This is a genomic window from Ruegeria sp. PrR005, from assembly GCF_010500245.1.
Classification (GTDB): domain Bacteria; phylum Pseudomonadota; class Alphaproteobacteria; order Rhodobacterales; family Rhodobacteraceae; genus Ruegeria_B; species Ruegeria_B marisflavi.
Genome location: NZ_JAAGOX010000009.1, coordinates 1 through 53,229, shown reverse-complemented (window position 1 = coordinate 53,229; position 53,229 = coordinate 1). Strand labels below are relative to the sequence as shown.

64 protein-coding genes, 1 tRNA gene and 1 riboswitch (1 of these 66 only partly in view) are annotated in these 53,229 nt (G+C 64.4%); of the genes, 33 read left to right on the top strand and 32 right to left on the bottom strand.

The window, feature by feature from the left end; translation table 11 throughout:
- Positions 1-383 carry the 5' end (the start) of an adenine deaminase gene (ade, locus tag G0P99_RS05895; protein ID WP_164128462.1) on the bottom strand. The gene continues 1,420 nt to the left of window position 1, outside the view, so only the first 383 of its 1,803 coding nucleotides appear in the window; it begins with the start codon at positions 381-383; the stop codon falls past the left edge of the window.
- Positions 384-495: 112 nt separating this feature from the next.
- Between ade and G0P99_RS05890 the strand changes: the two genes are divergently transcribed.
- Positions 496-924 (top strand): glyoxalase, encoded by a 429-nt coding sequence (locus tag G0P99_RS05890; RefSeq protein ID WP_164128509.1) that lies wholly within the window; start codon positions 496-498, stop codon positions 922-924.
- A gap of 92 nt (positions 925-1,016) precedes the next feature.
- On the opposite strand, the gene G0P99_RS05885 is transcribed toward G0P99_RS05890, so the two are convergent.
- Positions 1,017-1,889, bottom strand: coding sequence for a LysR family transcriptional regulator (locus G0P99_RS05885; RefSeq protein WP_164128461.1), 873 nt, complete (start codon positions 1,887-1,889; stop codon positions 1,017-1,019).
- Positions 1,890-2,008: 119 nt separating this feature from the next.
- On the opposite strand from G0P99_RS05885, the gene G0P99_RS05880 reads away from it, so the two are divergent.
- From G0P99_RS05880 to queF, 6 genes are all read left to right on the top strand, one after another.
- Positions 2,009-2,764 carry a class II aldolase and adducin N-terminal domain-containing protein gene (locus G0P99_RS05880; protein ID WP_164128460.1) on the top strand — a complete coding sequence of 252 codons (756 nt, stop codon included), beginning with the start codon at positions 2,009-2,011 and terminating at the stop codon, positions 2,762-2,764.
- Positions 2,765-2,842: 78 nt separating this feature from the next.
- A complete protein-coding gene (locus G0P99_RS05875) occupies positions 2,843-3,832 on the top strand; it encodes a sterol desaturase family protein (RefSeq protein ID WP_164128459.1) in 990 nt (329 codons plus the stop codon).
- Between the two features lie 170 nt (positions 3,833-4,002).
- Positions 4,003-4,695, top strand: a complete 693-nt coding sequence (queC, locus tag G0P99_RS05870) for a 7-cyano-7-deazaguanine synthase QueC (RefSeq protein ID WP_164128458.1) — start codon at positions 4,003-4,005, stop codon at positions 4,693-4,695.
- Positions 4,695-5,051, top strand: a complete 357-nt coding sequence (queD, locus tag G0P99_RS05865) for a 6-carboxytetrahydropterin synthase QueD (protein ID WP_164128457.1) — start codon at positions 4,695-4,697, stop codon at positions 5,049-5,051. The genes queC and queD overlap by 1 nt, the downstream gene beginning before the upstream one ends.
- Positions 5,048-5,767 carry a 7-carboxy-7-deazaguanine synthase QueE gene (gene queE, locus G0P99_RS05860; protein WP_203582987.1) on the top strand — a complete coding sequence of 240 codons (720 nt, stop codon included), beginning with the start codon at positions 5,048-5,050 and terminating at the stop codon, positions 5,765-5,767. The genes queD and queE overlap by 4 nt, the downstream gene beginning before the upstream one ends.
- Positions 5,768-5,788: 21 nt before the next feature.
- Positions 5,789-6,256 (top strand): preQ(1) synthase, encoded by a 468-nt coding sequence (queF, locus tag G0P99_RS05855; protein WP_011049432.1) that lies wholly within the window; start codon positions 5,789-5,791, stop codon positions 6,254-6,256.
- A gap of 10 nt (positions 6,257-6,266) precedes the next feature.
- Here the strand turns inward: queF and G0P99_RS05850 are convergent, their stop codons facing one another.
- Positions 6,267-6,899 carry a class I SAM-dependent methyltransferase gene (locus G0P99_RS05850; protein WP_164128456.1) on the bottom strand — a complete coding sequence of 211 codons (633 nt, stop codon included), beginning with the start codon at positions 6,897-6,899 and terminating at the stop codon, positions 6,267-6,269.
- An 87-nt stretch (positions 6,900-6,986) separates the two neighbouring features.
- Between G0P99_RS05850 and G0P99_RS05845 the strand changes: the two genes are divergently transcribed.
- Complete coding sequence (locus G0P99_RS05845) at positions 6,987-7,832, top strand: SDR family oxidoreductase (RefSeq protein WP_164128455.1); 846 nt, start codon at positions 6,987-6,989, stop codon at positions 7,830-7,832.
- A 97-nt stretch (positions 7,833-7,929) separates the two neighbouring features.
- Here the strand turns inward: G0P99_RS05845 and G0P99_RS05840 are convergent, their stop codons facing one another.
- Complete coding sequence (locus tag G0P99_RS05840) at positions 7,930-8,694, bottom strand: hypothetical protein (protein ID WP_164128454.1); 765 nt, start codon at positions 8,692-8,694, stop codon at positions 7,930-7,932.
- Positions 8,691-9,434: a hypothetical protein gene (locus tag G0P99_RS05835; RefSeq protein WP_164128453.1), complete on the bottom strand. Its 744-nt coding sequence runs from the start codon at positions 9,432-9,434 to the stop codon at positions 8,691-8,693. Before G0P99_RS05835 ends, G0P99_RS05840 begins: the two co-directional genes overlap by 4 nt.
- Before the next feature lie 332 nt (positions 9,435-9,766).
- Here G0P99_RS05835 and G0P99_RS05830 point away from each other — a divergent pair, with 332 nt between their 5' ends.
- The 8 genes from G0P99_RS05830 (at position 9,767) to G0P99_RS05795 (ending at position 17,807) form a co-directional block, all read left to right on the top strand.
- Positions 9,767-11,260 (top strand): ABC transporter substrate-binding protein, encoded by a 1,494-nt coding sequence (locus G0P99_RS05830; RefSeq protein WP_164128452.1) that lies wholly within the window; start codon positions 9,767-9,769, stop codon positions 11,258-11,260.
- Between the two features lie 46 nt (positions 11,261-11,306).
- Positions 11,307-12,251 (top strand): ABC transporter permease, encoded by a 945-nt coding sequence (locus G0P99_RS05825; protein ID WP_164128451.1) that lies wholly within the window; start codon positions 11,307-11,309, stop codon positions 12,249-12,251.
- Positions 12,248-13,066 carry an ABC transporter permease gene (locus tag G0P99_RS05820; RefSeq protein WP_164128450.1) on the top strand — a complete coding sequence of 273 codons (819 nt, stop codon included), beginning with the start codon at positions 12,248-12,250 and terminating at the stop codon, positions 13,064-13,066. The genes G0P99_RS05825 and G0P99_RS05820 overlap by 4 nt, the downstream gene beginning before the upstream one ends.
- Positions 13,063-14,013, top strand: coding sequence for an ABC transporter ATP-binding protein (locus G0P99_RS05815; RefSeq protein ID WP_164128449.1), 951 nt, complete (start codon positions 13,063-13,065; stop codon positions 14,011-14,013). The genes G0P99_RS05820 and G0P99_RS05815 overlap by 4 nt, the downstream gene beginning before the upstream one ends.
- Positions 14,010-14,780, top strand: coding sequence for an ATP-binding cassette domain-containing protein (locus G0P99_RS05810; RefSeq protein WP_164128448.1), 771 nt, complete (start codon positions 14,010-14,012; stop codon positions 14,778-14,780). The genes G0P99_RS05815 and G0P99_RS05810 overlap by 4 nt, the downstream gene beginning before the upstream one ends.
- The gene (locus tag G0P99_RS05805) at positions 14,777-15,583 is read left to right on the top strand and encodes a metallophosphoesterase (RefSeq protein WP_164128447.1); all 807 of its coding nucleotides are present in this window, start codon (positions 14,777-14,779) and stop codon (positions 15,581-15,583) included. Before G0P99_RS05810 ends, G0P99_RS05805 begins: the two co-directional genes overlap by 4 nt.
- Complete coding sequence (locus G0P99_RS05800) at positions 15,580-16,338, top strand: tyrosine-protein phosphatase (protein ID WP_203582986.1); 759 nt, start codon at positions 15,580-15,582, stop codon at positions 16,336-16,338. Before G0P99_RS05805 ends, G0P99_RS05800 begins: the two co-directional genes overlap by 4 nt.
- Positions 16,339-16,640: 302 nt before the next feature.
- The gene (locus G0P99_RS05795; protein ID WP_239059700.1) at positions 16,641-17,807 is read left to right on the top strand and encodes an alpha/beta hydrolase; all 1,167 of its coding nucleotides are present in this window, start codon (positions 16,641-16,643) and stop codon (positions 17,805-17,807) included.
- 80 nt (positions 17,808-17,887) lie between these two features.
- Here G0P99_RS05795 and dxs read toward each other — a convergent pair whose 3' ends face one another.
- The 7 genes from dxs to G0P99_RS05760 all read right to left on the bottom strand — a co-directional run bounded on the left by dxs (position 17,888) and on the right by G0P99_RS05760 (position 23,987).
- Entirely contained in the window at positions 17,888-19,816 is a 1,929-nt protein-coding gene (gene dxs / locus G0P99_RS05790; RefSeq protein ID WP_164128446.1) for a 1-deoxy-D-xylulose-5-phosphate synthase, read from the bottom strand.
- 15 nt (positions 19,817-19,831) lie between these two features.
- Complete coding sequence (locus G0P99_RS05785; protein WP_164128445.1) at positions 19,832-20,698, bottom strand: polyprenyl synthetase family protein; 867 nt, start codon at positions 20,696-20,698, stop codon at positions 19,832-19,834.
- A 2-nt stretch (positions 20,699-20,700) separates the two neighbouring features.
- Positions 20,701-20,943, bottom strand: coding sequence for an exodeoxyribonuclease VII small subunit (locus tag G0P99_RS05780; protein ID WP_044027791.1), 243 nt, complete (start codon positions 20,941-20,943; stop codon positions 20,701-20,703).
- Positions 20,940-21,866, bottom strand: coding sequence for a histone deacetylase family protein (locus G0P99_RS05775; RefSeq protein WP_164128444.1), 927 nt, complete (start codon positions 21,864-21,866; stop codon positions 20,940-20,942). Before G0P99_RS05775 ends, G0P99_RS05780 begins: the two co-directional genes overlap by 4 nt.
- Positions 21,867-21,921: 55 nt before the next feature.
- Complete coding sequence (locus G0P99_RS05770; RefSeq protein WP_164128443.1) at positions 21,922-22,704, bottom strand: delta-class carbonic anhydrase; 783 nt, start codon at positions 22,702-22,704, stop codon at positions 21,922-21,924.
- A gap of 72 nt (positions 22,705-22,776) precedes the next feature.
- Positions 22,777-23,478: a response regulator gene (locus G0P99_RS05765; RefSeq protein WP_164128442.1), complete on the bottom strand. Its 702-nt coding sequence runs from the start codon at positions 23,476-23,478 to the stop codon at positions 22,777-22,779.
- Complete coding sequence (locus tag G0P99_RS05760) at positions 23,475-23,987, bottom strand: MarR family winged helix-turn-helix transcriptional regulator (protein ID WP_164128441.1); 513 nt, start codon at positions 23,985-23,987, stop codon at positions 23,475-23,477. Before G0P99_RS05760 ends, G0P99_RS05765 begins: the two co-directional genes overlap by 4 nt.
- Before the next feature lie 155 nt (positions 23,988-24,142).
- On the opposite strand from G0P99_RS05760, the gene G0P99_RS05755 reads away from it, so the two are divergent.
- On the top strand, positions 24,143-25,009 hold the full coding sequence (locus G0P99_RS05755) for a branched-chain amino acid aminotransferase (protein WP_164128440.1): 867 nt from the start codon (positions 24,143-24,145) through the stop codon (positions 25,007-25,009).
- 55 nt (positions 25,010-25,064) lie between these two features.
- On the opposite strand, the gene G0P99_RS05750 is transcribed toward G0P99_RS05755, so the two are convergent.
- A complete protein-coding gene (locus tag G0P99_RS05750) occupies positions 25,065-25,493 on the bottom strand; it encodes an organic hydroperoxide resistance protein (RefSeq protein WP_164128439.1) in 429 nt (142 codons plus the stop codon).
- A gap of 111 nt (positions 25,494-25,604) precedes the next feature.
- Between G0P99_RS05750 and G0P99_RS05745 the strand changes: the two genes are divergently transcribed.
- Positions 25,605-26,042, top strand: a complete 438-nt coding sequence (locus G0P99_RS05745; RefSeq protein ID WP_164128438.1) for a MarR family winged helix-turn-helix transcriptional regulator — start codon at positions 25,605-25,607, stop codon at positions 26,040-26,042.
- A 12-nt stretch (positions 26,043-26,054) separates the two neighbouring features.
- On the opposite strand, the gene G0P99_RS05740 is transcribed toward G0P99_RS05745, so the two are convergent.
- Positions 26,055-26,336: a cupredoxin family copper-binding protein gene (locus G0P99_RS05740; protein WP_370462717.1), complete on the bottom strand. Its 282-nt coding sequence runs from the start codon at positions 26,334-26,336 to the stop codon at positions 26,055-26,057.
- Between the two features lie 38 nt (positions 26,337-26,374).
- Positions 26,375-26,899, bottom strand: coding sequence for a DUF4142 domain-containing protein (locus G0P99_RS05735; RefSeq protein ID WP_164128436.1), 525 nt, complete (start codon positions 26,897-26,899; stop codon positions 26,375-26,377).
- A gap of 136 nt (positions 26,900-27,035) precedes the next feature.
- Here G0P99_RS05735 and G0P99_RS05730 point away from each other — a divergent pair, with 136 nt between their 5' ends.
- The 3 genes from G0P99_RS05730 to G0P99_RS05720 all read left to right on the top strand — a co-directional run bounded on the left by G0P99_RS05730 (position 27,036) and on the right by G0P99_RS05720 (position 30,236).
- Entirely contained in the window at positions 27,036-28,016 is a 981-nt protein-coding gene (locus tag G0P99_RS05730) for an AraC family transcriptional regulator (protein WP_164128435.1), read from the top strand.
- Between the two features lie 112 nt (positions 28,017-28,128).
- Positions 28,129-28,494 carry a hypothetical protein gene (locus tag G0P99_RS05725; protein ID WP_164128434.1) on the top strand — a complete coding sequence of 122 codons (366 nt, stop codon included), beginning with the start codon at positions 28,129-28,131 and terminating at the stop codon, positions 28,492-28,494.
- 173 nt (positions 28,495-28,667) lie between these two features.
- A complete protein-coding gene (locus G0P99_RS05720) occupies positions 28,668-30,236 on the top strand; it encodes an alkaline phosphatase (protein ID WP_164128433.1) in 1,569 nt (522 codons plus the stop codon).
- Positions 30,237-30,318: 82 nt separating this feature from the next.
- Here the strand turns inward: G0P99_RS05720 and G0P99_RS05715 are convergent, their stop codons facing one another.
- From G0P99_RS05715 to G0P99_RS05705, 3 genes are read right to left on the bottom strand one after another with little or no spacing between them, the layout of a single operon-like run.
- On the bottom strand, positions 30,319-31,185 hold the full coding sequence (locus G0P99_RS05715) for a DMT family transporter (protein WP_164128432.1): 867 nt from the start codon (positions 31,183-31,185) through the stop codon (positions 30,319-30,321).
- Positions 31,186-31,190: 5 nt separating this feature from the next.
- Positions 31,191-31,790 carry a cob(I)yrinic acid a,c-diamide adenosyltransferase gene (gene cobO, locus G0P99_RS05710; RefSeq protein ID WP_164128431.1) on the bottom strand — a complete coding sequence of 200 codons (600 nt, stop codon included), beginning with the start codon at positions 31,788-31,790 and terminating at the stop codon, positions 31,191-31,193.
- Positions 31,791-31,846: 56 nt separating this feature from the next.
- Positions 31,847-32,782, bottom strand: a complete 936-nt coding sequence (locus G0P99_RS05705; RefSeq protein WP_164128430.1) for a DMT family transporter — start codon at positions 32,780-32,782, stop codon at positions 31,847-31,849.
- A 101-nt stretch (positions 32,783-32,883) separates the two neighbouring features.
- Here G0P99_RS05705 and G0P99_RS05700 point away from each other — a divergent pair, with 101 nt between their 5' ends.
- Positions 32,884-34,215, top strand: a complete 1,332-nt coding sequence (locus G0P99_RS05700) for a CoA transferase (protein WP_164128429.1) — start codon at positions 32,884-32,886, stop codon at positions 34,213-34,215.
- Here G0P99_RS05700 and G0P99_RS05695 read toward each other — a convergent pair whose 3' ends face one another.
- The 4 genes from G0P99_RS05695 to G0P99_RS05680 all read right to left on the bottom strand — a co-directional run bounded on the left by G0P99_RS05695 (position 34,216) and on the right by G0P99_RS05680 (position 37,635).
- Positions 34,216-35,157: an AEC family transporter gene (locus tag G0P99_RS05695; RefSeq protein WP_164128428.1), complete on the bottom strand. Its 942-nt coding sequence runs from the start codon at positions 35,155-35,157 to the stop codon at positions 34,216-34,218. It lies immediately after the preceding gene.
- Positions 35,154-35,816, bottom strand: coding sequence for an HD domain-containing protein (locus G0P99_RS05690; RefSeq protein WP_164128427.1), 663 nt, complete (start codon positions 35,814-35,816; stop codon positions 35,154-35,156). Before G0P99_RS05690 ends, G0P99_RS05695 begins: the two co-directional genes overlap by 4 nt.
- Positions 35,800-36,900 carry a chorismate synthase gene (aroC, locus tag G0P99_RS05685; RefSeq protein WP_164128426.1) on the bottom strand — a complete coding sequence of 367 codons (1,101 nt, stop codon included), beginning with the start codon at positions 36,898-36,900 and terminating at the stop codon, positions 35,800-35,802. Before aroC ends, G0P99_RS05690 begins: the two co-directional genes overlap by 17 nt.
- 144 nt (positions 36,901-37,044) lie before the next feature.
- Positions 37,045-37,635, bottom strand: a complete 591-nt coding sequence (locus G0P99_RS05680; RefSeq protein ID WP_255455758.1) for a 6,7-dimethyl-8-ribityllumazine synthase — start codon at positions 37,633-37,635, stop codon at positions 37,045-37,047.
- A riboswitch (FMN riboswitch) is annotated at positions 37,620-37,771 on the bottom strand. It overlaps the preceding gene by 16 nt.
- Positions 37,772-37,832: 61 nt before the next feature.
- Between G0P99_RS05680 and G0P99_RS05675 the strand changes: the two genes are divergently transcribed.
- The gene (locus G0P99_RS05675; RefSeq protein WP_164128424.1) at positions 37,833-38,450 is read left to right on the top strand and encodes an FMN-binding negative transcriptional regulator; all 618 of its coding nucleotides are present in this window, start codon (positions 37,833-37,835) and stop codon (positions 38,448-38,450) included.
- Here G0P99_RS05675 and G0P99_RS05670 read toward each other — a convergent pair.
- Positions 38,447-39,337 carry an alpha/beta fold hydrolase gene (locus G0P99_RS05670; protein WP_164128423.1) on the bottom strand — a complete coding sequence of 297 codons (891 nt, stop codon included), beginning with the start codon at positions 39,335-39,337 and terminating at the stop codon, positions 38,447-38,449. The two genes, G0P99_RS05675 and G0P99_RS05670, sit on opposite strands and share 4 nt — an antisense overlap.
- Before the next feature lie 170 nt (positions 39,338-39,507).
- Between G0P99_RS05670 and G0P99_RS05665 the strand changes: the two genes are divergently transcribed.
- From G0P99_RS05665 to G0P99_RS05635, 7 genes are all read left to right on the top strand, one after another.
- Complete coding sequence (locus tag G0P99_RS05665) at positions 39,508-40,119, top strand: glutathione S-transferase (protein WP_164128505.1); 612 nt, start codon at positions 39,508-39,510, stop codon at positions 40,117-40,119.
- A gap of 199 nt (positions 40,120-40,318) precedes the next feature.
- Positions 40,319-40,879, top strand: coding sequence for a ubiquinol-cytochrome c reductase iron-sulfur subunit (petA, locus tag G0P99_RS05660; RefSeq protein WP_164128422.1), 561 nt, complete (start codon positions 40,319-40,321; stop codon positions 40,877-40,879).
- Between the two features lie 12 nt (positions 40,880-40,891).
- On the top strand, positions 40,892-42,220 hold the full coding sequence (gene petB, locus G0P99_RS05655) for a cytochrome b (RefSeq protein ID WP_164128421.1): 1,329 nt from the start codon (positions 40,892-40,894) through the stop codon (positions 42,218-42,220).
- Between the two features lie 18 nt (positions 42,221-42,238).
- Positions 42,239-43,030 carry a cytochrome c1 gene (locus tag G0P99_RS05650; RefSeq protein ID WP_164128420.1) on the top strand — a complete coding sequence of 264 codons (792 nt, stop codon included), beginning with the start codon at positions 42,239-42,241 and terminating at the stop codon, positions 43,028-43,030.
- A gap of 360 nt (positions 43,031-43,390) precedes the next feature.
- Positions 43,391-43,645 carry a PepSY domain-containing protein gene (locus tag G0P99_RS05645; RefSeq protein WP_164128419.1) on the top strand — a complete coding sequence of 85 codons (255 nt, stop codon included), beginning with the start codon at positions 43,391-43,393 and terminating at the stop codon, positions 43,643-43,645.
- Positions 43,642-44,220, top strand: coding sequence for a cytochrome b/b6 domain-containing protein (locus tag G0P99_RS05640; RefSeq protein ID WP_203582984.1), 579 nt, complete (start codon positions 43,642-43,644; stop codon positions 44,218-44,220). The genes G0P99_RS05645 and G0P99_RS05640 overlap by 4 nt, the downstream gene beginning before the upstream one ends.
- A complete protein-coding gene (locus tag G0P99_RS05635) occupies positions 44,217-44,738 on the top strand; it encodes a helix-turn-helix transcriptional regulator (RefSeq protein ID WP_239059699.1) in 522 nt (173 codons plus the stop codon). The genes G0P99_RS05640 and G0P99_RS05635 overlap by 4 nt, the downstream gene beginning before the upstream one ends.
- A gap of 35 nt (positions 44,739-44,773) precedes the next feature.
- On the opposite strand, the gene G0P99_RS05630 is transcribed toward G0P99_RS05635, so the two are convergent.
- From G0P99_RS05630 to dapF, 3 genes are read right to left on the bottom strand one after another with little or no spacing between them, the layout of a single operon-like run.
- Positions 44,774-45,313, bottom strand: coding sequence for a chloramphenicol phosphotransferase CPT family protein (locus G0P99_RS05630; protein WP_164128418.1), 540 nt, complete (start codon positions 45,311-45,313; stop codon positions 44,774-44,776).
- 8 nt (positions 45,314-45,321) lie between these two features.
- Entirely contained in the window at positions 45,322-46,578 is a 1,257-nt protein-coding gene (gene mtaB / locus G0P99_RS05625; RefSeq protein ID WP_164128417.1) for a tRNA (N(6)-L-threonylcarbamoyladenosine(37)-C(2))-methylthiotransferase MtaB, read from the bottom strand.
- Positions 46,575-47,408, bottom strand: a complete 834-nt coding sequence (gene dapF, locus G0P99_RS05620) for a diaminopimelate epimerase (RefSeq protein WP_239059698.1) — start codon at positions 47,406-47,408, stop codon at positions 46,575-46,577. Before dapF ends, mtaB begins: the two co-directional genes overlap by 4 nt.
- Positions 47,409-47,626: 218 nt before the next feature.
- Here dapF and G0P99_RS05615 point away from each other — a divergent pair.
- Positions 47,627-47,702, top strand: a tRNA-Lys gene (locus G0P99_RS05615).
- Here G0P99_RS05615 and G0P99_RS25020 read toward each other — a convergent pair.
- The 3 genes from G0P99_RS25020 to G0P99_RS05600 form a co-directional block, all read right to left on the bottom strand.
- A complete protein-coding gene (locus G0P99_RS25020; RefSeq protein WP_203582989.1) occupies positions 47,665-48,312 on the bottom strand; it encodes a zinc ribbon domain-containing protein in 648 nt (215 codons plus the stop codon). The genes G0P99_RS05615 and G0P99_RS25020 overlap by 38 nt on opposite strands.
- Positions 48,313-48,723: 411 nt before the next feature.
- On the bottom strand, positions 48,724-49,437 hold the full coding sequence (locus G0P99_RS05605; protein WP_164128415.1) for a trans-aconitate 2-methyltransferase: 714 nt from the start codon (positions 49,435-49,437) through the stop codon (positions 48,724-48,726).
- Between the two features lie 392 nt (positions 49,438-49,829).
- Positions 49,830-50,009 (bottom strand): zinc-finger domain-containing protein, encoded by a 180-nt coding sequence (locus G0P99_RS05600; RefSeq protein ID WP_164128414.1) that lies wholly within the window; start codon positions 50,007-50,009, stop codon positions 49,830-49,832.
- A gap of 91 nt (positions 50,010-50,100) precedes the next feature.
- On the opposite strand from G0P99_RS05600, the gene G0P99_RS05595 reads away from it, so the two are divergent.
- Complete coding sequence (locus G0P99_RS05595; RefSeq protein WP_164128413.1) at positions 50,101-51,030, top strand: ABC transporter ATP-binding protein; 930 nt, start codon at positions 50,101-50,103, stop codon at positions 51,028-51,030.
- On the opposite strand, the gene G0P99_RS05590 is transcribed toward G0P99_RS05595, so the two are convergent.
- The 3 genes from G0P99_RS05590 to G0P99_RS05580 form a co-directional block, all read right to left on the bottom strand.
- Positions 51,014-51,790 (bottom strand): sterol desaturase family protein, encoded by a 777-nt coding sequence (locus tag G0P99_RS05590; protein WP_239059696.1) that lies wholly within the window; start codon positions 51,788-51,790, stop codon positions 51,014-51,016. The genes G0P99_RS05595 and G0P99_RS05590 overlap by 17 nt on opposite strands.
- A 71-nt stretch (positions 51,791-51,861) precedes the next feature.
- Positions 51,862-52,329, bottom strand: coding sequence for a DUF1203 domain-containing protein (locus G0P99_RS05585; RefSeq protein WP_164128411.1), 468 nt, complete (start codon positions 52,327-52,329; stop codon positions 51,862-51,864).
- A 73-nt stretch (positions 52,330-52,402) separates the two neighbouring features.
- Positions 52,403-52,681 (bottom strand): I78 family peptidase inhibitor, encoded by a 279-nt coding sequence (locus tag G0P99_RS05580; RefSeq protein WP_164128410.1) that lies wholly within the window; start codon positions 52,679-52,681, stop codon positions 52,403-52,405.
- 129 nt (positions 52,682-52,810) lie between these two features.
- Between G0P99_RS05580 and G0P99_RS05575 the strand changes: the two genes are divergently transcribed.
- Positions 52,811-53,229, top strand: a 419-nt coding sequence (locus G0P99_RS05575) for an alcohol dehydrogenase catalytic domain-containing protein (RefSeq protein ID WP_164128409.1), incomplete at its 3' end; no start/stop codon positions are given.

Below are 53,229 nucleotides of genomic sequence, written 5' to 3'. Positions count from 1 at the left end.
GCGAGGCCAAGGACATTGGCGATCTCGTGCGGGTCGGTGAACATGGTGGTGGTGCCATGCGGGATGACGGCGGCGGCAAACTCGGCCGGGGTCAGCATCCCGCTTTCGATATGCATATGCCCGTCGCAAAGACCGGGGATCATGTAACGCCCATTCGCCTCGATGATCCGGGTTTCCGGGCCGGTGCAATGGCTGGCATCGGGGCCGACAAAGGCAATCCGCCCTTCGGCAATGGCGATGGAGTGGCCGGGCAGCGCCTCGCGCGTGTGCACGTTGATCCAGATACCATCGCGGATGATCATGTCCGCCGGTTCACGGCCTGCGGCGACCGCGACCAGACGGGGGGCCACATCGGCCCAAGCTGAGAAAGTCTTGTGTTCCATGGCGCAGCTTTTCCGAAACCGCGACCGGGTGCAAGCCCCGCCGAAAGGGTTTCATCAAAGCTTCGTCTTTGCCTGCTTGACAGCGGCGGGCGGTCGGCAGAACCCTGCCGGAATGGATTATGACACGATAGATGCGGATGGGTTCGGGCGGTCGCTCAAGGGGATCGGGCTGAACCTGCTGGTACGGGACGTTCCGGCGGAATGTGCCTTTCTGGAGGCGGTGTTCAGGATGCAATCGCATCAGGTTACGGCGGATTTCGCTATCGTCACTTATGGAGATCAGGTGTTCCAGTTGCACAGCGACGGCACCTATCACGCCAACCCGATGCTGGGGCTTTTGCCAGAAAACCCGCCGCGCGGGACGGGGATCGAAATCAGGCTCTATGACAGCGATCCCGATAGGGCGGTGGCGCGGGCCGAGGGGTTTGGCGCGACGGTCTTGCAGGTCCCGACCGACAAGCCGCATGGTCTGCGTGAGGCCTATATCCTGTGCGACAATGGCTATGCCTGGGTGCCGAGCCGGCCCAAGGACAGCGCCTGACCGCAGCGCGCCCCGGGCGCGCTGCCCGGCCCAACGGGAGGAGGTGCCGCGTCAGCGGCATCGACGACGGGCGGGAGCGCCCCTTTCCCGGATCACCCGGCCTCGCGGGCGATTTCGGCCCGGATCCAGTTGGCAAAGGCCACCGCGCCGGGTGTCTCCTCGGCCTGTGGTGACAAAAGCAGGTAATAGGCCTCGGGCATCAGCACGCTGTGGTCGAAAGGGGCGATCAGGCGTCCTTCGGCCATCAGGCGCGACACGATCACCTTGTGCCCCATGCACAACCCGCCCCCGGCCATGGCCACGGAAAGCCCGACCATATAGGTGGTGGCATAGGTGATCGGCGGGTTGGGCCAAGGCAGGCCCACGTCTTCGGCCCAGCTTGCCCAGTTCGACAGCAGGTTCGAACAGTCGTAGAGCGGCTGTTCATGCAGGTTGTCCAGAGTGACCGGATAGCCCGGAACACAGACCGGGAAATAGCGATCCGTTGTCAGCAGCTCGGTCCGCACCGTATCCGCCGGTCGCAGGGAATAGCGGATCTCGACCGCCGCGCCCTCGGCCATTTCGCGGGGTTCCCAAAGCTCTGTGAAGATGTTCAAGCGCACATCCGGATGCTGGACGCGGAACCAGGGCAGGCGCGGGCCCAGCCAGTTGACCGCGAAGGTGATGTTGCATTGCACCTGCACCGTGTTCTGATGGTCGCCCGTCACCGCGCGGGTGCCCCGGATCAGGGTGCGGAACGCCTCGCGCACCACCGGCAGATAGGTGATCCCGGCCTCGGTCAGTTCCAGCGCCCGGGGGCGGCGGTGAAACAGCGGCTGCCTAAGGTGCGATTCCAGCGCCTTGATCTGCTGGCTGACCGCGCTTTGCGTCATGTTCAGATCGCGCGCGGCGCCGGTAAAGGACAGGTGGCGGGCGGCGGCCTCGAAGGTCCGCAACCAGCCCAGCGGGGGGAGGGGGTTCTGCATCCCATAACCTTGCCATAAGTATTCCTAATGCGAAACGGGCGAATTTTTCGTTGGTCAAATCTGATGTCAAAAGGCAGGTTTTGGGCAATCCATATGCCACCCGACAACAGGAGAGACCCATGTCCGTCACCAGCCTGCGTCCCAATATCGACCATTGGCAGGAGCGTGTCGATCTGGCCGCGTCCTTTCGCTGGATCGAGCGGCTGAACATGCATGAAGGGGTCGCCAACCATTTCAGCCTAGCGGTGAACCCCGAGGGCACGCAGTTCCTGATGAACCCCAACCAGATGCATTTTGCGCGTATCCGTGCCTCGGACCTGCTGCTGCTGGATGCCAATGACGCCAAGACGATGGAGATGCCGGGCGCGCCCGATCCCACCGCCTGGGGCCTGCATGGCTCGATCCATCGCCGCTGCCCGCATGCGCGTTGCGTGATGCATGTGCATTCGATCTTTGCCACCGTGCTGGCGAGCCTTGCCGACAGCTCCCTGCCGCCGATCGACCAGAACACCGCGACCTTTTACAACCGCTATGTCATCGACGATGAATTCGGCGGGCTGGCGTTCGAAAGCGAAGGCGAGCGCTGTGCCTCGATGCTGAGCGACCCGAAGAAGCGGGTGATGATCATGGGCAACCATGGCGTTCTGGTGATCGGCAGCGATGTGGGCGATACGCTGAACCGGCTCTATTATTTCGAGCGCGCCGCCGAGACCTATATCCGCGCGTTGCAGACGGGCCGCCCGCTCAGGCTGCTGAGCGACGAGATTGCCGAGAAGACGGCGCAGGAGCTTGACGACTATCCAGGCCAGGCCGAGGCGCATCTGCGCGAGGTCAAGGCGGTGCTGGATGGTGAAGGGTCGACCTACGCCAGCTGACACTTTGAGATTTGCAATTTGCCCGAACCGGCCCCTGGGCGCCGGAGGATGGCGCTTGTCCAGAAACGAGGAAAGACGATGACCGATTTCAGTCAGGACGCCGAAGCGGCACGCTGGAATTATCGCCCAGTGAACCCAGTTGGCCTGAACCCGCTGTTTGTCTGGCCGCCCCGCCCGGCGGCGGTTCTGCGCTGGTATCGCGGGGCGTGGCTGCAACTGACCTCGCTGACCCTCTGTTTGGCGCTGGCCGTTGCGGCCTATGCCTGGTTCCTGCCGCCGCTTGAGGCGATGCAGAGCTTTGCGCCCGGCTGGATGTTCCGGGTGTGGCTGTTGAACATGGTGCCGCAGATCCTGGTGGCGGGCGCGCTGCACTGGTGGCTCTACATGCGCAAGGGTCAGGGCAAGTACAAGAAGTTCGACCGCCGCGACCTAACCCGTGACAACGGTACCTTTACCTTTCGCAACCAGGTCTGGGACAATATCTGGTGGACATTGGGCAGCGCGATGACCGTCTGCACGGTCTATCAATGGCTGATCTACTGGATGATGGCCAATGGCTGGGTGCCCACCATCACCTGGGCGCAGGCGCCGGTCTGGTTTGTGGTCTGGATGTTCTTCATCCCGATGTGGTCGGGGCTGCATTTCTATTGGGTGCACCGGCTGGAGCATCACCCGAAGCTCTACAAGCATGTGCACGCGGTGCATCACCGCAATGTCAATATCGGCCCGTGGTCGGGCATTTCGAACCACTGGTACGAGAACATCCTCTATTTCACGACCTATTTCGTCCATCTGCTGGTGCCCTCGCACCCGCTGCACCTGCTGTTCCATATCTATTTCCAGCAGGTCAGCCCGATCCTGTCGCATTCGGGGTTCGAGAAGATCAAGGCGGGCGAGACCGAGGCCGCCAAGACAGGGGATTTCTTTCACCAGCTGCATCACCGCTATTTCGAATGCAACTACGGCACCTCCGAGATCCCGTTCGACAAGTGGTTCGGCACCTTTCACGATGGCAGCGCCGAGGCCACCACCCGCACCCGCGCCTATAAGAAGCAGATGTATACCTGACCCGGTCGACAGGTTTGGCAGGGCCGCCCGTTTGGGCGGCCTTTCACGTTTTCGCCGACGTTGGCGCCGGGTCTTTACCTTTACCCCGCGCCTCTGCTACAGGCGCCCGGTCCGGATCATCCGGGCGCCGGTCGCAGCCTACCCGGCTTATGAAAACAAGGGACCCAAACGTGAAGACACTTGTCATCTGCTCTGGCGGATTGGATTCGGTATCGCTGGCCCACAAGGTGGCCGCCGAGCACGATCTGATCGGCCTTATCTCTTTCGACTACGGTCAGCGCCACCGCAAGGAGCTGGACTTTGCCGCCCGTGCCGCCACACGGCTGGGCGTGCCGCATGACCTGATCGACATGCGCCAGATCGGCGCGCATCTGTCAGGCAGCGCGCTGACCGATGATGTGGACGTGCCCGACGGGCATTATGCCGAGGACACCATGAAGATCACCGTGGTGCCCAACCGCAATGCCATCATGCTGGCCATCGCATTCGGCATCGCGGCGGCCAAACAGGCCGACGCGGTGGCGACCGCCGTGCATGGCGGCGATCACTTCATCTATCCCGATTGCCGCCCCGGTTTTACTCAAGCCTTCGAGGCGATGCAGGCCCACGCGCTGGACGGTTATGCCAGTGTCCGGCTCTACACGCCCTTCGTGCACGAACCGAAATCGGCCATCGTGAGCGAGGGCGCGCGCCACAACACGCCCTTTGCCGATACCTGGTCCTGCTACAAGGGGGGTGAGGTGCATTGCGGCCGCTGCGGCACCTGTGTCGAGCGGCGCGAGGCGTTCCATCTGGCAGGCGTCTCAGACCCGACCGTCTATGCCGACCCCGAGTTCTGGCGCGCGGCGGTGGAGGGGCGCTGATGTACCGGATCACCAAAGAGTTCCATTTCTCGGCCTCGCACCAGCTGTGCCATCTGCCGGAGGATCACCCCTGTGCCCGGCTGCACGGGCATAACTATATCGTCGAGGTCGAACTGGCCGCTGCCGATCTGGATGCCAACGGCTTTGTCCGCGATTACCGCGAGTTGAAGCCGCTCAAGACCTGGATCGACGATGCGCTGGACCACCGTCACCTGAACGAGGTGTTCGGCCATGACATGGTCACGTCCGAGCGGCTGGCGAAAGAAGTCTATGACTTCTGCAAGGCGCGCTGGGCAGAGACCAGCGCGGTGCGGGTCAGCGAAACGCCCAAGACCTGGGCCGAGTACCGGCCATGACCACCCTGCGCATCGCCGAAATCTTTGGCCCTACGATACAGGGTGAGGGCGCGGTGATTGGCGCACCGACCGTGTTCGTGCGGGCGGGCGGTTGCGATTACCGCTGTTCGTGGTGCGACAGCCTGCATGCGGTGGACAGCGCCTATCGCGACACATGGACCGCGATGAGCACGGAACAGGTTTGGGCCGAGGTCGTGTGTCTGTCGGGCGGTGTGCCGCTGACGGTGTCGCTGTCGGGCGGCAATCCCGCGATCCAGGATTTTGGCCCGCTGATCAAGATGGGCAAGGCGCAGGGCTATCGCTTTGCCCTGGAAACCCAAGGGTCCGTTGCGCGGAGCTGGTTCCGTCAGCTTTCGCCCCTGATCCTCAGCCCCAAACCGCCCTCGTCCGGCGAAACGGTGGATTGGGACCGGTTCGGCGACTGTATTGCACAGGCGCGCGATGCGGTGACGGTGATCAAGATCGTGGTGTTCGACGAGACCGATTACCTCTGGGCGCGTGAGGCGGCGGCGCGTTATCCGAACCTGCCGATCTATCTGCAACCGGGCAACCACACGCCGCCGCCACCCGATGCCGAGGATGCCGCCATCGACATGGACGGTATCATGACACGCTATGAATGGCTGATCGGTCGGGCCCTGGCCGACCGATGGTTCACCCCCACAATCCTGCCGCAGCTGCATGTGCTGGTCTGGGGCAACAAGCGCGGCGTCTGAGACGCCGAGAGGAGCAAGACAATGGCCAATCAGGACATCTATGCGAACCTGACCCAACTGGGCGGCAAGACCGAGCTGCCGAATTCGCCAGAGGAGGCGGTGCTGGAAAAGGTACCCAACCCGCAGGCGGGCACCGATTACGCGGTGCGCTTCACCGCGCCTGAGTTCACCTCGCTCTGCCCGCTGACGGCGCAGCCCGATTTCGCCCATATCGTGATCGACTATGTGCCGGGCGACTGGCTGGTGGAAAGCAAGTCGCTGAAGCTCTATCTCGGCTCGTTCCGCAATCACGGTGCGTTCCACGAGGATTGCAGCGTCTCCATCGGCAAGCGATTGGTCGAGCTGCTGGCGCCCAAATGGCTGCGGGTCGGGGCCTATTGGTATCCGCGCGGCGGCATTCCGATCGACGTGTTCTATCAGACCGGGCCGGAATTGCCTGGTGTGTGGATCCCCGATCAGGGCGTGCCGACCTATCGCGGGCGCGGCTAGGTTCAGGCCCCTAGGACTTCTCGAACAGGGCAATAAACGCCATGTCGTCCTTGTGCGGACCTGCGGCCAGATCGCCATAGATGCGGACCCGGGGCAGTTTGAGGTTCTCGATCTGCCCCTGCTCCATCCGGCGCAGGGCAAGGTCGAAGCCTTTCTCCTCGAAATGCTTGGCATTGATCGAGATCGCGAATTGCGCGCCGTGCCGGGCGACGCGCAAGAGCGCAGGCAGAACCTCGGGGCCCAGATGGCCATGGGTGAAGGTGCCTGACGATACGATGCCGGAGTAACTGTCGCGCGGGGCGGGGATGCCCTGGTTCAGGTCGGTCTCGATGGCGTCGCGATAGATGTCCTTGCGCATGGCGCGGTCCAGCATCTCGGCGCTGATATCGGCGGCGTCGATGGGGCCGACGCCAAGCCCGGCCAGAATGGCACCGCAGAGGCCGGTTCCCGCGCCCACATCCAGCACCGGCCCTTGGCCACCCGCCGCCACAAAGGCGCGCGCGGTGTGCGCGGGCAGCTGATAGTCTTCTCGCGCTGCAAAGCCGTCGTCATAATCACCCGCCCATTCGGCATAGAGCTGCCGGTTGTCCTCGGGCGATTGCAGGCGATAGGCCGTGTCCAGATCGGGTGTCTTTGTGCTCATGCACAATTGAAGGCCCAAGTGCGGATTCGAATCAAGTGCGGCGATCATGCGCTTGATTGTTCCGGCGGCGGGTCGCAACTATGGGGCATGACAGGCACGCTTCTTTCGTTTGGACATGGATACTCCGCCCGGGCGCTGTCGCGGCAGCTGGCGCCGCGGGGCTGGCGGATCATCGGAACCTCGCGCAACCCCGAGCAGATGGAGGCGATCCGGCAATCCGGCGCCGAACCGGTTCTGTGGCCCGGCGGCGAGGTGTCGTTTGACGGGGTCACGCATCTGCTGATCTCGACCGCGCCGGATGCGGCGGGGGATCCGGTGCTGGCCGCGCTGGGTGAGGAAATCGCCAAAAGAGCCAACCAGTTTCAATGGGTTGGATACCTTTCCACCACGGCGGTCTATGGCGATCACGACGGCGCCTGGGTGGATGAGAGCACACCGGTCGCGCCAACGGCGGCGCGCGGGCGCTGGCGGGTGATGGCCGAGGAGCAATGGCAGGCGGTGCCCGATCTGCCGGTTCACATCTTTCGGCTGGCCGGAATCTATGGTCCCGGACGGGGGCCGTTTTCCAAGCTGGGCAAGGGCGGACTGCGCCGGATCATCAAACCGGGACAGGTGTTCTCGCGCATACATGTCATTGATATTGCTCAAGTTTTATCCGCTTCGATGGCGCGGCCAAACCCCGGCGCGATCTACAATGTTTGCGATGACGAACCCGTTCCGCCGCAGGATGTGATTGCTTATGCGGCCGAGTTGCAGGGGCTGCCGCTGCCGCCCGCCGTCAATTTCGACGAGGCTGACTTGACCCCGATGGCGCGGAGTTTCTATAGCGAAAACAAGCGGGTACGGAACGACAAGATCAAGCAGGAGTTGGGTGTCGAGCTGAGATATCCCAACTACAAGGTCGGGCTGGAGGCGCTGGCGCACGAGGGCTGAACCGGGCCCTTGTACGGGAAATTGACCGTTTTGTACCGGTCCCGGGACGGCAATTGACCGTTTTGTACGGCGTTTTCCGTGGGGAAACCGGCCCGCTTCACGGTTTCGGCGGCAGGACGCCCCGGTCTTGCAGCACCTGCAAGATATCCAGAATGGTCCCGGTGCTGACATCGGTCGAGCCGCGCAGGGAGAGGCCCAAGCCACCTTCGCCGATCTCGGTGGTGCCGCCGGTGTCGTATCGCGGTTCCAGCGATGCAAGCTCGGGTGGCAGTTTCGGACAGACCGGGTGGTTGGCCATCAGGCGTTCGACAACCGCCACCAGCAGATCCCCGGCTTTTTCCGAGGCCTTTTTCTGCGCGTCGGTGAGTTGGACCGCGCCGGTGAGGTCGATGGCCATGTCCGCCAGGTTGAGGGTGACGCAATTGTCCTCGACCCGGACCCCGGCCGTGACGGTCAGCGTCATGTCCTGTGACAAGACCAGCGGTCCCCGGTCAGTGGCCGTCAACCCGTCGCGCGCGCAGCTATACATGTCGGCGGCAAGCGTACCCGAAAACACGAAATTGCCTCCCTGAGCGGCCAGATCTATTCCGCGAATTTCGGCCCTGAGGGTGCACAGGTCCACCAGCGCATGCCCGTTCACGATCCCGGGCAGGGTGGACTGGAGGTTCGTCAGGTCGAGCAGCGCCTCGGTACCGATGCGGGTCGGGCCACGCTCGGCCAGTCGCAGGCTGAGATTGTAGGAAATTTTGCGGTCGAGAACCGTCAGGTCACTGTCAAAGGTCAGGTCGACCTCGTTGGCCGAGACCTGGGGCGCCAGCATCGTGAGGGCCAGAAGTGCGACGGGTGTCCAGAGGGTTTTCATTGGTTTTGCGGCCCCAGAATGCCGCGGTCTTTCATGACCCGGACGAGATCGAGGATCGTTGCGGCGCTGGTGTTGACCGAGCCGCTGAGGCTGGCGCCAAGGCCGCCCGCGCCGATCTCGCGGATACCGCCGGAAGTGTATCGCGGTTCGAGACTTGCGATTTCGGGGGGGAGTTTGGGGCAGACCGGGTGGTCGGACAGGACCTCTTCGGCCTTTTCGACAATCAGGCGTTCGGCCAGTTCGGTCAGGCCGAACAGGTCGGCGGCGCCGCCCAGCAGCCCGAGGGGGTCCAGTTGCAGATCGACCAGACTGGCCCGCATGCAGGGATGGGTGACAACCGTGCGCGCGGTGGCCTGGAAATTCACGTTCTGGCCAAACAGGAGAAACCGGCGGTAATGCACCTTTGGGTCCTTGGTGTTGCACCCAAAGAACTTGGCCTGAAACTGACCGCGCACGGAAACGGTGTCGGCCTTGGCCGAAACGTCCGAGATGGCAACCGCGAATTTCTGTTTGCAGTCCTCTTGCAGGACGCTGGAGAGCAGGGCGGGCGCCTGTGCCTGAAACCCGCGCAGGTCCAGATACGCGCCCACCGACATCCGGGTCGGGCTGACGTCGTCGAGGCGAAGGACCATCGAATAGGGGATTGGCGCGCCTTTTATGGCGAGCTGTTCGGTCACCTTGAGGGACACCTCGTCGGCCGCCAGCCCATGGGCCGTGAACAGGGTTGCTGCGGCGGCCATGGTACAGAGTTGCCGGGTTTTTCGGGACAGGTTTGCCAATCGGGCCCTTGTGGCACGCTCCAAAGGCCGGGCGGTCGGGACGTTTATGGAGGAACGCGGCGGCATGGTTTTCCTTTGGAGCGGGGCCAAGGTGGTTGCCGGTCATTGAAGGCGACCTGTGACGGCGGGTCAAGGCGGCGCGCATGGATGGCCGGAAATCCCCGGGGTAGGCGGGCTGCACCCTGCGGCGAAAACAGTTGACGCTGACAGGGTCGCTCATGCAGCCTTTAAGAAAAGGTAAAGAACTTTCTACAGAATGTGTTCGCAAACAATGGAAAAGGGGGAGGACATCCATGTCATCCAAACTTGCAAGATCTGGCGTGGCCATCGCCGCGCTGGCACTGTGCGCCGCGCTGTCGCCGACAGGGGGCTGGGCCGGAACCACCATTGTCATCGGGTTGCAGCAGGAGCCGACCTCGCTGGATCCGACGGCGGATGCGACCGCGTCGATTGACGGGATGCTGACGCAGAACCTGTTCGAATCGCTCACCACCGTGAACGAGGCGGGCGAGGTGCTGCCGCAACTGGCGGAAAGCTGGACGGTGTCCGAGGACGGGCTGACCTATACCTTTGACCTGTTGGATGGGGCCACGTTCCATGACGGCACCGGGTTCGATGCCGAGGACGTCAAGTTCAGTTTCGACCGGGCGATGGCGGAGGATTCGGTCAACCCGTCGAAAGGTCTGTTCAAGCCGATTGAAAGCGTGACGGTTGTCGATGCGGGCACGGTCGAGATCAAGCTGAAGCAGAAGGACGCGTTTTTCCTGTTCAACATGGCGCAGGGTGACGTGTCTATCGTGGCGCCCGAGTCGGTTGAGGCCAACAACGCAAACCCGGTCGGCACCGGGCCGTTCAAATACGACAGCTGGACGCGGGGCGACAAGCTGGTGCTGGTCAAGAACCCCGATCACCGCGATGCGGGTTCGGTGGCGCTGGAACGGGTAGAGTTCAAGTTCATCTCGGATGCGGCGGCGGCCTCAGCGGCGCTCTTGGCCGGCGAAATCGACGCGTTTCCCGGATTTCCGGCGCCCGAGCTGTTGCCGCAGTTCGAGGCCGATCCGCGGTTCAAGGTGGTGACCGGATCGACCGAGGGCGAGGTGATCCTGGCCATGAATAACGCGAAGGCGCCGTTCAACGATATCCGGGTGCGGCAGGCGGTGAGCCATGCCATCGACCGGGGCGAGATCATCGACGGGGCGATGTACGGGCAGGCGGTGCCGATCGGCAGTTTCTATCCGCCGCACGGGCCCGCCTATGTCGATCTGACCGGCACCTATCCGCATGACACCGCCAAGGCCAAGGCGCTGTTCGAAGAGGCGGGGGTTGCCGGGACGACCATGACCTTGCGGGTGCCGCCGTTTCCCTATGCCACGCGCTCGGCCGAGATCATCCAGGCGCAGCTGGCCGAGGCCGGGATCGACGCCAAGGTGGAGAATGTCGAATGGGGGTTCTGGATCGACGAGATCTACAAGAAGCTCAATTATGACATGACGATCATCGCCCATACCTCGCCCAATGACATGGGCAATTTTGCGCGCGGGCCGAAGTATTTCTATGGCTATGACGATGCCGGCTACACCGACCTGTGGAACCGGATCAGCGCCGAGGCCGATGACGCGGCGCGCAATGCGCTGCTGGCCGAGGCGCAGAAGTATCTGGCCGATCAGGCGGTGCACGGGTTCCTGTTCCAGCTGCCGCAGCTTGGGGTCTACAAGACCGGGGTCGAGGGGTTCTGGGATTCACGCGCTGTGCTGTTCCAGCCACTGGCGGGTGTGTCCGTGAACTGACCGGAAAGGCGGCGCGCCGGGTGGGCCGGCGCGCTGCTGCCGACTGATGGGGTACTTCCTTTTCCGCCGCACGATCAGTTTCGTTTTGACCCTGCTGGCCGTGTCAGTGGTGGTTTTCGCGGTGATGAACATCCTGCCGGGTGATCCGGCGCTGTCGATCCTGGGGCTGGATGCGACCGAGGACGCATTGGCCGCGCTGCGCGAGGAGCTGGGGCTGAACGAGCCGGTGCTGAGCCGCTATCTTGCCTGGATCGCGGGGGCGGTGCAGGGTGATTTCGGGATCAGCCAGTCGTTCCGCGTGCCGGTGTCCGAGCTGATCGCCGAGCGGCTGCCGCTGACGGTGTCGCTGGCGATCTCGGGCATGGTGGTGACCGTGATCCTGGCGGTTGCGCTGGGCGTTGCCGCCGCCGCCAACCATGGCAAGGCGGGGGACTGGGGTATCATGTTCCTGAGCCAGCTCGGTATCGCGGTACCGGCGTTCTGGCTGTCGATCCTGTTGGTGCTGCTGTTCGCGGTCAAGCTGCGCTGGCTGCCGCCCGGCGGGTTTCCGGGCTGGTCGGAACCGGCGGCGGCGGTGAGGTCGCTGATATTGCCGACGGTGGCGCTGGCGCTGGTGCAGTCGGCGGTGCTGGCGCGGGTGACGCGGTCCTCGGCGCTGGAGGTAATGCGGCTCGACTATATCCGCACCGCGCGGGCGATGGGGTTTTCGCGGCGGAGGGTGCTGTGGCGGCATGTGCTCCCCAATGCGTTGATCCCCATCGTGACCATCGTGGGCCTGCAATTCGCGGCACTGGTGACCGGGACCATCGTGATCGAGAACGTGTTCTATCTGCCCGGTCTGGGGCGGCTGATCTTTCAGTCCATCGCAAATCGCGATCTGCCGACGGTGCAGGCGCTGGTCATGCTGTTTGCCGCCATCGTGGTGACCGCGAATTTCATTGTCGATCTGCTGTACCTGGCGATTGACCCGAGGCTGAAGGCGCGGTCATGACGAGACTGCCACCAAACCTGATCATCGGCGCGGTGCTGGTGGCGCTGGTGGCGGGAACCGCCGCGCTGTCGCTGGTGTGGACGCCGCATGACCATACGCTGCTGAACATCCGGGGCAAGTTCGCGCCCCCGTCCGAGCTGCACTGGCTGGGCACCGATCAGCTGGGGCGGGATGTGTTCTCGCAGCTGATGGTGGCGGCGCGCAATTCGGTCGCCGTGGCGCTGATCTCGGTCTGTCTGGGCGGGGTGATCGGGGTTGCGCTGGGGCTTCTTGCCTCGGCCATGGGGGGCGTGGTCGAGGATGTGATCATGCGCATTGCAGATATCGGTTTCGCCTTTCCGGCACTGTTGTTCGCGATCATGCTGGCGGCGGTGTTCGGTCCGTCGCTGATGGTGGCGATCATCGCCATCGCATTTATCAACATCCCGGTATTCGCGCGGGTGACGCGGGCCTCGGCCAACCAGATCTGGACCCGCGAATATGTCTATGCCGCGCGGGCGGCGGGCATGGGGCGGGTGACGATCTCGCGCGATCATGTGCTGCCCAATATCGCGGCGCCGATCATCGTGCAGGCGACCATCGAGTTCGCCATCGCGATCCTGGCCGAGGCGGCGCTGAGTTACCTGGGACTGGGGGCGCAGCCCCCGGCGCCGTCCTGGGGGCGGATGCTGTCCGAGGCGCAGACGCTGATGTATCTGGCGCCGCAACTGGCGATCTATCCGGGGTTGTGCATCGTCACGGCGGTGCTGGGGTTCAGCCTGTTGGGGGACGGGCTGCGCGACATTACCGACCCCAGACTGGTACGGCAGCGATGATCGAGGCGGCGGGGCTGACGGTGGAGCTGGGGGCCGGGCAGGCGGTGCGCGAGGCGTCGTTTGTCATCGCGCCGGGCGACCGCATCGGCATCGTGGGCGAATCGGGCTGCGGCAAGACCATGCTGGGGCTGGCGCTGATGGGGATGGTGCCGGATGCGGGCCGCGTGAGCGGCAGCCTGACAGTTGACGGGACCCAGATGGTGGGCGCGGGCGAGGCGACCTGGCAGCGGCTGCGCGCCCGGCGGGTCGCGATGATCTTTCAGGAACCGATGGCGGCGCTGAACCCGATCAAGCGGGTGGGCGAGACGGTGATGGAGCCGATGATGGTGCATCTGGGACTGGGCCGCGACGCGGCCCGCGCCCGGGCGCTGGAGCTGTTCCGGGAAGTGGGCATTCCCGATCCCGAGGCGCGGCTGCGCCAGTTCCCGCACGAGATCTCGGGCGGGCAGCGGCAGCGGGTGCTGATCGCGCTGGCGCTGGCCTGTGATCCGGGGGTTCTGATCGCCGACGAGCCGACCACGGCGCTGGATGCCAACGTGGCACTGCGGGTGACGCAGCTGCTGGTCGGGCTGGCCGAGCGGCGCACCATGGGGCTGGTGTTCATCTCGCATGACCTAGCCGCCGTTGCGCGGGCGACGGAGCGGGTGATGGTCATGTATGGCGGCGATATCGTCGAGCGGGGGGCGACGGGCGAGGTGCTGGTGCGCCCCCGGCACCCCTATACGCAAGGGCTGCTGTCGGCGCGGCCGAGCCCCGGCAACATGCGCGCGACGGCTGGGCGGCGCGGACGTTTGCCGACCATCCCCGGCAGCGTGCCGCCCCTGGCCGAGCTGGCGCCCGGTTGCCGGTTTTCTGGCCGCTGCCCGGTCGAGCTGGACGTGTGTCGGGGCGAACGGCCGCCGCTGCGGGGCACCATGATCTGTCACCGGGCGGAGGAGGGCGCATGACGCTGCTGTCGGTCGAGGCGGTGACGCGGCGCTATCGCCTGCCCCGGCAGGCGCTCTGGTCGCCGCCACCGGTGCTGACGGCGGTCGATGCCGCCAGTTTCACGCTGGAGGCGGGGCGGACGCTGGGCGTGGTGGGGGAATCCGGGTCGGGCAAGTCGACGCTGGCGCGCATGGTGATGGGGTTCGAGCGCCCGGACGCGGGCCGTATCCTGTTTGACGGGCAGGATCTGGCGGCCTTGCCGCCAGCCGCGCTGCGCCGGTTGCGGCCCCGGTTTCAGATGGTGTTCCAGGACCCATATGGCAGTCTGGACCCGCGCCGCACGGTGGGCTGGTCCATCGCCGAGCCGCTGCGCGCCACCGGGGCGGAGGAGCGCGGCAAGGTGGCCGAGGCGCTGGACCATGTCGGCCTGCGCCCGGCGGATGCGGGGAAATACCCGCATGAATTCTCGGGCGGGCAGCGCCAGCGTGTCGCCATCGCGCGCGCCATCGTCACCCGGCCCGCGCTGTTGGTGGCGGACGAGGCGGTGTCGGCGCTGGACATGTCGGTGCAGGCGCAGATCCTTAACCTGCTCATGGACTTGCAGGATGAGCTGGGGCTTGCCATTCTTTTCATCAGTCACGATCTGGCGGTCGTGAGCAGCATCTGTGACCACGTTCTTGTGATGGAACACGGCAAGACGGTGGAGCAGGGTGCAGTGGCGCAGATCATGCGCAACCCCGGGACCGCGTACACGAAATCGCTTTTGCAGGCTGGCGGACTATTATGACACGTATCGTTCATCTGACGGATCTCCATGTCTCTCACCCCGATGTGGGCGACCCATCGTTGCGGACGGATACGGTGGGCATGCTCAGGCATGTGGTCGGCCTGATCAACGCGATGGACCCGGCGCCCGATCTGGTGGTGGCCAGTGGCGATCTGACCAATACGGGCGCGGTGCCGTCCTATGAGTTGCTCAGGGAGATCCTGGCCGATCTGGTGCCACCGCTGGTTCTGGCGCTGGGCAATCACGACAAGCGGTCGGCGTTTGCGCAGGTGTTCGGGACCGGCACCGGCGATGGGCCCTATTTTCACGACCGGGTCGTGTCGGGTCTGCATGTGATCACACTGGATACGCTGGTTCCGGGGCGGGTAGCCGGGCGGATCGACGCCGAACAGATCGCCTTTCTCGACGCTGCGCTGGACCGGGCACCGGACCTGCCCAAGCTGGTTGTCGCGCATCACCCGCCGCATATGGACGCGCGCACGCTGCCCTGGGCCAGTCTCGACCCCGAAAGCTCGCGCGTGTTTGGCGAGACGCTGGAGGGGCGGGGCGTGGTCGGGGTGCTGTCGGGGCATGTGCATCTGGACCAGGTGCATCACTGGCGGGGAGTGCCGGTGGTCACCTGCATGGGGCTGAATTCGACGGTCGATATCCTGGAGCAGCGCGACATGCGGATTGTCGAGGGCACCAGCATGGGCCTGTGCATCTTGCGGCCGCACGGGTTGTCGGTGGCCTTTGCGCCGCTGTCGCCTGAGCGCCGCGAACTGGCGGTGCTGGAAGAGGCGCGTTTGCGCGCGTTCCGATGACGATGATCAAGCACCCCAAGCGGCATCTGATCCTGCCCGGCGTGCAGAACCTGCGCGATCTGGGCGGGTATCCGACGGCGGACGGCAAGCTGACGCGTTGGCGGCGGGTGCTGCGCGGCGACGGGCTGCACCGGATCACGGCAGAGGGGCTGGATGCGCTGGGGAGTGAGGGGCTGACCTCGGTCATCGACCTGAGGTCGGCGGCGGAACTGGCCGACGAGCCGAACCCCTACCTTGGGCATCCCGACGTGCTGTTCCATCACCAGCCGGTCTATGACGATCTGGCGCCCACGATGCAGCGCATCCGCGCGGGCGATCACGACGATCCGCTGGTGCCGTTCTATCTGACGGCGCTGATCGAGCGGGGCGAGGCGGTGCGCGCGGTGCTGGCACGGATTGCTGTGGCGCCGAAAGGGGCGGTGTTGTTTCACTGTACCGCCGGCAAGGACCGGACCGGGATCATCGCGGCGCTGCTGTTGGGCACGGCGGGAGTGGAGCGGGAGACCATCCTGGCCGATTACGCGCTGACCGGGGAGTTCATCGCGGCGCTGGTCGAGGAGCTGCTGGAGCGGACGCGCCAGAGCGGCGGCGATGCCGAAGCGCATGCCCGGTTCCTGGCCTGCGCACCGCCAACCATGGCGGCGATGCTGGATCATATCGACCGGCGGCATGGTTCAATCGAAGGATATCTGAAGGATATCGGACTGGCGGCGGGCGATATCTCGTCCCTGCGTGACCGGCTGCTGATGGGGTAAGGCGGCCGATTCGTGGACTGGCTGCCAGCGGCGCTGCATCCGAATGCGATGTTTTTCAGCGGGTTTGGAACAGGGATACGCCGCAACGGGATTTCGGCCCCATCGTTGTTTGACAGGCGGGTATGCATCAAGGTTTCATATTCCCAGTTCAAGTGGGGGGAGAGACTCTGGCCGTAAAAGCGACATTTGGCGAATAAGTTTACGGACCCTTGGCGGATCGTTAGGCTTTGCGCAGATGTGATGCCTGGTCGGGTGCGAAAGATGCGGGTCAGTTTGCCTCTCGCCTTTCGGTGAAGGAAGAGATGGACGACATGATCTTTGCAATCCAAGTCCGCAAGAACCTGATGTGCCAAGCGACACGCGCCGTTTCGGGATTGCGCTGGCTGTTGGGGATGATGGCCGCATTGGTCTTGGTGTCCTGTTCACCGCCGCCGGAACTTATCGGTGTCGACAATCCCAAGGTCCCGGTCGCAACGGTGCAAACGGCGACCAAGCAAAAGATCTTTCTGATGACTACGCGGCAGCAGACCGAAACCGTGGGTGCGCTGTTTTCCGATCAGCGCGCGCCAGAACTTGGCCTTGCCTCGGTACAGGTTTCAATCCCGCCGACGCATGTTGTCGGCGAATTGGAGCGGGCGAAGAGACTGCCGCCGGATCCCAGAACCGAATTTGCGGTCGTCGAGCCGACCATCTACGCGTCGGACGACGCATTTATCGCATCGATCAATCGGGAACTCGCAAAAATCCCGAAAGGGCAACGGGATATTCTGTTTTTCGTGCACGGATACAACAACACCACCAGCGACGCTGTTTTGCGGTTGGCTCAATTTGTCGAGGATAGTGATTTCCAAGGAGTCCCGGTTCTTTTCGACTGGGCGTCGGCCGCACGCCTGACCCGCTATGTGTACGATTTGAACAGTGCGCTGATCGCGCGACCACGATTTCCGGAGATCGGCGCAATCATGGCCCGTACCAATGCCGAAGGATACGATATCCTGGCGCATTCCATGGGGGCATTCCTGACCATGGAAGGGATGAAGGACGCTGTGCAAACGGGCAGGTTCAATTCAACCGGCCGGCTTCAGACCATCATATTGGCATCGCCTGATATCGACATGGACCTGTTTCGATCCCAGTTGGAACAGATCAACACGAAATTCGACCGTTTCTTTGTTCTGTTGTCCGAGGATGACAGCGCCTTGAGCATTTCGCGCAGGATTGCCGGTGGCGTGCCACGGGTGGGCGCATCGAATATCGATGAATTGGCCAAGCTTGGGGTGATTGCCATCGATCTTTCAAAGATCAGCGATTCAAGCTCGGGGAGCCATTCGAAGTTTGCGGGATCTCCGGAAGTCGTGCAATTGATCGGTCACGGGTTGAACGACAACAGCCGCTTTGACCGGAAACAGCGGGCGACACAGCTGGGCGATGTTCTTGGCGGGCTTCCGATTATGGTCGCATTCGAGTAAGGCCGGGTCCGGCTGGCGACGCTCCCTGGTTGCGGACAGAGCCGCCTGTCTGACTGATCGGTGATCGGGGCATTTTAAACCTAGGCCCGTTTCTCTCCGATCTTCGCCACGCCCAGCACTTCGAGCACCTTGGCCTCGATCTGGGGGGCGTTCATGCCTGCGATGGCGTACATGTCCTCGGGGCTGGATTGGTCGATGAACGTGTCGGGCAGGACCATCGAGCGGAACTTGAGCCCGTGGTCGAAAACGCCCTCGTCCGAGAGCAGTTGCGCGACATGGCTGCCGAAGCCGCCGACGGCGCCTTCTTCGATGGTGATCAGCGCTTCGTGATCGGCGGCCAGGTGCAGGATCAGGTCGCGGTCGAGCGGTTTGGCGAAGCGGGCGTCTGCGATGGTGGGGGTGATCCCCTTGGCCGCCAGCGCCTCGGCGGCCTTTTGCACCTCGGCCAGCCTTGTGCCGAAGGAGAGGAGCGCGACGCGGGCGCCTTTCCGGATCATCCGGCCCTTGCCGATCTCCAGCACCTTGCCCTGTTCGGGCATCTCGACGCCCACGCCCTCGCCGCGCGGATAGCGGAAGGCGATCGGGCCGTCGTCATGGGCGGCGGCGGTGGCGACCATGTGGACCAGTTCGGCCTCGTCGGCGGCGGCCATGACCACCATGCCGGGCAGGTTGGCCAGATAGGCGATGTCGAAACTGCCCGCATGGGTGGCGCCGTCGGCGCCGACCAGCCCGGCGCGGTCGATGGCGAAGCGCACCGGCAGGCGCTGGATTGCCACATCATGTACGACCTGATCGTAGCCGCGTTGCAGGAAGGTCGAGTACATCGCGCAGAAGGGTTTCAGCCCACCCGCCGCGAGGGCGGCGGAGAAGGTCACGCCATGCTGCTCGGCGATGCCCACGTCGAAACAGCGCGAGGGGTAGCGTTCGGCAAAGAGGTTCAGCCCGGTGCCATCGGGCATGGCGGCGGTGACGGCGACGATCTTGTCGTCGCGGGCGGCCTGATCGACCAGCGCCTTGCCGAAGACCGAAGTATAGGAGGGCGCGTTCGAGGGGGCCTTTTTCTGCTCGCCCGTCACCACGTCGAATTTCGCGGTGGCGTGGCCGCGGTCACGGGCGCGTTCGGCGGGGGCATAGCCCTTGCCCTTTTTCGTCAGCACATGCAACAGGATCGGGCCGGTGGCGCGGGCCTTGATGGTGCGCAGGACCGGCAGGAGCTGGTGCATGTCGTGCCCGTCGATGGGGCCGATATAGGAAAACCCGAGCTCCTCGAACAAGGTGCCGCCGACGGCCATGCCCTTGAGCATTTCCTTGGCGCGCTTGGCGCCCTCGCGGAAGGGTTCGGGCAGGAGCGAGACCGCGCCCTTGGCGGCGGCTTTCAGTTCCTGGAACGGGGCCTCGGCATAGAGGCGCGAGAGGTAGTTCGACAGCGCGCCGACCGGCGGGGCGATCGACATCTCGTTGTCGTTGAGGATGACGATCAGGCGCTTTTTCAGGTGGCCCGCGTTGTTCATCGCCTCGAACGCCATGCCGGCGGACATGGAACCGTCGCCGATCACGGCGATGGCGTCGCCCAGACCTTCGGGCGTCACCCCGCCCAGGTCGCGCGCCACGGCAAAGCCGAGGGCTGCACTGATCGAGGTGGAGCTATGGGCGGCGCCAAACGGGTCATAGGGCGACTCGGAGCGTTTGGTGAAGCCCGAAAGCCCGTCCTTCATCCGCAGGGTGCGGATGCGGTCGCGGCGTTCGGTCAGGATCTTGTGCGGGTAACACTGGTGGCCGACATCCCAGATCACCTTGTCGCGGGGCGTGTCGAACACCGCATGCAGCGCCACGGTCAGTTCCACCACGCCCAGACCCGCGCCCAGGTGGCCGCCGGTGACCGAGACGGCCGAGACGGTCTCGGCCCGAAGCTCGCCCGCGAGCTGGGTGAGCTGCGCGTCGGAGAACCGTTTCAGGTCCGCCGGACGGGTCACCTGGTCGAGAAGCGGGGTATGCGGGCGGTCAGACATGGCGTCCTTCGTGGTTCAGTTCTCGCGCGCAATAACGAAGCGGGCGGCTTCCTTCAAGGTTTCGGCGCGGGCGCCATAGGGGACGAGCGCATCGCAGGCCTGATCGACAAGGTCGCGAGCGCGGGTTTTGGCGGCGTCGAGGCCCAGGAGCGAGACAAAGGTGGCCTTGCCCGCGCTGGCGTCCTTTTGCAGCCGTTTTCCCGCCTTTTCGGCATCGCCTTCGACATCCAAGATGTCGTCGGCGATCTGAAAGGCAAGCCCCAGCGCGCGGGCATATTGGCGCAAGGCGGCCGGATCGGCCCCGGCCAGCACGGCCCCGGCGGCGGCGGACCATTCGATCAGCGCGCCGGTCTTGCCCACTTGCAACCGGGTGATCTGGTCGAGTGTCAACGGTGTGGGCGCGGTTTCGGCGGCGATGTCCAGCGCCTGGCCCAGCACCATGCCGCGCGCGCCCGCCGCCTGTGCCAGCGTCAGGGCCAGGGTGGCGCGGGTCTCGGCGGGTCCGACCTCAGGCCGGGTACACAGCTCGAAGGCCAGCGAATGCAGCGCGTCACCTGCCAGAACGGCGGTGCCCTCGTCCCATTTCACATGGGCAGTGGGGCGGCCCCGGCGCAGCTCGTCATCGTCCATGCAGGGCAGGTCGTCATGCACCAGGCTGTAGGCATGCAGCGCCTCGATGGCGGTGGCGGGCCAGATCGCGCGCGCCTCGTCCACATCATGCAGCCGGCCGCTTTCCAGCACCAGAAAGCCGCGCAGGCGCTTGCCGCCCTCGGTGGTCCAGGCCATGGCGCGGGTGATGTCGAGCGGCTCCAGCGCGCCCAGCACAGTGTCGAAACTGCGCTGGATCAGCGCGGCGTCCTGCGCCAGCCTTTCGCCGAACATGGTCAGAGACCTTCGACCGGTTTAGTCCCGGTGGGCTGACCATTGGAGTCGAGCGTGATGGCGGCAACCTTTTCCTCGGCGCGCTTCAGCTCGTCCTCGCAGCGTTTTTTCAGCGCCGCGCCGCGTTCATAGAGCGCGATGGATTGATCCAGCGCCACATCGCCGCGTTCAAGCTGGCCGACCACGGTTTCCAGCTCTTTCATCGCCTGTTCAAAGCTCATCTGGTCGACGGGGGTCTCGGTCATGTCGCGGCCTTTATCAATTCCTGTACATGCGCGCGCGATGCGGCGGCGAGCGCGTTCAGATCATAACCGCCTTCGAGAGTCGAGACGATACGGCCCTGGCACAGCTCTTGCGCCAGGGTGCAAAGCTCGGCGGTGAGCCAGGTGAAATCTGCGGTGGACCAGTTCAGGTTGGCCAATGGATCGTCCTGATGGGCGTCGAACCCGGCCGAGATGATGATAAGCTCGGGTTTGAAGGCGCGCAGGCGCGGGAAGGCCTGGGCCGTGTAGGCCGCGCGCATCTCGGCGCCGCCGGTGCCGGGGGCCAGCGGGATGTTGACGATCTGGCCATGCGCTCCGTCCTCGTCCGGGCGGCCCGAGCCGGGCCAGAGCGGCATCTGCTGGCTGGTGATCAGCAGCGCGCGCGCCTCGTCCCACAGAAGGTCCTGGGTGCCGTTGCCATGGTGCACGTCGAAATCCACCACCGCCACACGGCGCAATCCGTGATGATCGAGCGCGTGTTTCGCGGCCAGCGCGGCATTGCCAAACAGGCAAAAGCCCATCGCGGTTTCGCGTTCGGCGTGGTGGCCCGGCGGGCGGATGGCGCAAAAGGCGTTCTGCACCTCGCCGCCCAGCACCATGTCGACGGCGCGCACCACCGCGCCTGCGGCACGGAACGCGGCATCGACCGAGCCGGGCGACAGGAAGGTGTCGCCGTCGATCTGGGTGAACCCCTCCTCGGGCCGTGCATCGCGGATATCGGCGATGTAGCCCGCGGGATGGATGCGCAGCAGGTCGTCATCGGCGGCCAGCGGCGCGGTGACGCGGCGCAGGTCGAGCGGTTCGAGGGCGTGAAGCACATGTTCGAGCCGGGCCACCCGCTCGGGGTGGCCGGTGGGGGTGACATGGTTCAGGCAGTCGGCATGGGTGATCAGGGCGGTTGTCATGGCGCGCACGCTAGCAACGCGCGGGCGGCTCTGCAAACGCTCTGTCCCCTCGGGTTCAGTTGATCGGCGCCAGAAGTTCGGGGGCGGTCACCAATTGCCGCACGCCGTGGCTGTGATCCTCGTTGAACACGTTGCCCTTGGCGCCCCAGTTCTGGACCGAGTTGTAGGAGAGTTTCATGCATTCGGGGCGCACGCTCCAGGTTACATGCATGGGCGAGCAGACCTCTTGCGTGTAACTGGATCCGGTGGTCGAGCCGAGGAAGACCACGGGCTGGCCGGTGCCCGAGGGCAGCGATTTGGGCTGGTGCACCCCGCCCGCCACATGGCCGTCATAGGCGAAGGCGGCAAAGTCGGCGGCATTGTCGTCGTTGACGATCAGGAACACCTGCGATTCGACCCGCAGGGAGGGGTTTGTGCAGGCGTCCGAGAAGCAGGAACCCAGCGTCGGGCCGGGATCGACATCGCAGGTGGTATAGACCCAATGCACCTCGATCGTGTCGCCGGGTTTTACACCGTGAAAGGTCTCGTGCCCCTCGGGCGCGGTCAGCTCGGCGGCGGACAGGCTGTCGGTGCCGTTGCATTTCCAGCCGCCATGTTCGCCCTCGCCACCGGGGAGCGAGAAGCCGGGTCCCTTGTGTTCGGCATTGGTATGCGTGTGGATGTCGCAGAGGTTCATCGCGGCTGCCTCGGGCGCGCGGGGAAAGGTGACGGGGTTGGCGCCGATGGCGCTGGCGATGTCGCGGGGGGCTTGCGGGCCGAACCCCTGGCAGAGGGTTTGGGCGCTGGCAGGCAAGGCCAGTGCGAGAAACGCGAATGAAAGAATGCCGGTGCTGTTCATGAACGGAACCCCGCTGTTGCCAATGGGTTCAGGTTATCATGAAAGGCGCCGCAGCGGATGAAAAAGCCTGCTCTAGTCGGTCGCCAGCATGTAGCCCGCGCCGCGCACGGTTTGCAGGTAGCGCGGCTGTTTCGGGTTTGGTTCGATCTTGCGGCGCAGGCGGGTGATCTGCACGTCGACCGCGCGTTCTTGGGCCTGGCCCCGGTCGCGGCCCAGCTCCTCGACCAGTTTGCTGCGCGAGAAGGCCTCGCCCGGGCGGGCCGAGAAGATCTTCATCAACTGATTCTCGGTGGCGGTGAGGCGGACCAGCTGGTCGCCCTGCCACAGTTCGCCCCGCTCGATATCGTAGCGGATGGGACCCAGTTGCAGGAATTTCGGTGCGGTGTCCTGTGCCGGCGTGTCCGGCACGCGGCGCAGGATGGCGTTGATCCGGAGCAAGAGTTCGCGCGGCTCGAAGGGTTTGGCGAGATAGTCGTCGGCCCCGGCCTCGAGCCCCGCGATGCGGTGTTCGGTCTCGCCGCGCGCGGTGAGCAGCAGGATCGGGGTGGTGAGGGTTTCGCGCAGCGACCGGGTCAGGCTGACGCCATCCTCGCCCGGCATCATCACATCCATCACGATCAGGTCGAAATCGAGCCCCGAGAGCACCCGGCGCGCATGGGCGGCATCCCGGGCGGCGGTCACGAGGAAGCCGTTGCGCATCAGGAATTTCTTGAGCAGGTCGCGGATACGCTCGTCGTCGTCGACGATCAGCAGATGGGAATCGAGTGTGGTCATGTGGCGCTGTCCCGCAGGTTGGCATAGGTGCGGCGCATCTCGCGGTCCATCATCGCCTCGAGCACCTGGCGGAACCCGGCGACGGCCTCGGGCCCGGCCTCTTTATAGGCGCTGCGCATGCGGACGCGCTGGGCGTCCGAGAGCTTGGATTCGAGTGCGGCGCCTTCGGGGGTCAGGAAGAGGTGGCGTTCGCGCTTGTCCTGGGTGCCGACCCGGCTTTCGACCAACCCGTCGGCGATCAGGGTGCGCAAAACGCGGTTGAGCGACTGTTTGGTGACGCCGAGGATGGCCAGCAGGTTGTTCACCGTGGTGCCCGGCGCCCGGTTGATGAAGTGGATCGCGCGGTGATGGGCACGGCCATAGGCCATTTCCGCCAGAATCCGGTCAGGATCGGCGGTAAAGCCACGATAGGCGAAGAACATCGCCTCGATCCCCTGACGCAACTGCTCGTCGGTCAGGAACAGCAGGCTTTCGCCGCCAAAGCTTTGGGCCGGCCGTGCGTCGGACATGATGTGCCTCTTCCTTGGTTCGGGGCAGCTTATGTCAGTCTTGTTGACATTCCAATACGGAACAAGTATCGAGTCGCAGTTTTTGCGCAACATTGTGTCCGGTTCGGACTTAAGTTGCGCAATTTTCGAAAAAGGCCTGGGCTGGAGGATGTGGCATGGCGGCTTATGACGATCGCGACGGCGTGATCTGGATGGATGGCGAGTTTGTTCCCTGGCGGGATGCCAAGGTGCATATCCTGACTCATGCGATGCATTACGCCAGTTCGGTGTTCGAGGGCGAGCGGGCCTATAACGGCAAGATCTTCAAGAGCCGCGAACATTCCGAGCGCCTGATCGCGAGCGCCGAGGCGCTGGATATGCCGATGCCCTATACGGTGGACCAGATCGAAGCGGCCAAGGAGGCGACGCTGAAGGCCAGCGGGCTGACGGACGCCTATGTGCGCGCGCTGGTCTGGCGCGGGTCGGGCGAGGATATGGGCGTGGCTTCGGCCCGCAACCCGGTGCGGATGGCAATCGCGGTCTGGCCCTGGGGCGCCTATTACGGTGATGCCAAGATGCAGGGCGCCAAGCTGGACATCGCGGAATGGAAGCGGCCCAGCCCCGAGACGATCCCGGTGCATGCCAAGGCAGCGGGTCTGTACATGATCTGCACCATCTCCAAGCACAAGGCCGAGGCCAAAGGCTGCTCGGACGCGCTGTTCATGGACTGGCGTGGCTATGTGGCCGAGGCGACCGGCGCCAACGTGTTCTTTGTCAAGGATGGCGAGGTTCATACGCCCCTGGCCGACTGCTTTTTGAACGGGATCACCCGGCAGACGGTGATCGGGATGCTCAAGGACAAGGGCATCACCGTACACGAGCGTCGCATCAAGCCGGAAGAGATGGAAGGGTTCGAACAGTGCTGGCTGACCGGCACCGCCGCAGAGGTCACCCCGGTGGGCCAGATCGGGCCCTACACGTTCGAAGTGGGCCAGATGACCCGCGATATCGCGGCGGAGTATGAGGCGCTGGTACGGGCGTAAATCGCGACCTGTTTATTGGGGAAAGGGCGCCGGATGACCGGCGCCCTTTTTTCGTTCAGACGATTTCGGTCGTGACCACGACGTTGCCGCGGGTGGCGTTGGAATAGGGGCAGATGGCGTGGCCCGCATCGGCGATGCGCTGCGCCTCGGCCTTGTCGACGCCGGGCATCGAGACCTTGAGCGCCACGGTCAGGCCAAAGCCGCCCTCGGCGCGGGGGCCGATGCCGACCTCGGCATCGACCGAGACATCGGCGGGCACCTTGGCCAGCGTCTTGTCCTGGGTCGTGGCGAATTGCATCGCCCCGATATAGCAGGCGGCATAACCGGCGGCGAAAAGCTGTTCGGGGTTATGGCCCTTGCCGGTGCCGCCCATCGCGGGCGGGGTGGCGAGCACCAGGTCGAGGCCGGATTCGGCGACCTGGGCCTGGCCATTGCGGCCGCCGGTGGCGCGGGCGTGTGCGGTGTAGACGGGGGAAACGGTCATGTTGGGCTCCATTTTATCGAGTACGATTAAATCGTGTACGATTTAAATAGAGACGCAAGCCGGGAAATGCAAGACATTGCGAAATAATCGCGTGCGATCTATATCGGGGGCATGCTGGACCGTGCCCTCACTCTTGATGAACTGCTGTGCTTTTCGCTCTATTCCGCCAATCACGCGATGGGGCGGCTGTACCGCCCTTTGCTGGCGCGGTTCGATCTGACCTATCCGCAATACCTGGTGCTGGTGGCGCTGTGGCAGCAGGATGGCCGCAAGGTGAGCGATCTGGGTGCGGAATTGCAGCTTGAATCGAACACGCTGACGCCGCTCTTGAAACGGATGGAGACGGCGGGGCTGATCAGGCGCGCGCGCAACCCGCAGGATGAGCGCAGCGTGATCGTGACCCTTACCGACAAGGGCCGGGCGCTGGAGGGTGAGGCGGCGGAGATCTCGAACTGCATCCTGGCGGCGGCGGATGCGGACCTTGCCGAACTGGCCGAGCTGCGCGACCGGCTGCACCGGTTGACATCGCGGTTGCGCGAGGCCGGATAGCGGCCCCGCGCGTCAGGCGGTCACGATGACCACCCCTTTCATATGCGGGTGATAGGCGCAGAAATAGGGATAGGTGCCGGGGGTGTCGAAGCGGATCGTGGCCTGCCCGCCCTTTTCCAATTCCTCGGTGTCCCAGTTCCCCTCGTCATCGGTGGCGGTATGTGGGGCAAAGTCGTGGTTGATCCAACGCACGGTTTCCCCGGCCCGGATGGTGACCTCGGCTGGGTCAAAGGCAAAGGCGCGGATTTCGACCACCACCGGGACAGAGCCCGATGCGGGGAGGGCGGAACCCACGATCGCCCCCCCCGCACCGAAGCAGACCTGTCTGCGGGTCAGCCGCATTTCAGGCCGTTCACCATCTGCTCGGCATGGCCTTCGTGCACCTTGAAGGTGACGAGCGCTTCGGACAGCAGATCCTTGAGCGGTTCGACGGTCACGGTCGGGATGAACACGCCTTCGACCGTCTGATTGACCACCTGATGATAGCCAAGTTCGTTCTGGGCATAGGCGCAGTCGAAGGCCTTGCCGCTGAGCGACATCAGTTCAGCGCGCTTGTCGGCGGCGCCCTTGACCAGTGTGCGGCTCAGGTCGTTGTCCTGAGGTGTGACGTTCAGCTTGGTGATCAGGTCGCCGGCGGCCACGTTCACCGCGGTATGGTCGCGGATCATGGTTTCGGCAAAGGCGCGGACCTCTGCATTCTCGGATACGGCCAGCGCCAGATGCGCATAGCGGATGTCGATCTGACCGGCGGTATAGGCGGTATGCGCAATCTCGAGGTCGTTCATCTTGTCTGCTGCCTGGGCGGTGTGCGCCGCGAATCCGAGGGCGAGCGCAGCGGCGAGGGTAATGGTCTTCATGTCTTGTCTCCTGAAAAGGTTTCGGTAAACCCTGAAGTAATGGGTTTCCCGGTATGTTGAATGCGCGTGAAGACAAAGAACATTGCAGATCGTTCAGCTATCTGGACGGGTTGAAGAAATATGATATTCTGGCGGCATGTTGGACCTGCTCAGCGATATCCTCACCCGCCTGTCCCTGAAGGGGACGCTGTATTTCCGCACCTCGTTCACGCCGCCGTTCGGGGTGCATGTGCCGTCCTATCAGAATGTGGCCCGGTTCCATTTCGCCTATCGCGGCGAATGCATGGTGCATGTGCCCGCGGCGAACGAGACGCTGCGGCTGACCCAGGGCGATCTGGTGCTGATCCCGCATGGGGCCGAGCACATGCTGATGTGCCAGCATTCCCGCCCCGATTCCGCGCTGCCGCTGGATACGGTGCTGGCCCAGTCCGGCTATCGCGGCGAGGGGGTGCTGGTCTATGGCGGCGGCGACGACGATCAGGACACGCAGCTAATCTGTGGGCATCTGACCTATGGCATGCATGGCCGGTCCTGCCCGGGCCATACCCTGCTGGAACGGCTGCCGCCCTATATCCTGATCCGCGATTACGGCGAGGAGCGGGGCGTCTGGCTGGAGGCGACATTGCGGGTGATTGCCGCCGAGGCGGGGCGCGACCGGATGGGCAGCGATCTGATCGCGCTGAAGATGACCGAGGCGCTGTTTGCTCAGGCGATCCGCGCACATCTGGAAAGCGTCAGCCCCGATGACGCGGCGCTGGCGGGGTTTGCCGACCCCAACCTGTCACGGGCGCTGAGCGCCTTTCACCGCGACCCTGCAAAGGACTGGACGGTCGAGATGCTGGCGCGGATCGCGGGCCAGTCGCGCACCGGCTTTGCCCAGCATTTCGCCGCCAAGATGGGAATGACCCCGATGCAATACCTGACCTCGTGGCGGATGCAGATCGCCTGCGAGGGGCTGGTCGACAGCCGGTTGAGCGTGGCCGATGCCGCCGAACTGGCCGGATATGCCTCGGAAGCGGCGTTCAGCCGGGTGTTTCGCAAGCAGCTTGGGGTGTCTCCGGCGGCCTATCGGCAGCAGTTCGATAGTGCGAAACGGCAGGCCTTGGCTGCATCCTGAACGATCTGACGGAATTTTCGAACTCTGGATCATTCAGCGTTCGGGCTTCTGGCTCCATATCAGGAGCATGCCGCCATCGGGCGGTTCAACCAACCTGATAAGGACCCCAAACATGTCTATTCGTTTTGTTACCCGCACCGTGCATGCCTATCTCGACTATCCGGTGGCGCTGGCCCTGATGGGTCTGCCCGTGATCCTGGGTCTGGGCGCCGAGAACCCGATGGCGCTGTGGCTGTCGGTGATCACCGGTATTGCCGCCTTTGTGCTGACCCTGCTGACCGACCACCATCTGGGTGTCTGGCGGGTGCTGCCCTACAAGTTCCATCTGGCTGTCGACCTGACCGTCGGAGTCGTGTTCCTGCTGGCGCCCAGCCTGTTCGGGTTCACGGGGCTCGATGCGCTGTTCTACTGGGTCAACGGCGCGGCGGTGGTGACCGTGATCTCGTTGAGCACGCCCGAGGCGAAACCGGCGATGTAAGCCGGTGACGGCAGCGATCCGTCACAATTATCCTGTGACGGCAGCGATCCGTCACAATATCATCGTGAGAAGTTCAAGAATCTGAGCCGCGGGTTTTACAAACCCGCGGCTCTCATGCGGCCTATCAATCGCGCGGACCGGACCCTTTGGCCGCCAGACAGGAGAGCATTCGCATGACACGACGTCTTCGCCCCTCGCGCCGGGCCTTTCTGGCGGGCGGCACCGCCTTCACCGCAACGCTGGCCATGCCGTCGATCAGCCGCGCGGCCTCGCGCCCGGTCTTTACCCATGGGGTGCAGTCCGGCGATGTCGATACCATGTCGGGCATGATCTGGACCCGCACCGACCGCCCGGCAAAGGTGATGATGGAGGTGTCGAGCACCGAGAGCTTTGCCGATGCGCGCCGCCTGTCGCCGATGTTTGCCACACCCGAGAGCGATTTTGCCGTCAAGCGGTTGGTCGAGGGCCTGCCGGCCGATCAGGAGGTTTTCTATCGCTTTGTCGCCGCCGATCTGGACGATATCCGCGCCGTGTCCGAGCTCATCGTAGGCCGGTTCCGCACAGCACCGACCGCGCGGCGCGACATCCGGTTCGCCTGGTCGGGCGATACCGCCGGTCAGGGCTGGGGCATCGACGACGAGGGTATGCGCACCTATGCCACGATGGCGCAGCACCGGCCCGATTTCTTCATCCATTCCGGCGATACGATCTATGCCGATGGCCCGATGAAGGACGAGGTCGAAAAGGACGGCGCGGTGATCTGGAAGAACACCACCCTGATCGAAGAAAAGCGCAAGGTGGCCGAGACGCTGGCCGAGTTCCGGGGCCAGTGGAAATACAACCTGATGGACGAACATGTGCAGGCGATGAACGCGCATTGCCCGACGTTTTTCCAGTGGGACGACCATGAGGTGGTCAACAACTGGTCGGATGCCAAGGACCTGAGCGCCGATGACCGCTACACCGAGAAATCGGTGCATGTGCTGCAAAGCCGCGCCGCGCGGGCGTTCCACGAGATGACGCCGCTCAGGATCACGCCCGCCGAGCCGGGCCGGGTCTATCGCAAGATCTCTTACGGGCCGATGCTGGATGTGTTCTTCCTCGACCTGCGCAGCTATCGCGGGCCGAACGGCGCCTCGATGGAAGAGGAGATAACCGATCAGAGCCGCATTCTGGGGGCCGAGCAACTGGCCTGGATCAAGCGCGAGCTGGCGGCCTCGACCGCGACCTGGAAGGTGATCGCATCCGACATGCCGCTGGGCCTGATCGTGTGGGACAACTGGAAGGAAAAGGCAGGCGCCGAGGCGGTGGCAAATGGTGACCACGGTCCGGCGCGGGGGCGTGAGCTGGAGATTGCCGAACTCCTGCGCTTCATCAAGAGCGCGGGCGTGCGCAACACGGTCTGGTTCACGGCCGATGTACATTACACCGCGGCGCATCACTACAGCCCGGACCGGGCGCATGTTCAGGATTTCGAGCCGTTCTGGGAGTTCGTCTCGGGCCCGCTGCATGCCGGGACCTTCGGCCCCAACGAGCTGGATGGGACCTTTGGCCCCGAGGTGAAGTTCGTAAAGGCGCCGACACCGGAGCAGGGCGCGAACCTGCCGCCCAGCATGGGGCTCCAGTTCTTTGGCCTGGTGGATATCGACGCCGCCACCCAGCAGATGAAGGTCCGCCTGATGGATCGCGGCAATACCGAGCTGTGGTCGGTCACGCTCGACCCGGTTTTGTCGACGCTCTGACGGGTGCAACGAGTCAGAAAATTGAAAATTTTCTGGTGACAGGATTTCTGTGAAATTCTGTGGCTGGCCCCGATGGGGCCAGTCAGCGTCTGGCGCGGCCTTCGCGCAGGATGGTGTAGATCCCGCCCGCGACGATGATGGCGCTGCCGATCCAGGTAGCGGCATCCGGGGTTTCCCCAAACACCACAATTCCGAGGATCATGGCAAAGACCAGTCGCGCATAGCGGAAGGGGGCGATGACCGAGATTTCGCCGCGCCGCATCGCGCGGGTCAGGCATTCGTATGCCAGTACACCGAACAGGATCGCGGCACCCAGGTGCCGCGCTGAGCCCCAATCGGGCAGGGTGGCGCCGCCGGTCCAGCCGAGCGCCAGCATGCCCGAGACCACCAGCGCGCCAAAGCCGTAGACGCCCAGTTGTGCGTTGCTGAGCCGGGGTGGCGCGGCGCGGGTGGCCAGGTCGCGCCCGGCAAAGCCGATCATGCCGAGGACGGCAAAGATCGAGGCGGGGACAAAGCCCTGCATCCCCGGGCGCAGGATCAGCAGCACGCCGGCCAGCCCGATCAGGATCGCGACCCAGCGCCGCCAGCCCACCGTCTCGCCCAGAAACAGCGCGGCCCCCATCGCCACCACCAGCGGTGTCGCCTGGAGGATGGCGGATGTGCTGGTGAGCGGGGTGAGCGCCAGCGCCAGCGTATAGCAGATGCGGCCCATCACCTCGAAGCCGGAGCGGATCGCAAGCGTCCGGTTGGGCCGGACAAACGCGGCCTCGCCCCGCGAGCGGGCCAGCAGGGCAAAGATGCCCATGCCGCCCAGTCCGAAGAGGACCAGCACCTGCCCGACGGGCAGGACCGCGGTGGCGGATTTGACGAACATATCCTCGAGCGCAAAGGCGCCCATGGCGGCCACCATGTAGAGGCTGCCGCTGAGGTTTTCGGCCTGCCGGCTCATGGGCGTCAGAAATCCACGCCGCGCTGCGCCTTGATCCCTGCTTCGAACGGATGTTTCTCGACCGTCATCTCGGTCACCAGATCGGCATAGTCGCGCAGCGCCTGCGGCGCATCGCGACCCGTCAGGAACACGCTGGTGCGGTCCGAGCGGGCCTTGAGCCCGTCGAGCACCGTATCGACCGAGAGGTATTCGTAGCGCAGCGCGATGTTGATCTCGTCGAGCACCACGAGGTCATAGTCGCCGCTTTCCATCAGTTCGCGCGCCTTGCCAAAGGCGGCGGTGGCGGCGGCGATGTCGCGCTCGCGATCCTGGGTGTCCCAGGTGAAGCCTTCGCCCATCGTGTGCCAGGTCACCAGGTTATGCTCCTCGAAGAAACGCCGTTCGCCGGTCTTCCACTTGCCTTTGATGAACTGGACCACGGCGACCTTTTGCCCCCAGCCCAGCGCCCGGATCACCACGCCGAAAGCGGCCGAGGATTTGCCCTTGCCCTTGCCGGTGTTGATCAGCACCAGCCCGCGCCCGGGATCTACCGCCTCGGAGACTTTCTTGCGGTGCTCGGCCTGTACGGCCTTCATCTTTTCCTTGTGGTCCTGCGCGTCGGTCATCTGTGTTCCTTTCCCGGTTCCGCGCTACCCTAGGGCGTGGCGCAGAAAGGTAAAGGTCACGCCTTGGGATTGAGCGGGCGGGTCTTCACATTGTCGAGGCCCAGTTGCCGCTCGCGCCAGATCACCACCACGTTGCCGGCGATCACCAGCAGGGCGCCGGCCAGCATCACCAGGGTCGGCAACTCGTCGAACCAGACATAGCCGATGATGATGGCGAACAGCATCGAGGCATAGTCATAGGGCGCCAGCATCGAGGCCTGGCCGAAGCGGTAGGAAGAGGTGACGAGGATCTGCGCCACCCCGCCGATCAGCCCGGTCAGGATCAGGATCGCGGCCTGTTCCGGGGTCGGCATGGTCCAGCCGAAAAACGCCGTCAGCGCCGACAGGAGGGTCGCGGTGAGCGAGAAGTAGAAGACGATGGCGGCGGCGTGATCGACCTGCACCAGTTGTCGGATATGGATCTGGACAAAGGCGCGCGCCACGGTCGCGCCCAGCACGCAGAGCGCGCCGATGGTGGCCGCCTGATCCAGCGAGGCGCCGGTTCCGAGGCGCGGCCAGAGCATGACGATCACGCCCAAAAGGCCCAATACGACCGCGCCGATGCGCACCAGGCGGATGGTCTCGCCCAGCATCAGTGCCGCGAGAATCAGGGTGAAGATCGGGGTGGCATAACCGATGGCCGTTACTTCGGGCAGGGGAAGCAGGCCAAGGCCGGTGAAGGTCAGGCCCATGGCGCTGGTCCCAAGCACTCCGCGCCAGAAATGGCCCATCGGTTTCTTGACGATCAACCCCTGCCGCAACTGGCCGCGCGCGATCAGGTAGACAAGGATGACCGGGATGGCAAAGAGCGAGCGGAAGAACACCATCTCGCCCGGCGGGAAATCGGCCGACAGAGCCTTGATCATCGCTGACATGCCGGTGAACAGCACCAGCGCGCTGAGCTTGAGAGTCACCGCCAGAATCGGTCGATGCGATGTTAAGGGCTTTGCCATGCCGCGAACCTGCGCCTTTGCCCGGGAAAGATCAATTGCTTGATTTTTGCTACCGGTAACAGCCATTGTGCAGGTGCAGAAAGACAGTGGGAGTACAGGGTATGGATCAGCTATCCGCCGCATTCGGGCCGCAGGCGTTTGATGTTCAGGGCGTGGGCGCGTGGCCGTCCCGGTTCGCGGTGACAGAGCTGGCGACCCGCTGCTTTGGCGCGGTGGGCGCGGCGCTGGGCGAGGTGATCGAGGCCACGGGTCTCGGGCCGCGTCCGGCGGTGACGGTCGACCGGCGGTTGGCCTCGCTATGGTATTCCTGGTCAATCCATCCGCAGGGATGGCAGATGCCCGGGGCCTGGGATCCGATTGCGGGGGATTATGCGGCGGCGGATGGCTGGATCAGGCTGCATACCAATGCGCCGCATCACCGGGATGCGGCTTTGTCGGTACTTGGCTGTGCGGCGGAGCGCGCGGCGGTTGCCGAGACGCTAAGCGGCTGGGAGATCGACGCGCTGGAAGCGGCGGTCGTGGGTGCGGGTGGGGCAGCGGCGGCGATGCGTGACCGCGCGGCCTGGCTGGCGCATCCGCAGGGGGCGGCGGTGGCGGCGGAGCCGCTGGTGCATTGGACGCGGCGCACGGGCGCCTTGCGCGATTTCGGCGGTACGCGGGTGCGGCCGCTGGCAGGGCTGAGGGTGCTTGACCTGACGCGGGTGCTGGCGGGGCCGATGGCGACGCGAACGCTGGCCGGATACGGGGCCGAGGTGCTGCGCATCGACCCGCCAAGCTGGTCGGAGCCGGGGGTGGTGCCGGATGTGACACTGGGCAAGACCTGTGCCCATCTGGATCTGAAGCAGGCCGCCGACCGGGCGCGGTTCGAGGCGCTGCTGGCGGGGGCGGATGTGCTGGTGCATGGCTATCGTCCCGGCGCGCTGGATGCGATGGTTTCGCCCGCGCGGCGTTTGGAGCTGGCGCCAAACCTGATCGAGGTGAGCCTGTGCGCCTATGGCTGGACCGGGCCGTGGGCCGGGCGGCGCGGGTTCGATTCGCTGGTGCAGATAAGCTGTGGCATTGCCGCGGCGGGCATGGGCTGGGCCCAGGCGGAGAAGCCGCATCCGCTGCCGGTGCAGGCGCTGGACCATGCGACGGGGTATCTGATGGCGGCGGCGGTCCTGTCGGCGCTGGCGCGGGCGGCGCGGGGGGAAGGCGTGTCCTCGGCCCGGTTGTCGCTGGCGCGTACGGCAGAGTTGCTTTGCGGCCTGGAGACGGGCGAGGAGGGTCCGGCGATTACCGGCTCCACCCCCGATGACCTGTCGGATTGGGAGGAGCGGACCCCGTGGGGACCGGCGCGGCGGCTGAAACCGGCGCTGAGTGTCGAGGGGGCGCCGATGCACTGGGACAGTGCGGCTTGTGAGCTGGGATCGTCGCCTGCCGCCTGGCGCTGATCAGGTCAGCCAGTACAGGAGGCCCGAGAGCGTAAAGAAGGCCAGCGTGGTTGCCGTGAGCAGCGCGATCGAGGCCATGCCCTCGTGCCCCAGCTCCTGTGCCAGAACGGCGTAGATGCCGAACATCGGCATCGCCGCCGACAGAATCAGCGCGGTGCGCATGTTGGGATCAAGCGGCAGGCCGATAGCGGCGACCAGCATCACCGCCAGCAGGGCCAGCGCCGGGTGCAGCAACAGTTTCAGCGCCGAGATCTGCACGGCATGCCAGCGACTGCCGCGCCAGCCGAGGCCCGCGAGCGAACCGCCGATTACTACAAGCGCCAGCGCCGAGGCGGAAGCGGCCAGCATCCGCATCAGCCGGGTCACGGTCTGCGGCACAGGCACGCCCGCCAAACTGACCGCGAGGCCTAGCAGCAGGCCGATCACCATCGGGCGTTTCAGAACGCCCCAGAGGATTCCGGCGATCCGCAGGCCGATGCCGCCCTGACCGCGCCCGCGCGCCATGTCCATCAGGATCAGGCAGGCGGGGATGATCAGCACATTTTCGACCAGCATGTTCAGCGCCAGAATCACGCCCGCCAGATCGGGAAAGGTGAGCAGCATCACCGGATAGCCGACAAAGCCGGAATTGGGGCAGGAACTGCCCATCACCGCCACCGTGCGGCGGGTGGCCTCGGTGCCCGTGAGCGTGAACCACAGATAGCTGAGCGCGACCGCGCCAAGCCCGGCGGCGGCAAAGGCCAGCATATAGCCGGGGTGAAACACCTCGGCCACGTTGCGGCTGGCCACCGCGTTGAAGAGGAGCGCGGGCAGGGCGATGTCCATCACGTAGCGGCCCAGCACCCGCATGTCTGCGGTGCTGAACCAGCCCTGTCGGACCACCAGAAACCCGATGGCAAGTGCTGCATAGATCGGAAAGGTGATGGTCAGGATCTGGCTCATCCGTGTGTCCATTCGGCAGGCAGCGGCGTGCCGATCTCGGCCGCGAAATCGTCGAGGAAGCGCAGCATCAGGGCGATGCGCGCCTCAGCCAGCGCCCGGCCCTTGTCGGTCAGCATGCCTTGCGGTAGCGACAGCAGCTTTACCCGCCAGTGATCGAGCGAATAGAGCGCATCGTCGGGTGTGCGGCGTTCGCAGAAGGGATCGGCGGGATCATAAAGCGCCCGGCCCAGCGAGCCCGACACCGAGAAGTTGCGCGCGATGCCGATGGCGCCGAGCGCATCGAGCCGGTCGGCATCGCGCAGGATGCGCGCCTCTTCGGTCTCGGGCGGTATCCCGGCGGAGAAGCTGTGCGCAGCGATGGCGTGGCCGGTTGCCGCGATCTGCGTGTCGTCAAAGCCCAGGTCGCGCAGAATCGGCGCGGCCTCGGCGGCCGAGCGACGCGAGGCGGTGTGCCGGTCGGGCGCGTTCTTGGGCAGGTTGACCAGATCGTGCAGATAGCTGGCCGCCAGCAGCACGTCCCGGTCTGCGCCGGGTCCGGCGATGGCCTGCACATTGACCCAGACCCGGTCCAGATGGGCGAGATCATGCGCCGGGTCGGTCGCCATGCGCTGGGCGACGATCCCGCGCAGCGCCTGGTGCAGGTCAGCCGATATGGCCACGATTGGCCCCGATCTGGCCCCGGTGCAGCAGCAGGTGATCGAGAATCACACAGGCCATCATCGCCTCGCCCACCGGCACGGCACGGATGCCGACGCAGGGGTCGTGGCGGCCCTTGGTGATGATCTCGGTCTCTTCGCCGGACTTGGTGATGGTCTTGCGGGTGGTGAGGATCGAGGAGGTGGGCTTGACGGCAAAACGCACCACGATGTCCTGCCCGGTCGAAATGCCGCCCAGAATGCCACCGGCGTGGTTCGAGCTGTATTGCGGGCCGTTCTGGCCCATGAAGATCTCGTCTGCATTGGCCTCGCCGGTCAGTTCGGCGGCGCCCATGCCCTCGCCGATCTCTACGCCCTTGACGGCGTTGATCGACATCATCGCGGCGGCAAGATCGGTGTCGAGCTTGCCATAGACCGGCGCGCCGAGGCCCGCGGGCACGCCGCGCGCCACGACCTCGATCACCGCGCCGACCGAGCTGCCGGACTTGCGCAGCCCGTCGAGATAATCGGCCCAGTCAGCGGCGGCCTGGGCATCGGGCACCCAGAACGGGTTTTGTTCGATCTGCGCCCAGTCGAAGCGGGCGCGGTCGATGCGGTGCGGACCCATCTGCACCATGTAACCGGTGATCTGGACATTGGGGGCCAGGGCGCGGATCGCCTCGCGCGCGAGGCCACCGGCGGCCACCCGAGCGGCGGTTTCACGGGCCGAGCTGCGGCCGCCGCCGCGATAGTCGCGGATACCGTATTTCTGGAAATAGGTGATATCGGCATGGCCGGGGCGGAACTTGTCCTTGATATCCCCATAATCCTTGGACCGCTGGTCGGTATTCTCGATCATCAGCTGCACCGGGGTGCCAGTGGTCTGGCCCTCGAACACGCCCGAGAGAATTTTCACCTCGTCGGCTTCGCGGCGCTGGGTGGTATATTTGTTCTGGCCGGGTTTGCGGCGGTCGAGCCAGTGCTGGATCATCGCCTCGTCGATGGGCACGCCGGGCGGGCAGCCGTCGACGGTGGCGCCAAGCGCGGGACCGTGGCTTTCACCCCAGGTGGTGACGCGGAAGAGATGGCCAAAACTGTTCATCGACATGGGCGTGCTCCTTTGCGCGATGTGCTTAGCGGGCTGTGCCCCGGGCCTCAAGGGGTTTGCGGCGTGGAAAGGGAGGAGGGGGCGCTGCCCCCCGTCTCCGCGATGCGGAGACTCCCCCCGGAGTATTTTGAGCGAAATGAAGGATCAGGCCGCTTGCGCCAGTCTTGCCCGGGTCGCGGCGATCTGGAGCGCGGCGCGGGCGGCCTCGCGTCCCTTGTCCACAAAATGGGCGCGGTAAATGGCGTTGTGATGCGCGGTTTCCTGGTATTGATGCGGGGTCAGCGAGACCGACAGGACCGGAACGCCGGTGTCGAGCCCCGTGCGCATCAACCCGTCGACCACCGCCTGGGCCACGAAATCGTGCCGGTAGATGCCGCCATCGACCACGAAGGCGGCGCAGGCCACGGCGGCATAGCGCCCGGTCTGGGCGAGGTCGCGGGCGAGGAGCGGCATCTCGAACGCGCCGGGCACGTCGTAGATGTCGACCTGTTCCGCCGGGATGAGCTCGAGGAAGCCGTCGAGCGCGCGGTCGACGATATCGGCATGCCAGTTGGCCTTGATGAAGGCATAGCGGGTGTGTGTCATCGTAATCTCCTTACTGTTTGGTGGCCCGCTGGCGGTCGCGAAAACCGGTTCCCACTTTTCGCTGCCAGCGTGGCATGACACGTCACCCAAGGCGATCACGAACGGACGGGCACACGCGGTTGCGTGGCCTGGCCGTGCGTTCTCTTTCATCCGGACTGTGACCGTCGGCTCTGGCGTCTCACCAGATCTGCTGACACCCCGAACAAAGCGTCGGGGCCGCTCGCGGGCTCGCGGGTCTGGCCCGCATACCGCCGGTGGGGAATTCCGCCCCGCCCTGAGAACGAGGGAGAACTTGCCAAGGCGCGCACGCCGCTGCAAGACGGAATCGACAGGACAGGAGAACAGAGATGCATCCCAACCCGGCGTTTCGTGGCGAAAGCACCGCGCGTAATCTGGAGTTTGCCCGGGCGCGCGGGTTTGGCGTGCTGGCGGTGGCGGCCGAGGGGGCGCCGCTGATCAGCCACGTGCCGTTTCTGCTGAACGAGTCGGGGGACGTGGCGGAGCTGCATTTGGTGCGGTCGAACCTGATCGTGCGGCTGCTGTCAGAGCCGGTGGCGGCGCGGTTGGCGGTCAGCGGGCCAGACAGCTATGTCTCGCCCGACTGGTACGGGGTCGAAGAGCAGGTGCCGACCTGGAACTATGTTGCGGTGCATCTGGCCGGACGGCTGGAGCTGCGGCCGCAGGAGGAGATGCGCGGGCTGCTCGACCGGCTCTCGGCCGAGTTCGAGGGGCGGCTGGCACCCAAGGCGCCCTGGGTCGCGGACAAGATGCAGCCTGAGGGGCTGGCGCGGATGATGCGAATGATCGTGCCCTGCCGGTTGCATGTCGAAGATGTGCAGGGAACCTGGAAACTGGGCCAGAACAAGCCGGATGCCGCGCGGCTGGGCGCGGCAGAGGCGATGGAGGATGCCGGAGTCGGGTCCGAGGTCGCGGCGCTGGCGGCGCTGATGCGGGCGGTGTCCTAAGCCGCCAGCCCGGCGGCGCGGGCGATTTCGGCGGCGACGAAATCGGGTTCCTGCATCGGCATGAAATGCGTCAGGTCGGGGCGGTGGATGTCGGTACCATGGGCAAAGGCCGCCGCCAACCCGGGCCAGGTGGGCGAGCGGGTGAAATCGTGCATCGTTTTCAGGTCGAACGGGTCCGAGCGCAGCACGCGCACCGGGCAGGCGACCCGTGCCACATGGTCGAAGATGCCCGGGTTGGAAAAGGCGGCGGCATAGGTCGCGGCCTCGGTTTCCGGCGCGCAGGCGAGCGTCAGGCCGCCCTGGCCGTCTGGGCGCAGGGCGTGATCGCAATAGGCGTGCAGCGCCTCGGGCGTGAAGAGCGCATAGGGGCTGCGGTCGCGGAAGCGGGCGAACATCTCGGCCGGGCCGGTGAAGGCGCGCTTGCGCTGGGCGGCGGGGTGCGGGCCTGTGGCCAACATGATCCGGGCGCCAACCTCGTAAAAGGCCGGGTCCATGATCACCGGGTCGATCAGCATCAGCGCGGCCACCCTGTCGGGGCTGAGCGACGTGGCCTGGGTCAGGGCGTGGCCGCTGATGGAATGGCCGATCGCGACAAGCTCGCGCAGGTCGAGCGTGTCGAACAGGGCGGCGAGGTCCTGGCCTATGATCTGCCAATGGTCGAAAGGGCCACCGGAACTGTGACCATGCCCGCGCAGGTCGACGCAGATCGAATGCACCGGCGGCAGGCGGGCGATCACCGGGTCCCAGACGCGAGCGTGAAACCCGGTGGCGTGCGACAGGAACAGGGTCTTGCCCCGGCCGCGCAGTTCGGGATGCCGTTCGACATAGGACAGGGTGATGTCGCCAATCGGGCGGGACTTGCGGTCGGGGCGGGCGGGAGCGTCCATCGGGATACCGGTTGCAGAGGGTGCGGCCAGCCTAGCGGCGCGGGTGCGGCATGCTCAAACACGACGTCAGGTCAGGTTCGGGGGTTGATTTGGCGGGCGGGCCGGATACCACTTGGCGTACCTGCGGCTCTTTCGGGCCGCGATTTGCGAATTCAGGAGAGCGCAGCATGATGAAACTCTATTACAGCGCGACCTCGCCCTATGTGCGCAAGGTCATGGTGCTGCTGCACGAGGTCGGCAAGCTGGGCGATGTCGAGCTGGTGACCGCCAGCGGCACGCCGCTGGTCCCGGCTGAGGCGCTTTTGGCCAAGAACCCGCTGACCAAGGTGCCGGCGCTGGAACGGCCCGAGGGGCCGACCCTGTTCGACAGCCGGGTGATCACCGGCTATCTGGATGCGCGTTACAAGGGCGGGCTGTATCCCGAGGGCGACGGGCGCTGGAACACGATGACGCTGGAGGCGCTGGGCGACGGTATCACCGACGCCGCGCTGTTGATGACCTATGAGGGGCGGCTGCGGCCCGAGGACATGCGCTGGGACGCGTGGACCGAAGGGCAGTGGAACAAGATCGCCCGCGCCTGCGCCGCGTTGGAGAGCCGCTGGATGGCGCATCTGGCGGGGCCGGTGGACATGGGACAGATCGCGGTGGCCTGTGCGCTGGCCTATGTCGATTTCCGGCATGACGCGCGCGGTTGGCGCAACGGGAACCCGGCGTTGGCCGCGTGGTTTGCCGATTTCGAATCGCGTGCCTCGATGGTCGCGACGCGCCCGCCTGCGGCCTGAGGGGGGCAAAAATTCCGGGTCGAGCTTGAAATTGTGTGGCTCTGCCGCGACATGAAAGGCAAACTGCGGCGTCCTGCGCGCCTATGACCGCTGGACGAACCGATTTCTCCCGGATAGATACCCGCCCTGAGACACCGCATTCCGTGCGGCGTACATGCATGTTTGCCCGAACCCGGGCGCTGGAATCGGAGAAAACCTCGTGTCCCACGCAGAAGATCACGAAGGCACCCGCAGAGATTTCCTCTACTACGCCACGGCTGGCGCAGGTGCCGTAGCCACGGGAGCCGCCGTTTGGCCCCTGGTCAACCAAATGAACCCCTCGGCCGACGTGCAGGCTCTGTCGTCGATTCGCGTGGATGTGAGCGGCGTCGAAGTGGGCACCCAGATCAGCGTGAAGTTCCTGGGCAAGCCGGTGTTTATCCGCCGCCGCACCGAGGAAGAGATCAGCGATGCCCGCGCCGTCGAGCTGGGCGATCTGATCGACCAGAGCGCAGAGAACCCCAACAAGCCGGGTGCCGATGCCAGCGACGAGAACCGTTCGCTGGATGAAAGCGGCGAGTGGCTGGTGATGATGGGTGTCTGCACCCACCTGGGCTGTGTGCCGCTGGGCGATGGCGCTGGCGATTTCCACGGCTGGTTCTGCCCCTGCCACGGATCGCACTACGATACCTCTGGCCGGATCCGCAAAGGTCCCGCGCCCGAGAACCTGCACATTCCGGTTGCAGAATTCGTCGACGAAAACACCATCAAACTGGGATAAGGAAGCGCGCTCATGGCCGGTATTCCGCACGACCATTACGAACCGAAGACGGGCGCCGAGAAGTGGCTGCACAGCCGCCTGCCCATCGTCGGCCTGATCTATGATACCATCATGATCCCCACCCCCAAGAACCTGAACTGGTGGTGGATCTGGGGCATCGTCCTGGCCTTCTGCCTGGCGCTGCAAATCATTACCGGCATCGTGCTGGTGATGCATTACACGCCGCATGTCGACATGGCATTCGCCAGCGTCGAGCACATCATGCGCAACGTGAACGGCGGCCACATGCTGCGGTATCTGCACGCAAACGGGGCCTCGCTGTTCTTTGTCGCCGTCTATATCCACATCTTCCGCGGCCTGTTCTACGGCTCGTACAAGGCGCCGCGCGAGATCACCTGGATCGTCGGCATGCTGATCTATCTCTGCATGATGGGCACCGCCTTTATGGGCTATGTTCTGCCATGGGGTCAGATGTCGTTCTGGGGTGCAACCGTGATCACCGGCCTGTTCGGCGCGATCCCCTTTGTGGGCGAGGCGATCCAGACCTGGCTGCTGGGCGGGCCCGCCGTGGACAACGCCACGCTGAACCGCTTCTTCTCGCTGCACTATCTGCTGCCCTTCGTCATCGCGGCGCTGGTCGTCGTGCATATCTGGGCCTTCCACACCACCGGCAACAACAACCCCACGGGTGTTGAGGTTCGTCGCGGGTCGAAAGCCGAGGCCGAGAAGGACACGCTGCCGTTCTGGCCCTATTTCGTGATCAAGGACCTGGTCGGCCTGGCCATCGTGCTGGTGATCTTCTGGGCGATCGTCGGCTTCATGCCGAACTACCTGGGCCACCCCGATAACTATATCGAGGCCAACCCGCTGGTGACGCCCGCGCATATCGTGCCCGAATGGTACTTCCTACCGTTCTACGCGATCCTGCGTGCCTTCACCTCGGAGGTCTGGGTGGTGCAGATCGCCAGCTTTGTGACCGGCGGCATCATCGACGCCAAGTTCTTTGGCGTGCTGGCGATGTTCGGCGCGATCCTGGCCATGGCGCTGGCGCCTTGGCTCGACACCTCGTCGGTCCGTTCGGGCAAGTACCGTCCGATGTTCAAATGGTGGTTCTACCTGCTGATCATCGACTTCTTTGCCCTGATGTGGCTGGGCGCGATGCCGGCGGAAGAGCCCTATGCATCGTTCTCGCTGATCGCTTCGGCCTACTGGTTTGGCTACTTCTTTGTGATCCTGCCCATCCTGGGTGTGATCGAGAAGCCGCTGCCGCAGCCGGCCACGATCGAGGAAGACTTCAACGCGCACTACGGCACGGCGTCTGACGCCACACCGGCCGAGTAAGAAGAGGGACCGGAACTCATGTTCAAGAAACTTGCAATCGGTGCCGCTTTTGCCCTGGCGCTTGCTCCTGTCGCATCCTTTGCGGCAGGCGGCGGAGAGCAGCATATCGAGGATTTCCAGTTCTCGTTCGAAGGCCCCTTTGGCACCTATGACCAGAACCAGCTGCAACGCGGTCTTCAGGTCTATACCGAGGTCTGTGCGGCCTGCCACGGCCTGAAATACGTGCCGCTGCGCACGCTGGGCGACGAGGGTGGCATCGGCTGGACCGACGAACAGGTCCGCGCCTATGCGTCCGAGACTTTCTCGGTCTATGACCCGGAACTGGAAGACGATCGCCCGGCGATCCCGACCGATCACTTTCCGGCCAACACCGCCGCAGGCGCCCCGGACCTCAGCATGATGGCCAAGGCGCGCGCGGGCTTCCACGGCCCCTACGGTCTGGGCATCAACCAGTTGTTCAAGGGGATCGGCGGCGCGGAATACATCGCCTCGCTGCTGACCGGCTATACCGGTGAGGAAAAGGAAGAGGCAGGTTCGATCCTGTACGAGAACACCGCCTTCCCGGGTGGCTGGATCTCGATGGCGCCGCCGCTGAGCGACGAGCAGGTGGAATTTGCCGATGGTCACGCCAATGACCTGCACCACATGGCGGCTGACGTTTCGGCCTTCCTCATGTGGGCGGCCGAGCCCAAGATGATGGCTCGCAAGCAGGCCGGTCTGGTCGGCGTGATCTTTCTGACCATCCTGGCCAGCATGCTGTACCTGACCAACAAGCGCCTCTGGGCACCGCACAAGGGCAAGAAGCACTAAGCCGCTTCGACGCTTTGGTTTCGGAAACCCCCGCACCCCGGTGCGGGGTTTTCTTTTGCCGATCCACCGCCTGGCCGCGCGTCGGGCCTGCCGGCAAAGAGACGGGGCGCGATCAGTTCCATCTTTCCGGGTGACTGGACCGGAGCGGTCGTGGAAGAGACCGCGCGCCAGACCGCATCGGGGCAGCGCGACCCGCGGTTGACTTGAGACTGGTTCGGCGAGGTCTGCCCGAAACGCGCATCAGCACGCGCTTATATCGGGGGGATAAGCCTTTGGCCCATGGTGGCGGGGGGCTGTCGCGGCCAGCTTCGTGTCGTGTCGGCGGATGTCCCGCCGGCCCTGACCGAAGGAGAATCCGAGATGAAAACCCTGTCTCTTGTTGCCGCGCTGGCTCTGGCCGCCGCCCCCGTGTTTGCCATGGACCTGACCACCGAAACCGTGTTGGGCACGACCGAGGAAGCTGTCCGCGCCAGCCTGAAGGACCTTGGATACGAGGTGCGCAAGACCGAGGCCGAGGACGGCAAGATCGAGGCCTATGTGGTCAAGGACAAGACCATGGCCGAGGTCGATGTCGATCTGACGACCGGCAAGGTCGTCAAGATCAAGACGAAATGACCGGTCGGGTGGCCGGGGAACGCGGCGGGCGCATGGGCGCCCGCACCTACCGGGTGTGGGACCCTTTGGTGCGCATCACCCATTGGGGCGTCGCCCTGGGCGTGCTGCTGAACGCGGGCGTCACCGACCCGGACGGCCGGTTGCACGAGCAGGTCGGCTATGCGGTGCTGGGTCTGGTTGTGCTGCGCCTCTTGTGGTGTATCGTGGGCCCGAAAACGGCGCGGTTCACCACTTTCTCCCCGTCCCCGGCTGCGGCCATGGGGCATCTACGGGACATGCTGAGCGGGGACCGCGCGGTGCATCTGTCTCATAACCCGCTGGGGGCGCTGATGGTCTATAACCTGTGGCTTACACTGCTGGCCTTGTCGGCGACCGGGATCATGATGGGAACCGTTGCCTTTTTCGGTGCCGACTGGGTCGAGGAGCTGCACGAGGCGGCTTATGGCTGGCTGATGCTGTCGGTCGCCCTGCATGTGGGTGGCGTGATCTTTGACCAGTGGCGGACGGGGGTGCCCCTGGTGCGGGCGATGGTCAACGGGCGCAAACAGGTCGCGGGTGACAGGCCGGTCAAATGATCTTTGCGGTCGGAAAACTGCTGCGGCCCGGCGGCGCGGATGAGCGCCGGGCCGCGGTCCTGGCCTGGATGACCACGATCCAGGCGCTGTGCGCGCTGTTCTTCATCGGCGATGTTGCATTCGACCTCTATGCCGGTGACGGGCAGGCGCTGGGTCATTTGTGGATGGAAAGCTTTGTCGCGGTGGTGCTGCTTTTGGGGCTGGGGGTTCTGATCGTCGAGCTGCGCCAGCTCTTGTTGCGCATGGACCGGGTCACCGCCGGGCTGATGGCGGCGCGGGGCGAGATGGCGGAGGTGATCGAGGCGTTCTTTTCCACCTGGGGGCTGACGCCCGCTGAACGCGATGTGGCGCTGATGATCCTGAAGGGATTGGACAACGACAGCATCGCCACGGTGCGCGGCCGGGCGGCGGGTACGGTCCGCGCGCAATCGGCGGCGATCTATGCCAAGGCGGGGGTCGATGGGCGAACGCAGTTCCTGAGCCTCTTCATGGAAGAGCTGCTGGCGGATCCGGAGTAGGAGAGGGGCGCTGCCCCTCTTGCCCTGCGGGCAATTCACCCCGGAGTATTTTCGACCAGAAAGAAGCGGGACGGGTTTGGTGGCGAGGCCAGGGCCGAGAGCACCTTGCCTGCGTTGTCCTGCGGGCTGGCGGTGCCGTCGAGCTTCAGATCGTAATTCAGGCCGCTGTGGACATGGGCATGGTCGCGGGCGGCGCTGCCAGAGGGGCGGTTGCCGCGCCGGTGTTCCCTGAGGGTCAGGGTTTCCAGCGGGGCGTGAATGCCGACGAAGAGGAGCGTATGTGTGGCGAGCAGGTGTTGCAGGCGCGCATGCCAGCCGGGCGTGTCGAGGATATGTGCAAGGATCAGGTCGTTGCCGGTATCGGCGAATCCGGCGATGGCGCGGTGAAACCCCTCGAAGAAACCGGACCGGGCGGTGGACCAGTTCGCGTAGGCGGAGGGTGTCCAGGCGCCGCTGTCGCGCAGGTGATCGATGGAGAGATGCAGCCAGGGCCGGTCCGATGCGGCGCGAATCGCGGTGGCGATCGTCGACTTGCCGCTGCTGGACGGGCCATGCAGGAACAGAACCGTCGCCATGGGATGGTTCAGACCGAAAGCTGGCTGCCCGAGGTGCCGGTTATCTTGGCGGTGACGATCTCGCCTTCGGGCTGGGGCGTGGCAAAGGCAACCTCGGTAAACTGTTCCGTGCGGCCCATGTGCGGGCTTTCCATCAGGATGCGGTGGCTGCGGCCGACCTGTTCGGCAAGGTGCAGCGCCACGCGCCTGTCGCCTGCGGCGCGCAGGCGGGCGGCGCGGTCCTTGATGATCATGCCGTTCACCTGACTGGGGATCCTGGCGGCGGGCGTGCCCTCGCGCCGGGAATAGGGAAAGACATGCAGCCAGGTCAGGTGGCAGTCGTCGACCAGTTTCAGCGAGTTTTCGAAATGCGCCTCGGTCTCGGTCGGGAATCCGGCGATGATATCGGCGCCGAAGGTCATCTCGGGGCGCAGGCTGCGGGCCTCTTCAGCAAAGCGGATGGCGTCGTCGCGCAGGTGGCGGCGCTTCATCCGTTTCAGGATCAGGTCGTCGCCATGTTGCAGGCTGAGATGCAGATGCGGCATCAGGCGCGGTTCGGTGGCGATGGCCTGCATCAGGTTCTCGTCCACCTCGATCGAGTCGATGGAACTGATCCTGAGGCGCGGCAGGTCGGGCACCAGCCGCAGGATGCGCATCACCAGATCGCCCAGTTTAGGGCTTGCGGGCAGGTCGGCGCCCCAGGAGGTGAGGTCTACCCCGGTCAGCACCACCTCGTTATAGCCGCGATCCACCAGCCGCTTGATCTGGTCCACCACCACGCCCGCCGGAACGCTGCGCGAGTTGCCGCGGCCATAGGGGATGATGCAGAAGGTGCAGCGGTGATCGCAGCCGTTCTGCACCTGAACATAGGCGCGGGACCGGGTGCCGAAGCCGTCGATCAGGTGACCGGCGGTTTCGGTGACGCTCATGATGTCGTCTACCTGCACCGTCTCGGTCTCGCCGATGAAATCGGCGGCCATGCTCTTCCATGTCTCGGGCCGCATCTTTTCGGTATTGCCGATCACCGCGTCGACCTCTGTCATGGCGGTGAAGGTCTCGGGTTCGGTCTGGGCGGCGCAGCCGGTGACGATCAGGCGTGCGGTGGGGTTCTCGCGGCGCAGGCGGCGGATTTCCTGACGGGCCTTGCGCACGGCTTCGGCCGTGACGGCGCAGGTGTTGACGATGACGGCGTTGCCCAGCCCCGCCTGGGCCGACAGTTCCTTCATCGCTTCCGTCTCATAGGCGTTGAGACGACAGCCGAGCGTGGTGAACTTTGGCGCGCTCATCCCAGGCTGGCCAGGAATTCGGGCGTCAGCGTGGCGCTGAAGACATGCATGGTGGGGCCGGTCATCCAGACCCCGTCCTCGCGCCAGTCGATCAAGAGCGTGCCGCCGTCGAGGTCGATCTGCACCTTGCGGCCCGTCAGGCCCCGGCGCGCGGCGGCCACGGCCGTCGCACAGGAGGAGGAGCCAGAGGCCAGGGTGATGCCGACGCCACGCTCCCAGACCCGCATGCGGATATGGTCGGGGCCGATCACCTGGGCCACCTGCACATTGGTGCGTTGCGGGTAGAGCGGGTGATGTTCGTAGCGGGCGCCGAACTCGGCCAGCGGGATCGCTTCGGCATCGGCCACGAAGAAGGTGCAATGGGGATTGCCCATGCCGGTGGCGGTCGGGCCGCCCTCGATGGGCAGTTCCAGCGTATCCATCTCTTCGGCCAGAGGGATCTCGTGCCACAGGAGTTGCGGCGCCCCCATGTTGACCGAGGTCAGCCCATCGCCCGCATCGCGCGCATAAAGATCGCCACGATCGGTGGTCAGATGCAACTCGGTCTTGCCGGTCTCGTCCATCAGATGCCGTGCGATGCAGCGGGTGGCGTTGCCACAGGCGGCCGAGGTCGAGCCGTCGGCGTTCAGAAACACCAGATGCGCGTCGCCCTTGCCCGGCTCGATCAGCGCCAACTGATCGAATCCAACGCCGAAATGGCGATGCGCGATGCCCTGGGCCATCGCTGGCGACACCGCGACCGGATGCGTGCGTGCGTCGACAACGACAAAGTCGTTGCCCAGCCCGTGCATCTTCATGAAGGTCAAAGCGGTGTTCTGCTGCTGCGTCATGGCGGCCATATAGCGCCGGGCCAGAAAATATTCCAGCCCGCCGGAAAGATTCCGGAAAAAAGGGGTTGACCCCCCCCGGCCACCTGCCTAATTAGGCCGCCTATCGGGTCGCCGGATACGCCGGAAACGAAAGCGACACGAGGCGCAAATAAGCTCTTGAACCACCTCGGTGAAATGGCTTAGAGAGCGCCACGGATCGAAAGATCGGACAAAAGAGTGGGCCGTTAGCTCAGTTGGTAGAGCAACTGACTTTTAATCAGTGGGTCACAGGTTCGAATCCTGTACGGCTCACCACTCCAAACTCGACGCCGAAAAAACCTCCCAAAGCCTTGAGGGGTAGGGTGGTTTTTGCGGTTCGAGCACCCTCCTTTCGGCAATAGGTCAAGTTGTCGGAGAAGACCAGTTTCATGACTGCCCCCTTGTCTTCCAGGCGGTCGGAAATCCATATATTCCAAGGGTTTGCCAGAAATTCGAAAGCGGATCGAAACACATCGGCAAAGGGGGTGACCGGCTTGCCTGTGTTTGCCAATTGTCCGGTCAGAAACAGCTTCTGTTCCTCCATTTCCTTCACGCGGGACTCGTAGGCAACAACCAGAGTTGGGCTGTCTGTATCGACCAGTCGATCCACAAGCTGATTGGTCTTGCGATCGAGTTGGTTGATTTGCCTTTGAATCGCTTCCTTGTCTTGCTCAACGGATTGTTCCTGGGCGGTCCAAAGGTCTTTGAACATTTCAAAGGCCGTTTTAAACAGGCCGACGCCGGGTTTCAGCTCTTTCAGCAGCGCTTCGAATTCCCCTTCCAGCTTGTCGCGCCGAATGGATTTGCGGTAGTCATCGCAGCCTTTGGTCTTGCAGAGATAGTACGGATACTTCCTGTTGCGACCTTTCGACCACGCCGCCGTCAGAGGCTTGTTGCAGCAGGCGCAGGCGATGAAGCCACGAAGCGGGAAGTCTTCTCGCTAATGTCCTTCCGAGCTGGCGCGTAACCCTCGATGGCTTCCTGTATCTGGGAGGCGACCGGTTCATGGCGCAACATCAGTTTGCCGTGCTCTTTGGTCTTGTGGGATTTGTAGCCATGCGGCAGCTGGAAACACCAATAGCCTGCCTTCAAGCGCGCTTCTCTGCGCACCCCCGTTTCATCCCCCGGGCCAGGCTCTCGCCATATCGGCCCATAATCAGCCATCGCTTTCCTGCCACCAAAGAGGAGGTGAGCTCGAGTCAAGTCATGGCAATTGTGCGAACGCCTAAGATCTAGAGCGCATCTTCCTTGCTTGCACCTTGAGCGCAGCAGGAGCTGTCCATTTTGTCTCCGGGATTCACAGATGATCGTTTTTGCGGTACACGATCGTGCGAATGCTTTCTCGCTTGCGCTTGCCCCCTTGAAGCACCCCTGTCACACCTCCTTCGTGGCCGAATTCAGTATTCAGAAGGGTAACCAATCCTTCTTCGGAGATACCGCAAGGGTCCAGGGTGCTGACCTGATCGGGCAGGAAATCCTGGGCGTGGTCGAGCAGCAGCGCACCGCCCGGTGTCAAACAGGATATCCAGGCGGCAAGAGCCTTGACCGGATCGTAGGAGTGGTCCCACGAATTGGAGTAGATAAAATCGGTTGCTCCTATCCACTCGGGCTTTACCTCGTGAAAGTCCCATTGGATCGTGTCCGGGAAATCTTCGGCGGTGTCCGAGATCTCTGTCCCAATGACCTTTGGCTGACCCGGCAGATGTTCCCGGAACCAACGCTGCTCAAACCCCTGTCTTGTCCCATGACACAGGCCGAACTTCGGTGTCAGCCCAATTGACAACAGATGCCCGGCCAACAGTTCGATATGTTCATGCGGTACCCATTGCCAATCCAGTTTGTACTTGTTCCCGCGGGTCTGAACCTCGCGGTACAGGTCATAATCGAATTTGCCGTCCCGTTCGAAACTGACTATCCGGAGGCCCCCGTGTTCCTTGATAGGAAGGTCCGCAGCGTTCTGGTTGATGAATTGTTTGAAAGCGCGGCGCTTTTCGCGACGTGTCTGTTCCATGCTCTGCCTCAAGTTTTTTTCAACCTAGCATTTGGTAGTGCGGAAGGGTCAAAGGAAAAAAGGAAGGCTTGGTGGTCCGTCATCCATTGTCATCTCCAGGCAACAGGAATTGTGGTCACCACCCCTCGGCCTGGGCTCTGGACCCATTGGTTTTGTCGCTGTCGTTACCGGGTGGTGATTCAACCGCCTGAACTTCGGGAGGCGAAATGAGCAGTCTTTTCCGGCCGACCGAGGAGCGGATGGATCGCACCATCAAACCCTGAGATCAAACATCCAGGGACGCGTTGATTGCTGCCGAACCCGGCTGGGAAAGGGCGTTTGTCCTCTGTCAACTTTGGGCGAGGGCAGGGCGCAGCCCCAGAGCCCTTAAGGGCAAGGGCTGCGGGGTTGCTTCAGGCTTCGGCCTTGCTGCCCTTGAGCACGTATTTGCAGTCGCAATAGGGGCATTCGACCCAGCCGGTATCCTCGGGGATCTGCAACCATACCCGCGGGTGTCCCAATGCGCCTTCGCCCCCGTCGCAGGCAACGCGGCTTTTCTCGACGATCTTGGTTTCCGGCGCTTCGATGGTCATCGCTTGAGGGCCCTTCTTGAGGTTGTCGGCAGTGCGGACATGGATTAGGTGCGTTTATGAGCGACAAGTCGAGCAGGAGCAAGACCCGCGCATGACCGAAGACGCGATCCGTATCGAAGGTTTGACCAAGACCTATCGTGGCAGCCACGGGCAGCCCGAAAAACACGCGCTCAGGGGGATCGACCTGCGCGTGCCGCGCGGGTCGGTGTTTGGCCTCTTGGGGCCGAACGGGGCTGGGAAATCCACGCTGATCAATATCCTGGCGGGATTGGTAACCAAGACCGCCGGAAAGGTGACGATCTGGGGTTTTGATCAGGACCAGAACCCGCGCCAGTCGCGCGCCGCCATCGGCGTGATGCCGCAGGAGCTGAACCTGGATCCCTTCTTTACCCCGCGCGGGGCGCTTGAGGTGCAGGCGGGGCTTTACGGTGTGCCTAAATCGCAGCGATGGAGCGACGAGATCCTGGCGCTGGTCGGCCTGAGCGACAAGGCCGAATCCTATGCCCGTACGCTGTCGGGGGGCATGCGGCGGCGGCTGTTGCTGGGCAAGGCGCTGGTGCATCGGCCACAGGTGCTGGTGCTGGACGAACCCACCGCCGGGGTCGATATCGAGTTGCGCCAGATGCTCTGGGCCAATGTGCGCAAGCTGAATGCCGAGGGCATGACTATCATCCTGACCACCCATTACCTGGAAGAGGCGCAGGAGATGTGCGACGAGATCGCCATCATCAACCAGGGCAGCGTGGTGGCGCGGGACAGTACCGCAAACCTGCTGGGGCGGCTCGATGCGCGGGCGATGGTGATCCAGCCCGACGGCCCGGTATCGGTCCTGCCACAGGGGCCGGGGATCGCGGCCGAGGCGCGTGCCGACGGCACGCTTGCCCTGCGCTATCACAGCCGCCAGACCAGTGCCGAAGACGTTCTGGCCGCCGTCCGCGCAGCCGGTATCCACATTCGCGACGTGCGGACCGAGCAGGCGAATCTCGAAGACGTGTTCCTCGCCCTTACCTCGGCACGGTGACGGCGCCCGGTGTTTCGGCGCCGGTGGTGGCCACGTAGGTGGCGTCGTAATCGCTGCGAAGCGTGCCCATCACCCGGTCCCAGAACAGGAAGTACAGCCCGTAATTGCCGGTGAACCTCCCGTGGTGCTGGTTATGCGCGACCGAGGTGTTGATCCAGCGGCCCAGCCAATGCTTGTGAAACCCGCGCGGGTAGAGCTCGAACCCCAGGTGGCCATAGACGTTATAGGCGATCTGGAAGATGAAGAAATACATCACCGCCGCCCAATGCACCGGTAGGGTAAAGGCGATGATCGGCAGGATGCCGACCTCCAGCACCGCCTCGATCGGGTGAAAGGCATAGGCCGTCCAGGGGGATGGGTTGGTCGAGCGGTGATGTACCAGATGCACGTGGCGATAGAGTGCCCGGGTGTGCATCAACCGGTGTACCCAGTAGAAATAGGTGTCATGCAGCACCAGCATCCAGACAAAGGTGAAGGCCAGATATCCCCAGCCCTGGCTGCCCATCGAGCCGCCATAGATATTGGTCTGGTCGCGAAACACGAAAAAGATCAGCGACGAGATCACTGCAAAGATGCCAACCGAGATCAGGGAAAACACCAGATCGCGGCCATAGTCGGTCAGCCGGGGCCAGCGTTTCTGGATCTTGCGCGGCCACATCGCACGGCGCAGCAACAGGTAGAACAGGCCGAAGGCTCCGGCCGCAAAAAACAGGTACCGCTGCACGATGCGCAGCGATTCCTCGACCACGAAACGGATCAACTCTGTATCCAAAGGCGCCCCCTGCGTCCCCTTGGGCACAGTCTACAGGTCGGGGCGCGAAAGTCACCGGGTCAGGCGCGATCAATCCGTGCCTGATAGCAGTTGTTGCGGGCCGAGCGCACATGAACATAGGCCACGTCGGCGCGCGACAAGATCGCCTCTGTCGCCGTCATCAGCGCCGCTGTTGGCACGACTTGACCCGTGCCATAGACGATACGGTCGTTTTGCCCGTAGCCCTTGATCAGGTAATCGGGCGAACTGGTCAGCACTTCGGGCAGGGTGCCGTCGTCGATATGGCGAGTGCAGGGGTCGGCACACAGAAAGATCGGCCCGGTCTCGGCATAGGGGTGCAGCGCGGCAAAGGGGCGGTGGGCAAGGATCAGCATGTCCGCCCCTTCGGGAATTTGGCGCAGGCAATGGCGGCACGGGTTTCCGGCCCCGTCGGAAACGGCGCGTTCGGGTCGGTTGCCATAGGCGTCGGGCTGGCCTGATTGCAGGGCGCGGACCTCGTCCGTGGGCAGGGCGGTGATGCGGATCATGTCGGGATCTCCTATCCGGTTTTCCCGACTATTGCTCAGGCAGCGCGGCCTTCGCGACCCGGTTCCTGCGGGTTCAGCCGCAGGTCAGCCCGGTCACGATGCCGTTGGCATCGGTCGCCGCGTTCAGGCGGTTGGGTTGGTAATCCTGAGTAACCAGCGTATCGGGTCCAATTACCCGTGCCCCTTCGGGCAGCCGACCCATATTGTCCGCGACCGGTTGGCCTATCATGTCCTCCAGCCCTTCGCCCTTGCAGATACTCAGGTCGATCGCAGCGGGTTCTGCAACCGGGGTTTCCTCAACCGTGTCGGCGCAGCCGGCCAGCAAGAGAAAAACGGGGGCTAGTCTGTACATTGGCGTTCCCTTTTTGACAAATGTCGGTTCCGTGTGGTCAGGTGCGGTCAAAACCTGACACGAAACGAATGTAGATGAAACCCGGTCCTTGGGTCGGGGAAATGAAGACCTGACAGGGAGATAGAGAATATGCGGACGCGCGCGGCGGTAGCGGTTGAGGCGGGCAAGCCTCTGGAAGTGATGGAAGTGAACCTCGAAGGGCCGAAGGCCGGTGAGGTCCTGGTCGAGATCAAGGCGACCGGTATCTGTCACACGGACGAGTTCACGCTCTCGGGCGCCGACCCGGAGGGGCTGTTCCCAGCGATCCTGGGTCATGAGGGCGCGGGCGTGGTGCTGGAAGTGGGCGAAGGCGTCACCAGCCTGAAACCCGGCGATCACGTGATCCCGCTCTACACCCCCGAATGCCGCCAGTGCGAATATTGCCTGAGCGGCAAGACCAACCTGTGCCAGGCCATTCGCGCCACCCAGGGCAAGGGCCTGATGCCCGACGGCACCACCCGGTTTTCCATGCTCGATGGCACGCCGATCCTGCATTACATGGGCTGCTC

Coding starts and splice junctions, on each gene's coding strand:
- queF (WP_011049432.1), top strand. CDS start 5,789: ATGGCCAATCAGGACATCTATGCGAACCTGACCCAACTGGGCGGCAAG.
- cobO (WP_164128431.1), bottom strand. CDS start 31,790: ATGACCGACGCGCAGGACCACAAGGAAAAGATGAAGGCCGTACAGGCC.
- G0P99_RS05815 (WP_164128449.1), top strand. CDS start 13,063: ATGATCGAGGCGGCGGGGCTGACGGTGGAGCTGGGGGCCGGGCAGGCG.
- queE (WP_203582987.1), top strand. CDS start 5,048: ATGACCACCCTGCGCATCGCCGAAATCTTTGGCCCTACGATACAGGGT.
- G0P99_RS05630 (WP_164128418.1), bottom strand. CDS start 45,313: ATGGCGACGGTTCTGTTCCTGCATGGCCCGTCCAGCAGCGGCAAGTCG.
- G0P99_RS05890 (WP_164128509.1), top strand. CDS start 496: ATGGATTATGACACGATAGATGCGGATGGGTTCGGGCGGTCGCTCAAG.
- G0P99_RS05645 (WP_164128419.1), top strand. CDS start 43,391: ATGAAAACCCTGTCTCTTGTTGCCGCGCTGGCTCTGGCCGCCGCCCCC.
- G0P99_RS05650 (WP_164128420.1), top strand. CDS start 42,239: ATGTTCAAGAAACTTGCAATCGGTGCCGCTTTTGCCCTGGCGCTTGCT.
- G0P99_RS05705 (WP_164128430.1), bottom strand. CDS start 32,782: ATGGCAAAGCCCTTAACATCGCATCGACCGATTCTGGCGGTGACTCTC.
- G0P99_RS05805 (WP_164128447.1), top strand. CDS start 14,777: ATGACACGTATCGTTCATCTGACGGATCTCCATGTCTCTCACCCCGAT.
- G0P99_RS05695 (WP_164128428.1), bottom strand. CDS start 35,157: ATGAGCCAGATCCTGACCATCACCTTTCCGATCTATGCAGCACTTGCC.
- G0P99_RS05750 (WP_164128439.1), bottom strand. CDS start 25,493: ATGACCGTTTCCCCCGTCTACACCGCACACGCCCGCGCCACCGGCGGC.
- G0P99_RS05755 (WP_164128440.1), top strand. CDS start 24,143: ATGGCGGCTTATGACGATCGCGACGGCGTGATCTGGATGGATGGCGAG.
- G0P99_RS05745 (WP_164128438.1), top strand. CDS start 25,605: ATGCTGGACCGTGCCCTCACTCTTGATGAACTGCTGTGCTTTTCGCTC.
- petB (WP_164128421.1), top strand. CDS start 40,892: ATGGCCGGTATTCCGCACGACCATTACGAACCGAAGACGGGCGCCGAG.
- G0P99_RS05760 (WP_164128441.1), bottom strand. CDS start 23,987: ATGTCCGACGCACGGCCGGCCCAAAGCTTTGGCGGCGAAAGCCTGCTG.
- G0P99_RS05640 (WP_203582984.1), top strand. CDS start 43,642: ATGACCGGTCGGGTGGCCGGGGAACGCGGCGGGCGCATGGGCGCCCGC.
- G0P99_RS05665 (WP_164128505.1), top strand. CDS start 39,508: ATGAAACTCTATTACAGCGCGACCTCGCCCTATGTGCGCAAGGTCATG.
- mtaB (WP_164128417.1), bottom strand. CDS start 46,578: ATGAGCGCGCCAAAGTTCACCACGCTCGGCTGTCGTCTCAACGCCTAT.
- G0P99_RS05775 (WP_164128444.1), bottom strand. CDS start 21,866: ATGACAACCGCCCTGATCACCCATGCCGACTGCCTGAACCATGTCACC.
- dxs (WP_164128446.1), bottom strand. CDS start 19,816: ATGTCTGACCGCCCGCATACCCCGCTTCTCGACCAGGTGACCCGTCCG.
- G0P99_RS05605 (WP_164128415.1), bottom strand. CDS start 49,437: ATGGAACAGACACGTCGCGAAAAGCGCCGCGCTTTCAAACAATTCATC.
- dapF (WP_239059698.1), bottom strand. CDS start 47,408: ATGACGCAGCAGCAGAACACCGCTTTGACCTTCATGAAGATGCACGGG.
- G0P99_RS05830 (WP_164128452.1), top strand. CDS start 9,767: ATGTCATCCAAACTTGCAAGATCTGGCGTGGCCATCGCCGCGCTGGCA.
- G0P99_RS05800 (WP_203582986.1), top strand. CDS start 15,580: ATGACGATGATCAAGCACCCCAAGCGGCATCTGATCCTGCCCGGCGTG.
- G0P99_RS05720 (WP_164128433.1), top strand. CDS start 28,668: ATGACACGACGTCTTCGCCCCTCGCGCCGGGCCTTTCTGGCGGGCGGC.
- G0P99_RS05845 (WP_164128455.1), top strand. CDS start 6,987: ATGACAGGCACGCTTCTTTCGTTTGGACATGGATACTCCGCCCGGGCG.
- G0P99_RS05635 (WP_239059699.1), top strand. CDS start 44,217: ATGATCTTTGCGGTCGGAAAACTGCTGCGGCCCGGCGGCGCGGATGAG.
- G0P99_RS05835 (WP_164128453.1), bottom strand. CDS start 9,434: ATGGCCGCCGCAGCAACCCTGTTCACGGCCCATGGGCTGGCGGCCGAC.
- G0P99_RS05735 (WP_164128436.1), bottom strand. CDS start 26,899: ATGAAGACCATTACCCTCGCCGCTGCGCTCGCCCTCGGATTCGCGGCG.
- G0P99_RS05585 (WP_164128411.1), bottom strand. CDS start 52,329: ATGATCCGCATCACCGCCCTGCCCACGGACGAGGTCCGCGCCCTGCAA.
- G0P99_RS05580 (WP_164128410.1), bottom strand. CDS start 52,681: ATGTACAGACTAGCCCCCGTTTTTCTCTTGCTGGCCGGCTGCGCCGAC.
- G0P99_RS05840 (WP_164128454.1), bottom strand. CDS start 8,694: ATGAAAACCCTCTGGACACCCGTCGCACTTCTGGCCCTCACGATGCTG.
- G0P99_RS05675 (WP_164128424.1), top strand. CDS start 37,833: ATGCATCCCAACCCGGCGTTTCGTGGCGAAAGCACCGCGCGTAATCTG.
- G0P99_RS05765 (WP_164128442.1), bottom strand. CDS start 23,478: ATGACCACACTCGATTCCCATCTGCTGATCGTCGACGACGACGAGCGT.
- G0P99_RS05780 (WP_044027791.1), bottom strand. CDS start 20,943: ATGACCGAGACCCCCGTCGACCAGATGAGCTTTGAACAGGCGATGAAA.
- G0P99_RS05820 (WP_164128450.1), top strand. CDS start 12,248: ATGACGAGACTGCCACCAAACCTGATCATCGGCGCGGTGCTGGTGGCG.
- G0P99_RS05795 (WP_239059700.1), top strand. CDS start 16,641: ATGGACGACATGATCTTTGCAATCCAAGTCCGCAAGAACCTGATGTGC.
- G0P99_RS05875 (WP_164128459.1), top strand. CDS start 2,843: ATGACCGATTTCAGTCAGGACGCCGAAGCGGCACGCTGGAATTATCGC.
- G0P99_RS05825 (WP_164128451.1), top strand. CDS start 11,307: ATGGGGTACTTCCTTTTCCGCCGCACGATCAGTTTCGTTTTGACCCTG.
- queD (WP_164128457.1), top strand. CDS start 4,695: ATGTACCGGATCACCAAAGAGTTCCATTTCTCGGCCTCGCACCAGCTG.
- G0P99_RS05850 (WP_164128456.1), bottom strand. CDS start 6,899: ATGAGCACAAAGACACCCGATCTGGACACGGCCTATCGCCTGCAATCG.
- G0P99_RS05670 (WP_164128423.1), bottom strand. CDS start 39,337: ATGGACGCTCCCGCCCGCCCCGACCGCAAGTCCCGCCCGATTGGCGAC.
- G0P99_RS05700 (WP_164128429.1), top strand. CDS start 32,884: ATGGATCAGCTATCCGCCGCATTCGGGCCGCAGGCGTTTGATGTTCAG.
- G0P99_RS05680 (WP_255455758.1), bottom strand. CDS start 37,635: ATGAAAGAGAACGCACGGCCAGGCCACGCAACCGCGTGTGCCCGTCCG.
- G0P99_RS05810 (WP_164128448.1), top strand. CDS start 14,010: ATGACGCTGCTGTCGGTCGAGGCGGTGACGCGGCGCTATCGCCTGCCC.
- aroC (WP_164128426.1), bottom strand. CDS start 36,900: ATGTCGATGAACAGTTTTGGCCATCTCTTCCGCGTCACCACCTGGGGT.
- G0P99_RS05725 (WP_164128434.1), top strand. CDS start 28,129: ATGTCTATTCGTTTTGTTACCCGCACCGTGCATGCCTATCTCGACTAT.
- G0P99_RS05600 (WP_164128414.1), bottom strand. CDS start 50,009: ATGACCATCGAAGCGCCGGAAACCAAGATCGTCGAGAAAAGCCGCGTT.
- G0P99_RS05715 (WP_164128432.1), bottom strand. CDS start 31,185: ATGAGCCGGCAGGCCGAAAACCTCAGCGGCAGCCTCTACATGGTGGCC.
- G0P99_RS05880 (WP_164128460.1), top strand. CDS start 2,009: ATGTCCGTCACCAGCCTGCGTCCCAATATCGACCATTGGCAGGAGCGT.
- G0P99_RS05785 (WP_164128445.1), bottom strand. CDS start 20,698: ATGTTCGGCGAAAGGCTGGCGCAGGACGCCGCGCTGATCCAGCGCAGT.
- G0P99_RS05730 (WP_164128435.1), top strand. CDS start 27,036: ATGTTGGACCTGCTCAGCGATATCCTCACCCGCCTGTCCCTGAAGGGG.
- G0P99_RS05595 (WP_164128413.1), top strand. CDS start 50,101: ATGACCGAAGACGCGATCCGTATCGAAGGTTTGACCAAGACCTATCGT.
- G0P99_RS05770 (WP_164128443.1), bottom strand. CDS start 22,704: ATGAACAGCACCGGCATTCTTTCATTCGCGTTTCTCGCACTGGCCTTG.
- G0P99_RS05885 (WP_164128461.1), bottom strand. CDS start 1,889: ATGCAGAACCCCCTCCCCCCGCTGGGCTGGTTGCGGACCTTCGAGGCC.